57 protein-coding genes and 1 tRNA gene (2 of these 58 running past the window's edge) are annotated in these 57671 nt (G+C 58.8%); 44 read left to right on the top strand and 14 right to left on the bottom strand.

Features of this window, described 5'->3' with window-relative positions; translation table 11 throughout:
- The 16 genes from IPP88_08915 to IPP88_08840 form a co-directional block, all read left to right on the top strand.
- Positions 1-7: the 3' end of a BON domain-containing protein gene (locus IPP88_08915; protein MBL0122836.1), read on the top strand. 311 nt of this gene lie to the left of the window's left edge; the window shows 7 of its 318 coding nt (coding positions 312-318); the start codon falls outside the window, past its left edge; its stop codon occupies positions 5-7.
- Positions 8-79: 72 nt separating this feature from the next.
- Positions 80-226 (top strand): lmo0937 family membrane protein, encoded by a 147-nt coding sequence (locus tag IPP88_08910; GenBank protein ID MBL0122835.1) that lies wholly within the window; start codon positions 80-82, stop codon positions 224-226.
- A 78-nt stretch (positions 227-304) separates the two neighbouring features.
- Positions 305-517 carry a hypothetical protein gene (locus IPP88_08905; protein MBL0122834.1) on the top strand — a complete coding sequence of 71 codons (213 nt, stop codon included), beginning with the start codon at positions 305-307 and terminating at the stop codon, positions 515-517.
- Positions 518-718: 201 nt separating this feature from the next.
- Positions 719-2458: a response regulator gene (locus tag IPP88_08900; protein MBL0122833.1), complete on the top strand. Its 1740-nt coding sequence runs from the start codon at positions 719-721 to the stop codon at positions 2456-2458.
- 170 nt (positions 2459-2628) lie between these two features.
- A complete protein-coding gene (locus IPP88_08895) occupies positions 2629-3075 on the top strand; it encodes a hypothetical protein (GenBank protein ID MBL0122832.1) in 447 nt (148 codons plus the stop codon).
- Positions 3072-4664, top strand: coding sequence for an AAA family ATPase (locus tag IPP88_08890; GenBank protein MBL0122831.1), 1593 nt, complete (start codon positions 3072-3074; stop codon positions 4662-4664). The genes IPP88_08895 and IPP88_08890 overlap by 4 nt, the downstream gene beginning before the upstream one ends.
- Positions 4665-4671: 7 nt before the next feature.
- Complete coding sequence (locus IPP88_08885) at positions 4672-6033, top strand: response regulator (GenBank protein ID MBL0122830.1); 1362 nt, start codon at positions 4672-4674, stop codon at positions 6031-6033.
- Between the two features lie 330 nt (positions 6034-6363).
- Positions 6364-7002: a response regulator transcription factor gene (locus IPP88_08880; protein ID MBL0122829.1), complete on the top strand. Its 639-nt coding sequence runs from the start codon at positions 6364-6366 to the stop codon at positions 7000-7002.
- A 7-nt stretch (positions 7003-7009) separates the two neighbouring features.
- Positions 7010-7495 (top strand): response regulator, encoded by a 486-nt coding sequence (locus IPP88_08875; protein ID MBL0122828.1) that lies wholly within the window; start codon positions 7010-7012, stop codon positions 7493-7495.
- Between the two features lie 267 nt (positions 7496-7762).
- The gene (locus IPP88_08870) at positions 7763-7924 is read left to right on the top strand and encodes a DUF1328 domain-containing protein (GenBank protein ID MBL0122827.1); all 162 of its coding nucleotides are present in this window, start codon (positions 7763-7765) and stop codon (positions 7922-7924) included.
- Between the two features lie 54 nt (positions 7925-7978).
- Positions 7979-8362 (top strand): DUF883 domain-containing protein, encoded by a 384-nt coding sequence (locus IPP88_08865; protein MBL0122826.1) that lies wholly within the window; start codon positions 7979-7981, stop codon positions 8360-8362.
- 2 nt (positions 8363-8364) lie between these two features.
- Positions 8365-8790 carry a phage holin family protein gene (locus IPP88_08860; protein MBL0122825.1) on the top strand — a complete coding sequence of 142 codons (426 nt, stop codon included), beginning with the start codon at positions 8365-8367 and terminating at the stop codon, positions 8788-8790.
- Complete coding sequence (locus IPP88_08855) at positions 8787-9179, top strand: hypothetical protein (GenBank protein MBL0122824.1); 393 nt, start codon at positions 8787-8789, stop codon at positions 9177-9179. Before IPP88_08860 ends, IPP88_08855 begins: the two co-directional genes overlap by 4 nt.
- Positions 9180-9184: 5 nt before the next feature.
- Positions 9185-9757 carry a bacterioferritin gene (locus tag IPP88_08850; protein ID MBL0122823.1) on the top strand — a complete coding sequence of 191 codons (573 nt, stop codon included), beginning with the start codon at positions 9185-9187 and terminating at the stop codon, positions 9755-9757.
- Positions 9717-10973 (top strand): AI-2E family transporter, encoded by a 1257-nt coding sequence (locus IPP88_08845; protein ID MBL0122822.1) that lies wholly within the window; start codon positions 9717-9719, stop codon positions 10971-10973. Before IPP88_08850 ends, IPP88_08845 begins: the two co-directional genes overlap by 41 nt.
- 79 nt (positions 10974-11052) lie before the next feature.
- Complete coding sequence (locus tag IPP88_08840) at positions 11053-11565, top strand: tryptophan-rich sensory protein (GenBank protein MBL0122821.1); 513 nt, start codon at positions 11053-11055, stop codon at positions 11563-11565.
- A gap of 321 nt (positions 11566-11886) precedes the next feature.
- Here the strand turns inward: IPP88_08840 and IPP88_08835 are convergent.
- Positions 11887-11962 (bottom strand) — tRNA-Phe (locus IPP88_08835).
- 93 nt (positions 11963-12055) lie between these two features.
- Here IPP88_08835 and IPP88_08830 point away from each other — a divergent pair.
- Positions 12056-13093, top strand: coding sequence for an AbrB family transcriptional regulator (locus tag IPP88_08830; protein MBL0122820.1), 1038 nt, complete (start codon positions 12056-12058; stop codon positions 13091-13093).
- A gap of 168 nt (positions 13094-13261) precedes the next feature.
- Here IPP88_08830 and IPP88_08825 read toward each other — a convergent pair whose 3' ends face one another.
- Positions 13262-13375: a response regulator transcription factor gene (locus tag IPP88_08825; protein MBL0122819.1), complete on the bottom strand. Its 114-nt coding sequence runs from the start codon at positions 13373-13375 to the stop codon at positions 13262-13264.
- 70 nt (positions 13376-13445) lie between these two features.
- Positions 13446-13826, bottom strand: coding sequence for a helix-hairpin-helix domain-containing protein (locus IPP88_08820; GenBank protein ID MBL0122818.1), 381 nt, complete (start codon positions 13824-13826; stop codon positions 13446-13448).
- A gap of 12 nt (positions 13827-13838) precedes the next feature.
- Between IPP88_08820 and IPP88_08815 the strand changes: the two genes are divergently transcribed.
- Entirely contained in the window at positions 13839-14900 is a 1062-nt protein-coding gene (locus tag IPP88_08815; GenBank protein ID MBL0122817.1) for a bifunctional transcriptional activator/DNA repair protein Ada, read from the top strand.
- 422 nt (positions 14901-15322) lie between these two features.
- Here the strand turns inward: IPP88_08815 and IPP88_08810 are convergent, their stop codons facing one another.
- The 3 genes from IPP88_08810 to groES all read right to left on the bottom strand — a co-directional run bounded on the left by IPP88_08810 (position 15323) and on the right by groES (position 18856).
- Positions 15323-16537: a protein kinase gene (locus IPP88_08810; protein MBL0122816.1), complete on the bottom strand. Its 1215-nt coding sequence runs from the start codon at positions 16535-16537 to the stop codon at positions 15323-15325.
- A gap of 197 nt (positions 16538-16734) precedes the next feature.
- On the bottom strand, positions 16735-18387 hold the full coding sequence (groL, locus tag IPP88_08805) for a chaperonin GroEL (protein ID MBL0122815.1): 1653 nt from the start codon (positions 18385-18387) through the stop codon (positions 16735-16737).
- 181 nt (positions 18388-18568) lie between these two features.
- A complete protein-coding gene (gene groES / locus IPP88_08800; protein MBL0122814.1) occupies positions 18569-18856 on the bottom strand; it encodes a co-chaperone GroES in 288 nt (95 codons plus the stop codon).
- Between the two features lie 314 nt (positions 18857-19170).
- Between groES and IPP88_08795 the strand changes: the two genes are divergently transcribed.
- Entirely contained in the window at positions 19171-20112 is a 942-nt protein-coding gene (locus IPP88_08795; GenBank protein ID MBL0122813.1) for a 2-hydroxyacid dehydrogenase, read from the top strand.
- A 6-nt stretch (positions 20113-20118) separates the two neighbouring features.
- Here IPP88_08795 and IPP88_08790 read toward each other — a convergent pair whose 3' ends face one another.
- Positions 20119-20877 (bottom strand): response regulator transcription factor, encoded by a 759-nt coding sequence (locus tag IPP88_08790; protein MBL0122812.1) that lies wholly within the window; start codon positions 20875-20877, stop codon positions 20119-20121.
- Positions 20878-21038: 161 nt separating this feature from the next.
- Positions 21039-21692 carry a diguanylate cyclase gene (locus tag IPP88_08785; protein ID MBL0122811.1) on the bottom strand — a complete coding sequence of 218 codons (654 nt, stop codon included), beginning with the start codon at positions 21690-21692 and terminating at the stop codon, positions 21039-21041.
- 506 nt (positions 21693-22198) lie between these two features.
- Between IPP88_08785 and IPP88_08780 the strand changes: the two genes are divergently transcribed.
- The 3 genes from IPP88_08780 (at position 22199) to IPP88_08770 (ending at position 29102) form a co-directional block, all read left to right on the top strand.
- Positions 22199-24601 (top strand): tandem-95 repeat protein, encoded by a 2403-nt coding sequence (locus tag IPP88_08780; GenBank protein MBL0122810.1) that lies wholly within the window; start codon positions 22199-22201, stop codon positions 24599-24601.
- A gap of 568 nt (positions 24602-25169) precedes the next feature.
- Positions 25170-27722 (top strand): DUF1800 family protein, encoded by a 2553-nt coding sequence (locus tag IPP88_08775; protein MBL0122809.1) that lies wholly within the window; start codon positions 25170-25172, stop codon positions 27720-27722.
- A gap of 9 nt (positions 27723-27731) precedes the next feature.
- The gene (locus IPP88_08770; GenBank protein ID MBL0122808.1) at positions 27732-29102 is read left to right on the top strand and encodes a DUF1501 domain-containing protein; all 1371 of its coding nucleotides are present in this window, start codon (positions 27732-27734) and stop codon (positions 29100-29102) included.
- Positions 29103-29175: 73 nt separating this feature from the next.
- On the opposite strand, the gene IPP88_08765 is transcribed toward IPP88_08770, so the two are convergent.
- Positions 29176-29733 carry a YdeI/OmpD-associated family protein gene (locus IPP88_08765; GenBank protein ID MBL0122807.1) on the bottom strand — a complete coding sequence of 186 codons (558 nt, stop codon included), beginning with the start codon at positions 29731-29733 and terminating at the stop codon, positions 29176-29178.
- A 177-nt stretch (positions 29734-29910) separates the two neighbouring features.
- A complete protein-coding gene (locus IPP88_08760) occupies positions 29911-30246 on the bottom strand; it encodes a DUF2489 domain-containing protein (protein MBL0122806.1) in 336 nt (111 codons plus the stop codon).
- A gap of 313 nt (positions 30247-30559) precedes the next feature.
- On the opposite strand from IPP88_08760, the gene IPP88_08755 reads away from it, so the two are divergent.
- Positions 30560-31834, top strand: a complete 1275-nt coding sequence (locus IPP88_08755) for an adenosylmethionine--8-amino-7-oxononanoate transaminase (protein ID MBL0122805.1) — start codon at positions 30560-30562, stop codon at positions 31832-31834.
- 71 nt (positions 31835-31905) lie between these two features.
- Positions 31906-33327, top strand: a complete 1422-nt coding sequence (gene dacB, locus IPP88_08750) for a D-alanyl-D-alanine carboxypeptidase/D-alanyl-D-alanine-endopeptidase (protein ID MBL0122804.1) — start codon at positions 31906-31908, stop codon at positions 33325-33327.
- A 33-nt stretch (positions 33328-33360) separates the two neighbouring features.
- Here the strand turns inward: dacB and IPP88_08745 are convergent, their stop codons facing one another.
- Complete coding sequence (locus IPP88_08745) at positions 33361-34782, bottom strand: EAL domain-containing protein (GenBank protein ID MBL0122803.1); 1422 nt, start codon at positions 34780-34782, stop codon at positions 33361-33363.
- Between the two features lie 23 nt (positions 34783-34805).
- Between IPP88_08745 and IPP88_08740 the strand changes: the two genes are divergently transcribed.
- On the top strand, positions 34806-34952 hold the full coding sequence (locus IPP88_08740; GenBank protein MBL0122802.1) for a hypothetical protein: 147 nt from the start codon (positions 34806-34808) through the stop codon (positions 34950-34952).
- Positions 34953-35032: 80 nt separating this feature from the next.
- Here the strand turns inward: IPP88_08740 and IPP88_08735 are convergent, their stop codons facing one another.
- A complete protein-coding gene (locus tag IPP88_08735) occupies positions 35033-37543 on the bottom strand; it encodes an MASE1 domain-containing protein (GenBank protein MBL0122801.1) in 2511 nt (836 codons plus the stop codon).
- Between the two features lie 26 nt (positions 37544-37569).
- Between IPP88_08735 and IPP88_08730 the strand changes: the two genes are divergently transcribed.
- From IPP88_08730 to IPP88_08695, 8 genes are all read left to right on the top strand, one after another.
- Positions 37570-38364, top strand: a complete 795-nt coding sequence (locus IPP88_08730; GenBank protein ID MBL0122800.1) for a response regulator — start codon at positions 37570-37572, stop codon at positions 38362-38364.
- Between the two features lie 129 nt (positions 38365-38493).
- Positions 38494-40515 carry a hydrogenase 4 subunit B gene (hyfB, locus tag IPP88_08725; protein MBL0122799.1) on the top strand — a complete coding sequence of 674 codons (2022 nt, stop codon included), beginning with the start codon at positions 38494-38496 and terminating at the stop codon, positions 40513-40515.
- 13 nt (positions 40516-40528) lie between these two features.
- Positions 40529-41476 (top strand): NADH-quinone oxidoreductase subunit H, encoded by a 948-nt coding sequence (locus IPP88_08720; protein MBL0122798.1) that lies wholly within the window; start codon positions 40529-40531, stop codon positions 41474-41476.
- 1 nt (position 41477) lies between these two features.
- Positions 41478-42137, top strand: coding sequence for a formate hydrogenlyase (locus tag IPP88_08715; protein MBL0122797.1), 660 nt, complete (start codon positions 41478-41480; stop codon positions 42135-42137).
- Positions 42137-43597 (top strand): hydrogenase 4 subunit F, encoded by a 1461-nt coding sequence (locus tag IPP88_08710; GenBank protein ID MBL0122796.1) that lies wholly within the window; start codon positions 42137-42139, stop codon positions 43595-43597. The genes IPP88_08715 and IPP88_08710 overlap by 1 nt, the downstream gene beginning before the upstream one ends.
- Positions 43598-43609: 12 nt before the next feature.
- Complete coding sequence (locus tag IPP88_08705) at positions 43610-45184, top strand: NADH-quinone oxidoreductase subunit C (GenBank protein ID MBL0122795.1); 1575 nt, start codon at positions 43610-43612, stop codon at positions 45182-45184.
- Positions 45181-45720, top strand: coding sequence for an NADH-quinone oxidoreductase subunit B family protein (locus tag IPP88_08700; GenBank protein ID MBL0122794.1), 540 nt, complete (start codon positions 45181-45183; stop codon positions 45718-45720). Before IPP88_08705 ends, IPP88_08700 begins: the two co-directional genes overlap by 4 nt.
- Before the next feature lie 119 nt (positions 45721-45839).
- Positions 45840-46622: a dioxygenase gene (locus IPP88_08695; protein MBL0122793.1), complete on the top strand. Its 783-nt coding sequence runs from the start codon at positions 45840-45842 to the stop codon at positions 46620-46622.
- Here IPP88_08695 and IPP88_08690 read toward each other — a convergent pair.
- The gene (locus IPP88_08690; GenBank protein MBL0122792.1) at positions 46607-46927 is read right to left on the bottom strand and encodes a DUF4440 domain-containing protein; all 321 of its coding nucleotides are present in this window, start codon (positions 46925-46927) and stop codon (positions 46607-46609) included. The genes IPP88_08695 and IPP88_08690 overlap by 16 nt on opposite strands.
- 461 nt (positions 46928-47388) lie before the next feature.
- Between IPP88_08690 and ccmI the strand changes: the two genes are divergently transcribed.
- From ccmI to IPP88_08645, 9 genes are all read left to right on the top strand, one after another.
- Complete coding sequence (ccmI, locus tag IPP88_08685) at positions 47389-48804, top strand: c-type cytochrome biogenesis protein CcmI (GenBank protein ID MBL0122791.1); 1416 nt, start codon at positions 47389-47391, stop codon at positions 48802-48804.
- On the top strand, positions 48801-49427 hold the full coding sequence (ccmA, locus tag IPP88_08680) for a heme ABC exporter ATP-binding protein CcmA (protein MBL0122790.1): 627 nt from the start codon (positions 48801-48803) through the stop codon (positions 49425-49427). Before ccmI ends, ccmA begins: the two co-directional genes overlap by 4 nt.
- The gene (gene ccmB / locus IPP88_08675) at positions 49424-50143 is read left to right on the top strand and encodes a heme exporter protein CcmB (protein ID MBL0122789.1); all 720 of its coding nucleotides are present in this window, start codon (positions 49424-49426) and stop codon (positions 50141-50143) included. Before ccmA ends, ccmB begins: the two co-directional genes overlap by 4 nt.
- Before the next feature lie 59 nt (positions 50144-50202).
- Entirely contained in the window at positions 50203-50883 is a 681-nt protein-coding gene (gene ccsA, locus IPP88_08670) for a cytochrome c biogenesis protein CcsA (protein ID MBL0122788.1), read from the top strand.
- Positions 50880-51032, top strand: coding sequence for a heme exporter protein CcmD (gene ccmD, locus IPP88_08665; protein ID MBL0122787.1), 153 nt, complete (start codon positions 50880-50882; stop codon positions 51030-51032). The genes ccsA and ccmD overlap by 4 nt, the downstream gene beginning before the upstream one ends.
- Complete coding sequence (gene ccmE, locus IPP88_08660; protein MBL0122786.1) at positions 51029-51523, top strand: cytochrome c maturation protein CcmE; 495 nt, start codon at positions 51029-51031, stop codon at positions 51521-51523. Before ccmD ends, ccmE begins: the two co-directional genes overlap by 4 nt.
- On the top strand, positions 51520-53565 hold the full coding sequence (locus IPP88_08655) for a heme lyase CcmF/NrfE family subunit (GenBank protein MBL0122785.1): 2046 nt from the start codon (positions 51520-51522) through the stop codon (positions 53563-53565). Before ccmE ends, IPP88_08655 begins: the two co-directional genes overlap by 4 nt.
- 3 nt (positions 53566-53568) lie before the next feature.
- Complete coding sequence (locus IPP88_08650) at positions 53569-54135, top strand: DsbE family thiol:disulfide interchange protein (GenBank protein MBL0122784.1); 567 nt, start codon at positions 53569-53571, stop codon at positions 54133-54135.
- Between the two features lie 65 nt (positions 54136-54200).
- Positions 54201-54659 (top strand): cytochrome c-type biogenesis protein CcmH, encoded by a 459-nt coding sequence (locus IPP88_08645; GenBank protein MBL0122783.1) that lies wholly within the window; start codon positions 54201-54203, stop codon positions 54657-54659.
- A 50-nt stretch (positions 54660-54709) separates the two neighbouring features.
- Here the strand turns inward: IPP88_08645 and IPP88_08640 are convergent, their stop codons facing one another.
- A complete protein-coding gene (locus IPP88_08640; GenBank protein ID MBL0122782.1) occupies positions 54710-56416 on the bottom strand; it encodes a hypothetical protein in 1707 nt (568 codons plus the stop codon).
- Positions 56417-56621: 205 nt separating this feature from the next.
- On the opposite strand from IPP88_08640, the gene IPP88_08635 reads away from it, so the two are divergent.
- Positions 56622-57080, top strand: a complete 459-nt coding sequence (locus IPP88_08635; protein ID MBL0122781.1) for a CoA-binding protein — start codon at positions 56622-56624, stop codon at positions 57078-57080.
- Between the two features lie 179 nt (positions 57081-57259).
- Positions 57260-57671, top strand: the 5' portion of a protein-coding gene (locus IPP88_08630) for a hypothetical protein (protein ID MBL0122780.1). 35 nt of this gene lie beyond the right edge of the window; only the first 412 of its 447 coding nucleotides appear in the window; the start codon lies at positions 57260-57262; its stop codon lies off the right edge, out of view.

The raw sequence follows: 57671 nt of genomic DNA, 5'->3' as shown, positions 1-57671 counted from the left end.
TAAGTAACAGGAAGTATGCAGCAAGGGGCCGGCCAAGAAGGCCGGCCTAAATCCGCAGGACCGATCAGGAGCAACAATCATGCTTGAAACAATCGTCGTCATATTGGTCATTCTATGGGTGCTTGGCATGGTGTCTTCGGTCACCATGGGCGGACTCATTCACGTACTCCTGGTCATCGCTCTCGTGGTGGTCGTGTTGCGCCTGATTCAGGGCCGCGGTGTGTAGCTTTCCCAGGTTCCGCATCGCCAGATCCCGCATTGTTCGCAGTGCAAACACAGATGTATCTCAACCGGAGCAGATGAAATGAACCCAGTCAAGATGTTGGCAATTGTGTTGATCATTGCCGGGGGCCTCGGCTTGTTGTACGGCGGCTTCACTTACACCAAGGACACGCATCAGGCCAAGCTTGGTCCGATCGTGCTGTCGGTCACGGAAAAAGAATCCGTGAATATTCCGATATGGGCCGGCGTGGCGGCATTGGCGGCGGGCGCAATCCTGCTGTTCGCGCGCAAATAAATTCGGCTCGGGCTGAAAGTAATGCCCGGTTGTTGGCCTGAGAAAGTTTGCTCGCACTGGCTGGAACGATGCCGGAATCAGTCTTTCGCCTACAGACAAAGCCGGACCAACCGACCAAGTTGCAATGGTTACTGCTAACGCTGCAAGCAGGAGGCACGCGCTACCCTGATCCGCCACAAGCTTTTTTTACCGAAATAGGCCATGACCTTTACAGAGCTCCCCGCTGCTTTTCTTGATCCCGCCGGGACTGCCGAGGCCTTTTCCAGCCCTATTTCCAGTCCCATTGCCGGCGACATTCCCGGCGCCGGGAATGAGGCGGCGTTGCTCAAGACGGGCGCGCTGCAGAACGCGATTCTCAACAGTGGCCACCTCTCGATCATCGCCACGGACAAGCAGGGCACGATTCAATTCTTCAATGCCGGCGCTGAGCGCATGCTGGGTTACACATCGGCCGACGTCGTCGGGAACATCAATCCCAGCGACATGCTCGATCTGGATGAAGTGATGGCGCGCGCCGAGGCGTTAAGCCTGGAGTTTTCCGCCACGGTCAGGCCGGGTTTCGAAGTGCTCGCGTTCAAAGCGGCGCGCGGGATAGAAGATATTCATGAATTTACCTATATCCGCAAGGACGGCAGTCGCCTTCCGGCCATCGTGTCGATCGTGGCGCTACCCGGCGAGCAGGGTGTCATCATCGGTTACTTGTTGATCAGCACCAATAATTCGGTGCGTACGCGAGTAGAAGTGGAATTGACCAACGCCAAGGCGGCGGCGGAGAAAAAGAGCCTGGCCAAATCGGATTTTCTCGTGCACCTGAGCCATGAGCTGCGCACGCCGCTCAATGTAATCCTCGGTTTCGCGCAGCTCATCGAAACTGGTTACCCACCCCCACCCGATTCCCAGAAAGAAAACCTCAGCCAGATTCTCAAGGCAGGATCGTATTTGCTGGCGCTGACCAACCAGCTACTCGATCTTGCACTGATTGAGTCGGGCACGGTGAGTTTGTCGGTGGAGCCAGTCTCCCTCGTCGAGGTCCTCAATGAGTGCCGCGCCATGGTCGAAGCGCATGCAAAGAAACGCAGTATTCGCCTGGTGTTTCCCCGATTCGACGTTCCGGTCTTTGTCAAAGCCGACCGCACCGGGCTCAAGCAGGTGCTGATCAATTTCCTGCTGAACGCCATCAAATACAACAAGCTGGGCGGCACCGTCACCGTTGAGTGCGGCGTCAGCCCGGCATCGCCCAACTCGATTCGTATCAATGTCGAAGACACCGGCAAAGGCTTGCCACCGGAACAGCTTTCGCAACTTTTTCAGCCGTTCAATCGCCTTGGCGATGAGTTCGTGCATGACGACGGCACCGGCCTTGGCCTGGTCGTGTCAAAGCAATTGGTCAAGCTGATGGGCGGCGCAACGGGCGCGCATAGCACGGTCGGCGTGGGAAGCGTGTTCTGGATCGATTTGGGCCTGACGACGGAACCGCAGCCCGAGTATACGGAAGTCAAGCTCGCGGACCCCATGCACACGCACACACACAATGGGGCGCCCCCGCATACCGCGCCAACGCCGCGCACCGTGCTCTACGTGGAAGACAATGCCGCCAACCTGGAACTGGTCAAGCAACTCATTGGCAGGCGTCCCGACCTGCGCTTGCTCTGTGCAACGGATGGTGCGCGCGGCATTGCGTCCGCGCGTAGCAGCCAGCCAGACGTGATCCTGATGGATATCAACCTGCCCGGCATCAGCGGCATCGACGCCATGAAGGTTCTGCGCGCGGACCCGTCAACGGCGCATATCCCCATCATCGCCCTCAGCGCCAACGCGATGCCGCATGACATACAGAAAGGCATCGAGGCGGGATTTTTCAACTATGTCACCAAACCGATCAGGGTTGACGAATTCATAGGCGCACTGGATGTCGCGCTGAAGTTCTCGCAATTGACTTAGAACTCGTCCGCAAATAAGCGGACAAGTTCTTGGGGCTCGCGGCCTATAATGAATCCGCATGACAATGACTAAATTCCGTTCTCCCGATGCCGGCGCCCGGATTACCGACGATCGCAAGATTGACGGTAATCGGCTTGCAACCGGCACGCTCGCCTGACGAACGAAAGATCATGACCGCGAAGCAAGTGCTGAGCACGCTCAAGATGCGGGATTTCGCAGAACGTCTCATTGCCTATGAGGACAGGCGGCTGGATGCGTCCAGTTCGGCTGTCCCGGTGGCTTTTCCAGTGTGCGAAAAATTGCGTCCGCATCTGGCGAACCTGATGGGGACCATCGGTTTCCGTGCCCTTTTGTTGCGCGCCCTCGCGCGCGCTGAAGCGGAACTTCCCGTGATGCACTCGATGCACGTGAGAGAAGATGGTTCGCTGGCGTTGCGGGAATCATCTGTAGACCCGCACGAGTTTGATCTCGGAAACGAGGTGGTGGTCGCCGAGTTGCTCGGCTTGCTGGTGGACTTCATCGGCGAAAAACTGACGCTGCGGATTTTGTGCGAAGTGTGGCCGACATTGGCGCTCCATGAATTGAATCTGTATTGGACGGAGAAAATTCCAAAATGAAGAAGCAAAACGATGCGCGCAAGCGTCTGACGCCGAAAAAGGCCGCCAGCCCAACGGATGCCGTGAAGCTGCCGGCGAAAGTCGTGATCCGCAAATTGCCGACCGGCGTGCGCGGCCTCGACGACATTCTCGGCGGCGGCATCCCGGAGTTTTCGTTCAACGTCATCGCCGGCATGCCGGGTTGCGGCAAAACCACGCTGGCGCACCAGATTGCCTTTGCCAATGCGACGCCGAAAAGTCCCGCGCTCTATTTCACGGTGCTGGGTGAGCCCGCCCTGAAAATGTTGCGGTACCAGCAACAGTTCTCATTCTTCGATGAGTCGAAGGTGGGCAAATCCATCCGCTTTATCAACCTGAGCGACCAGGTGCTGAATCAGGATTTGAACGCGGTGCTGGCGGAAATCATCAAACAGGTCACCGCGGCCAATCCCAGCGTGGTGGTGGTGGATTCTTTCCGCACGGTGATGCGCAAAGCGATGGCCACGGCCGGCGAAGTGGACATGCAATCGTTCATTCAGCAACTGACCCAATTTCTCACCAGTTGGCAAGCCACGTCATTTCTGGTGGGTGAATTTGGCGAGGAAGAGACCCGCGGCAATCCGCTGTTCACCATCACCGATGGCCTCTTCTGGCTTTCGCAGAAGGTGGAGAGAAATTCCGTGGTGCGGAAACTGCAGATCATGAAGGTGCGCGGGGCGGGCTCCGTGCCGGGTCTGCACACCATTCGAATAAACGATGCCGGCTTGCAGGCCTTTTCGCGCACCTTGGGATTCGACGGAGCCAGCAAGAAGCCGGCGCGACCGCGGCGGCTTTCCATGGGCATTCCCGAATTGGACGCGATGATGGGCGGCGGCGTTCTGGAGGGCGACAGTCTCCTCATTGCGGGGCCGTCGGGAACGGGCAAATCGGCGCTCGCCACCCAGTTCATTGCGGCAGGATTGCTCAACGGTGAGCCCGGAATCATGGCGATCTTCGAGGAGCGCCCGAAGGGCTACACGGATCGCGCCAACAGTTTTGGCCTGAACCTGAAAACGCCGCAGGAAAACGGGCAACTCGAAATCATTTACCTGCGTCCGCTCGACCTGTCGGTGGATGAAACCATGCAGGAAATTCTCGATGCCGTGAAAAGGGTGGGCGCGAAACGGCTGGTGATCGATTCGCTGGTCAGCCTGGAGATGGCGCTGGCGCCGGGTTTCCGCGAGGATTTCCGCGAGTCGCTCTATCGGCTGATCGTCGCACTGACGGGTGCCGGAGTGACGATTCTCAGCACGGTGGAAGTGGAAGACAGTTTTACCGGCTTTTCTTTCAGCCGCTACACGATCTCATTTTTGACCGACGACATCCTGCGCTTGCGCTACGTGGAAATCGATGGCCAGCTTCGCAAAGTGATGGTCGTCATCAAGATGCGCGGCGGTAATCACAGCAAAGACATCCGCGAGTACGTTATTACCGGCAAAGGCGTGGTCGTGATCCAGCCGCGAACCACCGACTACGAGGGGCTCACCACCGGTATCCCGACCCGAACCGGCCCACGGCCGGTGCAGGCCGAAGAAGCCGCGCCGGAACCGAAGGCGCGGAAGCGGAAATAACGCACAAATGGACGACGCCGCCCAACTGCACGAAAAAATGCTCGCGATGAACGAGGCGCTGCTGCTCGGCGCGATGCGGCAGCAGGAACTCACCGAAGCGGCGGAAAAACTGAATGAAAAACTGCGCGCGGAAATTGTCGAGCGCAAGCGGATCGAGGCGGAACTGATCGAGGCCAAGGTCGTCGCGGAAAACGCCAATCTCGCCAAGACAAATTTCCTCTCCAGCATGAGCCATGAACTGCGCACGCCGCTTCATGCCATCCTCGGTTTCGCGCAGCTCATGGAATCAGGTTATCCCGCGCCCGCGCCAACGCAGAAAGCCAACCTCGAGCAAATTCTCAAGGCGGGATGGTTCTTGCTGGAGTTGATCAATCAAATCCTCGATCTCTCGCAGATTGAGTCGGGCAAGGTGTCACTGTCGCAGGAGCCGGTTTCACTGGTTGAAGTGATGAACGAGTGCCGCGCCATGATCGAGCCGCAGGCACGCGTCCGCAGCATCCGCACGACGTTCCCGCGATTCGACGCCCCCTGTTTTGTGAAGGCGGATCGGACCCGGGTCAAGCAGGTGCTGATCAATATCCTTTCCAACGCGATCAAATACAACAAGCCGGTGGGTTCGGTTGTCGTCGAATGCGCACAGGGCAAGAACACACCGGATTCGGTGCGGATCAGCATCCGTGATAGCGGCAAGGGCTTGTCGCCGGAGCAGCTTCAACAATTGTTCGTGCCGTTCAATCGTCTCGGCCAGGAGGCGGGCCTGGAAGAGGGCACCGGCATCGGCCTGGTGATGTGCAAGCAACTGGTCGAATTGATGGGCGGCGCCATTGGCGTGGAAAGCGCCGCCGGTGTGGGAAGCGTGTTCTGGATCGAATTGCCGACCGCGACCGCGCCGCGGGTCATCATGGCGGACAACGCGTCTGTGCCACCGATACCGCAGCCAGCCCCGGTTGAACTGCCGGTGCGCACCGTGCTCTACGTGGAAGACAATCCGGACAACATGGAACTGGTCCGGCAAATCATCGCGCGCCGCCATGACCTGCGTTTGCTGTCCGCTGTGGATGGCAAGCTTGGCATTGAGTCCGCGCGCGCCAACCGGCCGGCGGTGATCCTGATGGACATCAACCTGCCCGGCATCAGCGGCATCGATGCCATGAAAATACTGCGCGCGGATCCGTTAACGGCGCATATTCCCATCATCGCGCTCAGCGCCAATGCGATGCCACGCGAAGTTGAGAAGGGCGTCGAGAACGGCTTCTTCGACTATGTCACCAAGCCCATCAAGATCAGCGAGTTCATGGAGGCGCTGGACGTGGCGCTGAATTTTGCGAAGTCTGCATCGGACGCCGCGGACATCAAAAAACCGGCTTGATGGTCGGTGATTTGGGCGGTTTCAAGAGATGCGGCCCGAGAAAGCGCCGATCGACTTTCCACAGCACAAGCAAGTGTAGATCGCCATTTGGCGGGCATTGCAGGGGATAAATGCCTGAAAATCCGCGCCAGTGCTTGGGTTTATTCATGAATCACGAGGCGCAGAAATACTGTTTCTTGCCCGCCGATGTGGTCATCCGCCGCGCCAATTGTCAGCATATGTCCTACACAAAGGCGCGCATAGTACGGACATGGCGTCAGTGAGGAATCACGTAATATCGTAGTCAACGAACCCCGTCATTGAACGAATTCCAAATTGGAGTTTTCCCCCATGCTCGACAAAACGAAAGTAATGATCGCCGACGACCATGCGCTGTTTCGCGCGGGCCTGCGAAACTTGCTGGAGCAGACGGGAGAGTTTGAAGTGGTTGCCGAAGCCGCCAACGGCGAAGACGCGCTGAAGGCCGTGCGCGAGCGGGAAATCGATGTGACCCTGCTTGATCTGTCGATGCCCAAGCAAAGCGGGATCGATGTACTGAAACGCATGAAATCGCTGAAGCCGGGAATGGCGGTGTTGATTCTCTCCATGTTTCCTGAGGAACAATATGCCGTGAATATGCTGCGTGCCGGTGCGTCGGGATACCTGACCAAGGAAGCCGCGCCCGAGCAGGTGGTGACCGCGCTGCGCACGGTGCGCAAGGGACGAAAATATATCAGCGGTGAAGTCGCCGAGCTGCTGGCGGAAACGCCGGACGCGTCCACCGCGCCATTGCACGGCGCGCTATCGCAACGCGAATTCCAGATTTTCTGCAAACTCGCGGCGGGCCGCAGTGTCTCGGAAGTGGCCGCCGAACTTTTTCTCAGTGTTAAAACGATCAGCACTTATCGCACGCGCGTGCTGGAAAAAATGGGCATGCATAACAACGCCGACCTGACTTATTACGCAATCAAAAACGGCATCATCCAGTAGGGGCGACATGACAATGTATCAACAGACAAATCAACAGGCGACCGAAACGGCGGATAGCAAACCGTTGCCGCAAAGCAATTCGAGTGAACGCGCGCACGGGGAAGTGGCCGACGCGGCCCGCCCGTTGCGGGTTTACCTGGTGGAAGATTCCGCCCACGTGCGCGATTTGCTGCTGGATTTCCTGCATGTACCGGGTGAAGTGGAAATTGTCGGCTACGCGGACAATGAGGCCGAATCCGTAGCGGATATCCTGTCGCAGCCGGTGGATGCCGTGATCGTTGACCTGAAGCTGCGTGAGGGCGGCGGAATGGCCGTGATCGAAAAGGTGCGCGCCGCCAAGCCGACGCCGCCCCCCACGATTATCGTATTTACTAACCATCCGTTCCCGCAGATCAAGCTCCGTGCGTTGCAATTGGGCGCGGACTATTTTTTCGACAAGTCCGCGGATTACGACAATGTCCGATCCACATTGCACGGTTTGCGGCGGCACTAATCAGTTTGATGAAAGTCGCATCGGAAAAAATCCCGCCTGAGCGGGATTTTTTTACGCCCTCCGTGCGCGGGCGAAATGACCACGCGGGCCGTCGCCATTCGGGCGGCCTCAAACATGAATCGGCGTCCGTCCTACAGGGGGTAGGCTCGCCGTCCGATGCGAGTCGCGTCGAGGGTTGCGTAATCTGTAGTGGCAGGACGACAACACGAACTTGAGAGGCGCCCGTGTCGTGCCGCCCACCCCACATTCAACGCAAGGAGACCCACCATGCTGTATTACGCCGCCGTCTTTTTCATCATCGCCATCGTCGCCGGCCTGCTCGGGTTTGGTGGCATCGCCGCCGGTGCGTCCAGCATCGCGCAGGTGCTGTTCTTCATATTCATTGTTCTGTTCCTGGTGAGTCTGATCGCCGGACTCGTCAGGCGCTAGCGCAAGTTTTGCCGCCCGCCGTCAACGTTTCATCCACCCACACAGGAGATCAACATGAGCACCATCCAATCAAGAGTATCCGCCATCGGCGCCGATGGCCTCGAACGCGTGACCGAGAAAGCCCACAATCTGGTGGAATCCAAGGATCAGGTGGTGAGTGATTTCAAGGCGCTGCTGTCGGAAGGCGAAGCGCTGTTCAAGAGCGCCACCGGTGGCGGCAATGAAGCCCTCGCCGCCGCCCGCGATCAGTTCAGGCAACAACTTGCGACCGCGAAAGCGCGTTACGCCGAGCTCGAGGCAGCCACCGTCCAGCAAGCCAGGCGTGCCGCCACGGCCACCGACGAGTATGTGCATGTCAATCCATGGACCTCCATTGCCGTCGCCGGCGGGGTGGGTCTGCTGGTCGGCATGCTGGTCATGAATCGCCGCGAAAGCTGACCATGCAGCCGGATACGTCCGGGGTCACGCACGCAGCAGGAACCGAAGGGTTTCTGCTGCACCTTCGTCAGCTTGGCGCATCCGTGCTTCAGCATGCCGCGATGCGCGTCGAGTTGTTGTCGATCGAGGTGCAGGAAGAAAAGCTGCGTCTGGTACGCTTGGCCATGAGTGCGGCGCTGGTCAGCGCACTCATGATCATCAGCCTGGTGATGCTGGCCATTCTGATTCTGGCAATCTACTGGGATACACCCAATCGTGTGCCGGCCGCCTTATGGCTGGCGGGAACGTTTGGCGTGTTGACGGTGGGCGGCGGTTTCTATGTCGCCGCACAGTTGCAATACACGTCAACGTTGTTTGTCACCAGCGCCAGCGAACTCCGCTCGGACGCCCGGGCATTGGTATCACCACCGCCGGCGCCACTGCCATGAAACTGTCGCCTGCCTTGAACGCGCCGCCGCGTCCGTCACTTGCCGCACAGCGATCGGCGTTGCTGGCGCGCATCGATGCGGAACGCGAGCAGACCGCGGAGGCGGGGCGCAAGCTCGCCGTTGATCTGCAGGCGGTTGAACGTTCACGCCGATCGTTTCAGGCCGGCCTGCAAGTTGTAAAAGCGTCGGTGGTTTCCGCCGGCTTGATCTGGAGCCTGAATACGTTTTCGCACAGCCCGCGTATCGGGCGCGTCAGTCGTTTCTTCACCATCGGTATCAGCCTGCTTTCGACCATTCGCGCCATGCGCAGGGTCAGCGCATTCCTGATTCCGCTGCTACCCCCATTACCCCCATTACCCCCATTGCCCCCAACAGGAAGACAGGAATAATCATCATGCATACCGCCACCAAATTCGCCCAACCCAAAACCGCAGTGAGCAATCCCGCCCTGAGCAGTATCGCTGCGCTGCGCGCGAGCGCGCGAAGCAAGATAGAAGAAGGCGCCGTCACCGCCGGCTACGCAGCCGACCGCGAACAGGTGCTGAAAATGCTCAATGACGCGCTGGCAACCGAAATCGTCTGCATGCTGCGCTACAAGCGCCACTATTTCATGGCCAGCGGCGTTCACGCCGAAGCCGTGGCCGCGGAATTTCTGCAGCATGCCCAGGAAGAACAGGAGCACGCAGACCAGCTTGCCACGCGCATCGTGCAACTCGGCGGCGAGCCGGATTTTTCACCGGATACGTTGACCAAACGCAGTCATGCTGAATACGTGGCGGGCAGCACCTTGATCGACATGGTGAAGGAAGACCTTGTCGCCGAGCGCATCGCAATCGACAGCTACAAGGAAATGATCGCCGTGATCGGCAACAACGATACCACCACGCGACGCATGCTCGAAGCGATTCTGGCCGTCGAGGAAGAACATGCCGACGATCTCGCGGGCTTGCTCGATGCCGGGCGTTGATCCCGTCAACAAGATTCCCGCGCCTTTGGCAGATTGTGCGGATAACGCGGATTGCGCCGGCGCCACGCCGGCGCATTCGCGTGTAGAGATGTCGGCAGACGTGCCCGCCAACGTGGCTATGCAGTGCGCCAAGACAGCGAAATTACCCGCCGACACTGCCACAAGCGAAACGCCGCCCGTCGTCGTGATGCGGACCAGGTCGCGTGGCACGCTGCCGCTCGTCGGGATGTTTGCACTGGCGCTGGTCACCGCTTTCTATTTTGGCCGGGCGATACTCATGCCGATCCTGTTTGGCATGGTCATCGCGCTGGTGCTGGCGCCGGTGGTCGAACGGCTGTCGCGTTTGCGTATTCCCGAACCGGTCGGCGCCGCGCTGGTGATGCTGGCGGTCGTAGCGCTGCTCGCGCTGGCCATTGAAGTGCTGGTGTTGCCGGCGCGCGATGTATTGGCGGAATTGCCGTTTCAGGTGCAGGGCCTGCTGGCGCACCTGCTCGAATGGGTACGCAGTTTTCGCCTCGGCAACTGGCTGGCGCCGCGTAACACCGCGGATCTGACCAATCAGGCCACCGCGCATGGACTGACCATGACGGGTGAGCTGCTGAAGGCGGCGCAGAGTTTCATCATTTCCGCAGTCAGCGCCAGTCTGCTGGCCTTCTTCCTGCTCTCCTCGGGCGATCTATTCCTGACCAAGCTGGTGCGTGTGCTGCCCACCATTCGCGACAAGGTTCGCGCGGTGAAAGTGGTGCGCACCGTGCAGCACGAAGTCGCGACATACTTCGCCAGCGTAAGCATGATCAATGCGGGGCTGGGCATTGTCGTCGTCCTGCTGACCTGGGCGTTCGGATTGCCGATGCCCTGGTTCTGGGGTGCCCTGGTGGCGCTGCTGAATTTCATTCCCTACTTCGGCGCCGCCGTCAGCGCGATCCTGCTGCTATTGGCGGGGATGGCGTTCACCGACTCCTTTGGCCAGGCGCTTCTGCTGTTGGTCTGTTTTGTCGGCACAACCTTTGTCGAAGGCCAGCTGATCAATCCGGTGCTGGTCGGCAAGCGCCTGGAACTTAATCACACGCTGGTATTCGTTGCGCTGCTTTTCTGGGGCTGGCTGTGGGGCGTCGGTGGCATGTTGCTGGCGGTGCCGCTGCTGATCATCATCAAGAAGTTTGCGGATCATACGCCCGGCTGGGAAGCCGTCGCGGAGTTTCTGGCACGCCGATGACTTTCGCCGCGGCGATTGTCCCATTTATTTCAATGATTATTTTTTGCGGGTAGTCAAAATGCCTGCCAAACGAGCAGCGATGAATCCTGAAACAAGCATAAACACACCTGAAACCGCGAAACCCCGGATCTGGCTTGCATTGGTTGCATGGGTGGGGCTTTGCCTGGCGGTCGGCACGGTCACCGGATTTCTGTTCAAGCCGGGCGCGTGGTACATCTCGCTTGACAAGCCATTTTTCAATCCGCCCGCGTGGATATTCGCGCCGGCATGGACAATCCTGTATATCGCAATGGGTGTGGCCGCATGGCGCATCTGGTGCTTGCCGGAATCGACCGCGCGCAAACAGGCGCTGCGTCAGTTTGGCGTGCAACTGACACTGAACGCGATGTGGACGCCAGTGTTTTTTGGCGCGCACTCACTGGCCGGTGGGTTGGCGGTGATCCTGATGATGGCGCTCGCAATTGTGGTCACGATCCAGCGGTTTCATCCTCTGGACAAGGCGGCCGCATGGATGCTGGCGCCGTATCTGGCGTGGGTGACATTTGCCACGGCACTGAATGTTTCCTTGCTCGCCCTTAACGGCAATTTCTGAATTGAACGAAAGCATGATCGCTCAGCTGCCGCGCGATCCGGCTGCCCAGTATTACGCAAGTCAGGCAACGAGCCAAAACTGGCCTAGCGGGCTGTTTTGAGAGCCGAATCGGATTTCGACACTGGTTACTGGAAGTCGCGCACAACTAAGTCTTCCGATTCGCGCAGAAACATCGTATCGTTTTGTGCGCTAAAGCCGACATCACGCAGCGACCGGGCGCGAACGAGCACGAAGCTGGTTCAAACTTGGTGCGATTTGGGGAAATTTGGGGAGATACTTGAAAAAGAGAGTGACCACTATCACGTGGTCACTCTCTGATATTGGTGGCCTGAGGCGGAATCGAACCACCGACACAAGGATTTTCAGTCCTCTGCTCTACCGACTGAGCTACCAGGCCATAATTCTTGAAGCTTCGCGACAAGTCGCCGGAACAACCGCTGGCAACAAGCCGACTATTATAGCGACACCCGCCCATAATTCCAATCCTTCCTTGGCCACCCCACGCAATTTCGTACTTGGACTTCTGGTCTCCACACTCGGCGGCGTAGTTTGCGTCGGACTGAAAACACCGCTTCCGTGGATGATTGGCCCACTGGTGGCGATGGCGATCTGCAATTTCAGCGGTGCGCACCTGGCGGCGCCGCCGTTTGGGAGGGAAGTCGGGCAGTTGTTCATTGCCGTCACGCTTGGCCTGTATTTCACGCCCGTCGTGGCGGGCGAGGTACTGGGCAACATGGCGGTGCTGTTGGTGGCCGCGTTGGGTGCAATTCTGATTGGCTATGTCGCGAGCCGGGTATTGGCGGCTTTCACGAATATCGATCATGCGACGGCTTTTTTTTCCAGCGTTCCTGGCGGTGCGACCGAGATGGCCAATCTTGGTGATCGCTTCGGCGCGGCCGTGGACAAGGTTGCCGTGGCGCATTCGCTGCGTATCTTGTTGGTGGTGTGCACGATCCCGGTCTTGCTGACCATCGCCAATGTGCATGGCGGGGATGTCTACCGGCCCGTGCTGGTCCCGTTCAAGTGGACGGGGCTTCTCATGCTGTTTGGTATTGCCGCCGCCGGGGGACTTTTGTTTTCCGCGATTCACTTCCCGAATCCATGGATGATGGGGCCGCTCATCACAACCATCGTCACGACGGCAGCAGGATTTGAGTTTTCGTCGATGTCGAGTTTGCTGGCCAATTGCGGTCAAGTGTTGCTCGGATGTGCGCTGGGCGCGCGCTTCTCGCGCCAGTTCCTGAGCGATGCGCCGCGCTTTGTGGCAGTGGTTCTTCTCTGCATTATTCTGATGATGCTACTGTCAGCAGCGTTGGCATGGGGTTTGGCGACCGCGGCCCACATTTATGTACCAAGCATGATATTGGCCGCGGCGCCGGGCGGCATCGCGGAAATGTCGATCACCGCACGCACACTGCAACTCGGCGTCGCACTGGTGACTGCCGCTCACGTGACGCGGGTACTTATTATCGTTTCGCTCACCTTGCCCGTGTATCACTTGTTGCGACGATTGCACTTCAAGGGATAGGTTGGATTGCTGACTCTGCGCAGGCTATAAAACTCCAGCATTGGCGCGGTTCTTCTGGCATTTTTATCCGGAGAGCCCCGCCAATGCTGGAGTTTGTCACAAAAACAGGCGGGCTCAAGCTTTTTGCGTAGGCGGTGCACGTAAACCTCCAGTGCATTCGCGTGAGCGCTACAGCACTTCGAATCCGTCGCGCACGCGATCCGTTGCATAGCCCGCGGCGCGCAATGGATGCGTCATGCCATCGGCCAATCGAGGATCGTCTTCGGCCGCGAGGATTCGCATGCGGATAGCAGAAAATAAAACAGGGCAGCTGCGCTGCCCTGTTTGTGGGAATGCCCGTGAATAAAGACGATTACTTCTTCTTTTCGTCTTTTTTCGGTGCTTCTTTCGCGGCTTCTTTCTTCGGTTCTTCTTTCTTGGCCTGCTTGGCGATGATCACGTCCTTGATTGCGTCATATGCGTCCTGCGGCACGATCTTCTTGTTGATCAAGTCATCCTTGCCGTTGTAAGGGCGGCCTTTGACGATCGCCTTGGCGCGAACGTCACCAATCTTGGGCAGGGAAGCCAATTCTTTTTCCGTTGCCGTATTGATATCCATCGGTTCTTTCTTGGCTTCGGCGGCAGGAGCGGCCTTGGCATCCGCTTTGGCAGCGGGTGCGGCAGCGGCCTTCGCGACGGGCGCGGCGGCAGGTGCGTGCCTGAAAATCGGCAGCAACGCGGCAAAACGCCGCATACAATCAACGCCATGAATCGCCAAAAGTTTACCGACCGCGAAGAAGAATTCTGGTGCGCCCTGCAAAGCCGGGATTCATCCTACGAGGGCATCTTCTTTCTCGGTGTCAAGACCACCGGAATTTTCTGCCGCCCGATCTGCTCAGCGCGCAAACCGTTGCGGAAGAATGTCGAATTCTTCCCGGGTAAGGTGGAAGCGCTGCATGCAGGATTCCGGCCCTGCTTGCGCTGCAAACCGATGCACACTACGGGCAAAGTACCGACGCTGGTGGAAAAACTGCGCAGGCAAATTGAAGCGAATCCCGCTGAACGGCTGCGCGAGCGCGATCTGGTCGAAATGGGAATTGACCCTTCAACGGCCAGGCGTCAGTTTCAACGATTCTTCGGGATGTCGTTTCAAGCATATCAACGCGCGCGGCGCATGGGTTCCGCGCTGGCCGCCGTCAGAAAAGGAGTCAACGTGCTGGATACGCAACTGGATCATGGATTTGAATCGTCGAGCGGCTTCCGCGAGGCGTTTGGCAAATTGTTCGGGACCGCCCCCTCCCGGTCGAGCGGCGTTCACTGCCTGCTTTCGCGTTGGATCGAGTCGCCGTTGGGCGCGATTCTGGCACTCGCCGACGACGATGGGCTGTATGTTTTTGACTGGGTGGACCGCCGCGGCCTGGAGCGCGAAATTATTCGCCTGCGTGCCCGCACGAATTTTGCCATTGTGCCGGGCGCGCATGCGGTGCTGGATCAGGCTGAACGCGAAATCAACGAATACTTTGCCGGCCAACGAAAACGGTTCACATTGCCGCTTGCCCCGCGCGGCACTGAATTCCAGCGGCGTGTGTGGAATGAATTGCTGCAGATTCCGTCAGGCGAAACCCGATCCTATGCGGAAGTCGCCAAACGCATCGGTGAGCCCAAGGCGGTGCGGGCGGTGGCACGAGCCAACGGGGATAATTTTCGCGGCATCATCATTCCGTGCCATCGCGTGATCGGTTCGGATGGCAGTCTCACGGGTTACGGCGGTGGGCTGGCGCGCAAGCAGTGGTTGCTTGACCATGAAAGAAAAATGTCCCTCCCGTGAGGCTTCCGCACGATACGCGGTCGCATCCCGCCGCGATGCGGCGTGAACCTGCTCCTCGCTCCCGTGCGGTACGGGTTACGGCGGCGGGCTGGCGCGCAAGCAGTGGTTGCTTGACCATGAAAGAAAAATGTCCTTCCCGTGAGTCTTCCGCACGATACGCGGTCACATCCCGCCGCGATGCGGCGTGAACCGCTCCTCGCTCCCGTGCGGTACGGGTTACGGCGGTGGGCTGGCGCGCAAGCAGTGGTTGCTTGACCATGAAAGAAAAATGTCCCTCCCGTGAGGCTTCCGCACGATACGCGGTCGCATCCCGCCGCGATGCGGCGTGAACCTGCTCCTCGCTCCCGTGCGGTACGGGTTACGGCGGTGGGCTGGCGCGCAAGCAGTGGTTGCTTGACCATGAACGCACCTTGGCGTAGTCGCTATTCGGTAGTTGCCAGAATCGCCTCGCGCGCGACATCCGCATTGGCGTAGCGGTCCGTGACGCTTTTGGCCATCAACTTGTCGATCACCGGCTGATACATCTCAACACTGGTGGGCAAGAACGGAATCGGCGCGTGCAGGTGCTTGCCCATGATCTCATTGGTCGAACTGGCTTCGTACGGCCGGTGACCGGCCAGCATCTCGAAATACAGCACGCCGAGCGCGTAAAGATCACTATGTGGTCCAACGTTGCTGCCTCTTGCCTGCTCGGGGCTCATGTAATAGGGCGTGCCGACCGCCATATCGTGGCGCGTCAGGGACAACGCTGAGCTAACTTGTTTGGCAATGCCGAAGTCGGCGATCACCGCCTCACCGGTCATGCGCATCAGCACATTGGCGGGTTTCAAGTCGCGGTGGATGATGCCTGCGGCATGGATCGCGGATAGCGCGGAAGCGATCTCGGCCGCGCGCTTCTGTGCCTGATGCGGCGACATGCCTACCTCGATATCAAGGCGTAAATCACCACCCGGCAAATGCTCCATGCCGATAAACAGGCAGCGGTCGCCAATACCGTGCTCATAAACCCGGGCGACATGGGGATGGGAAAGGCGCGAGAGCATGTCGTATTCGGCCATGAAGCGGTTGATGGCCTCCTGTGTGGAGCCGTCCAGGCCGACCAGTTTGAGGATCTTCAAGGCGTGCTGCTCGCCGCTGGCGATATGCGTTGCAAGGAATACAAGCGAAGCTGCGCCTTCGCCCAGCTTTTGGACGATTTCGTAGCCCTGAATTTTTGGCAGACTCTCATGCGCGTACTCAACCCGGGAGGCCGCCTCGGCTTTGCGTGCATTACGCACCTCGATGCAGCGCGTGACAGCATCGGCAATTTCATGTGACTTGAATGGCTTGACGAGAAAATCAGCCGCGCCGACATGCATCGCGCGACGATAATGATTGCGCTCGTCCTGGCTGGATATGAAGATGATTTCAGGTTGCCCGATGGAGGCGTCGCGCCGCAACGCGCGCGCAAAACTGAAGCCGTCCATCCCGGGCATGCGGATGTCAGAAATGACTATGGCGGTTGGTTGCGCGCGCAATTGCCGCAACGCATCATCTCCGTTGCACGCGGTGGTCGCCGTCAGATCGCGCGAAGCAAGGCTGCGCACGATGAACTCAAGCATTAACGGATCGTCTTCGACGACAAGGACCTGTGTCATTCGACTATCTTACGCGAGGATCAAAAAAACAAAAGCCGGGAAAACCCGGCTTTTGTTTGTTACTTCGCAAGCAATACATCGCCCAATGTTCAATGACCGGGCAGAGCGGGATTGCGGCTAGGCGCGAAAGGGTGACGTGTACGTTCTTGTACACGAGCCCTTGAGCAACAACGCCGCGGCCCGCTATGCTCGTGTCATTACATGTCCATGCCGCCCATGCCGCCCATGCCACCCATTCCACCGCCGCCCATGCCGCCGCCGGCCGATTCTTCCTTCGGCAGTTCGGCAACCATGGCGTCGGTCGTCAGCATCAACGAGGCAACCGAGGCTGCGTTTTGCAGTGCATAGCGCGTCACCTTGGTCGGATCGAGAACACCCATTTCCACGAGGTCGCCGTATTCGCCGTTTGCGGCGTTGTAGCCAAAGTTCCCTTTGCCTTCCACGACTTTGTTGACCACAACGGACGGCTCGTCGCCGGCGTTTTGCGCAATCATGCGCAGCGGTTCTTCGATCGCACGCAGGATGATCTTGATGCCGGCGTCTTGCTCGGCGTTGTCGCCTTTGATTTTGCCTGCATTGGCGCGCGCGCGCAGGAATGCCACGCCGCCGCCCGCCACGATGCCTTCTTCAACGGCTGCACGCGTTGCATGCAGTGCGTCTTCGACGCGAGCTTTCTTTTCCTTCATTTCGACTTCGGTCGCCGCACCGACGCGGATCACGGCAACACCGCCGGCCAGCTTGGCCACGCGCTCTTGCAGCTTTTCTTTGTCATAGTCGGACGTTGCGTCGTCGATTTGCTTGCGAACCGTTGCAACGCGGGCCTTGATGGCTTCTTCGTCACCGGCACCGTCAATGATGGTGGTGTTTTCCTTGCCAACTTCGATCTTCTTGGCGCGGCCCAGATCCTTCAGGGTCACGTTTTCGAGTTTCAGGCCGAGTTCTTCCGCAATCACCGTACCGCCGGTGAGGATGGCGATATCTTCGAGCATGGCTTTGCGACGGTCGCCGAAGCCAGGCGCCTTGACAGCGGTGGTCTTCAGGATGCCGCGCAGGTTATTCACGACCAGGGTTGCCAGCGCTTCGCCATCGACATCTTCGGCGATGATCAGGAGCGGCTTGCCGGCTTTCGCGACTTGTTCCAATACCGGCAGAAGGTCACGAATGTTGGAGACTTTCTTGTCGTGCAACAGGATGAACGGGTCATCCAGCAGCGCAACCTGTTTGTCAGGATTGTTGATGAAATAGGGCGACAGGTAGCCGCGATCGAACTGCATGCCTTCGACGACTTCGAGTTCGTTGTCGAGTGACTTGCCGTCTTCAACGGTGATCACGCCTTCCTTGCCAACTTTTTCCATCGCGTCGGAGATGATCTTGCCGATGTTCTCGTCGGAGTTAGCCGAGATCGAACCGACCTGGGCGATTTCCTTGTTGGTGGTGGTCGGCTTGGAGATTTTCTTCAGTTCGGCGACGATGGCGATGACCGCCTTGTCGATGCCGCGCTTCAGGTCCATCGGGTTCATGCCGGCGGCCACATATTTCATGCCTTCGACGACAATGGCTTGTGCCAGCACGGTGGCGGTGGTGGTGCCATCACCGGCGACGTCGGAAGTCTTGGAAGCAACTTCCTTGACCATCTGCGCGCCCATGTTCTCGAACTTGTCCTTCAGTTCGATTTCCTTGGCGACGGAAACGCCGTCCTTGGTGATCGTCGGTGCGCCGAAGGATCTTTCGAGCACCACGTTACGGCCTTTCGGGCCCAGTGTGACTTTGACTGCATTGGCGAGAACGTTTACGCCATGAACCATGCGGACGCGCGCGTCGCCGCCGAATTTGACTTCTTTAGATGCCATGATTGTTACCTCGTATCAGTAATTTGTAGCAGGAAATTTATTGCGGAATCGGGGCGATAAGAAAGCAAGTATTTCGTTTCAAGGCAAGGCGCGAGAAAAATTTCGACGCGATGTGTACATCAAGTACACAAGCTAGAAATTTTTCGAGCAACGCCGCATTGGAACGAAAGACGCCGCTTTATTACGCCACGACGGCCATGATGTCTTCTTCACGCATGACGAGCAGTTCGTCGCCGTCAACCCGCACGGTCGTGCCGGAATACTTGCCGAACAGGATCTTGTCGCCGACTTTCACGTCAACCGGGAACAGCTTGCCTTCGTCGTTCTTTTTGCCCGGGCCCACGGCCAGGACTTCGCCTTGGTCAGGTTTCTCGGCGGCGGTGTCAGGGATGACGATACCGGATGCGGTTTTCCGCTCTTCTTCCAAACGCTTGACGATCACACGATCGTGCAGGGGACGCAGTTTCATAGCTCACTCCTTGATTAAAACATTGATTTACAAGAAACCAGCCTCGATGAGACCAGCGAAAACGCTCAGGGAGCGCAGATAATTTTGTTAGCACTCAACCCGAAGGAGTGCTAATAATAAGGGTGGTCGCGACGTTTTTCAAGTTCATGCGGCATTTATTCAACCAAACCGCCTGAAATAAATTGCTTATGCCCGAAATTCCGACAAACACAAGCATTGGCGAGGTGTTTGAGTGTTTTTTGCCTGAAAAGCCGCGCCAGTGCTTGCGTTTCCAGTTTCTTGCTTTGGCCACTAGGCAGAATAAACTCTGACTGATGCACAAACCACGCATTCTGCAAAAGGGCCGACTGCTGCCCGCATTGGAAAAGGTCCTCAACGATGAGTTTGCCGCGCATCGTCTGGCGGACGAGCCGGATGCTGACGCGTTTCTGGCGGCGCACGGTCACGAATTCACCGCGCTTGTCACTTCGGCCCGCTTTGGCGCCGACGCGGCCATGATGGCGGCGATGCCATCGCTGAAAGCCATCTGCAGTTTCGGTGTCGGCTACGAGACGATTGATGTCGATGAAGCCAAACACCGCGGCATTGCGGTCAGCAATACGCCTGGCGTATTGGATGATTGCGTTGCCGACATCGCCTTTGGCCTGTTGATCGATGTCGCGCGCGGCATCTCCGCGTCGGACCGGTTTGTGCGTCGCGGCGAGTGGCTGAAGGGCGCGTTTCCGCTGCAAACGCGCGTCAGCGGCAAACGCCTCGGTATTCTGGGACTCGGCCGCATTGGGCGCGTGATCGCCAAACGTGCCGGCGGATTTGATATTGAGGTGCGGTATCACAACCGCCGCCCGGTCGCGACCGTCGATTACGGATATGAACCCACGCTGATCGGGCTCGCGCGATGGGCTGATTTTCTGGTCGTCGCCAGTGCGGGCGGCGGCGATACGCGCCATCTGGTGTCTTCGGAAGTGCTAGCCGCGCTCGGGCCAAACGGATATCTCATCAACATCGCGCGCGGCAGCGTGGTTGACGAGGCCGCGCTGGTCGATGCGCTGGTGAACAAGCGCATTGCGGGAGCCGGACTCGATGTGTTTGAAGCCGAGCCCAATGTGCCTGCAGCGTTAATCGCGCTCGATAACGTTGTGTTGCTGCCTCATGTGGCAAGTGGAACACGTGAAACCCGGCAGGCGATGGCGGACCTGACGCTGGCCAATCTGCGTCATTTCATTTCAACTGGCGCTTTGCTGACCGCGGTCACCTGATCTCGCTTAGTCCTTGGACAGCGTCGCCGCAACCGCCTGCAGCCGGTATCCCAACCCGTAAACGGATTGAAGTACCAAGCCGCGCTCGGCGGCAATACCGAGTTTGCGGCGAACGCGGCTGATATGCGTATCGAGCGTGCGAGACGTTTCCATGGGCTCACTGCCCCAAAGGCCCTGGATGATGCGCGCTCGCGACACGACGCCGTTCAGATTCTGGAACAGCAACAATGCCAGCTCATATTCACGGTTCTGCAGTTCAACGCGCTTACCGTCAATGTGAAACACCCGATTTGCGAGGTCAATGGAAAAAGGCGGAACGCTCAGGACGCCGCCATCCGCCGGCTGGGGCGTGGCTCGACGCAGCGCAGCGGCGATGCGTGCGGCCAACTCATGCCGGCGAATGGGCTTGACGATGAAATCGTCAGCGCCCGCACCCAGCGCCTCGACGATATCCGCTTCGCCGTCGCGGGAAGTGCAGAGAATGATCGGCGCTTCGATCCCGTCAACCGATCGCATTCGACGCACCAGGTCGATGCCCTCGATATCCGGCAGCGCCCAGTCGAGAAGAAAGAGAGAAAATTCGGTATGCCGACACGCTTTAAGAAACGTGCCGCCGGTGGTGAACGCAATGGCGGTATGACCCATTTCGCGCACCCATTTCGCGAGGGTTTCATTCATCGTTTCGTCGTCCTCGACGATCGCAATGGTGAAATGCATCGCTGCGGACGCCGCGCGGCTGCTTGTTTTCGTGTCGGTGCTCTTCATGATCTGTTCTGAAGAAATTTTGGAAATTCTAGCACTGGTGCGGCTTCTGGAGCATTTGTGCTCCAGAAGCCGCACCAGTGCTTGAGCTTGATTTTTTCGATGGGTCACATCAGGGCCACAGGTTATGCAGTGAACGCGGCCGCAGCCGTAGCGTGCCGGCGTTAGTGGTCGCGCGCGCTCCGCTCGACGATCTTGTCACTGCGCCCCAACTGATATACCCAGCGCCGATCGCGCGGCGTGAGCCGTCGCTCCGGCGCCTCACTTAACAGCGGACAAGGCGGATTGCGATAGCCACCAGGTTGCAACGTGACGTCGTCAGCAACTTCCGACCATAACCCGCCGCGCACCGGGCGAAACAGCCACTGCACGTATCCCGAGCGCCCGGCTGCCTCGATCGGATCGCCGCCGTCCGGCACATCGGCGACGAATGGCGAATCCCCGTCAATGGCGAGCGGCGAGGCGCCGAAAGCGTGCATGCCGTCAACGGTCTCGCTGGTTGGCGCGCCCATGCGAGAGAACGGACGCGCTTCCAATCGTTCCAGATTCCATGCACCCAATTCCCAAGCCGTCTCGAGCGTTTCGTGATCGAGATCGTCGAAGTGGTCCCAGCGGCGGTTGATTTGCAGCGCGGAACTGGGCACCGGCTGGTAGGCGACGGTCGCGGAATCGTCGGTCAATTTCACCTCCACAAAGCCGTGCCAATGCAAAGTCAGCACGGTCGGCGTATTGGCATGCGGTACCGCCGCCAGTGTAATCGCCACCAGCGGGAGCCGGTTGGCGAGCAATTGTGTCTCGATCAAATCCAGCAGGTTCATGGAATCGTCTCCGGTCAATTGATACATCGAGTTGATGCTTCTGCGGACATGCCAGCGATGACATACGTCACATTTGGCCAAATAAATCCTCTGGCGTGTTGCTAGCAAACGCCTGCGACGGGTGCCAGCGCTCGCTTACTTGTGATGTGGGTCACAGTGGATGGCGGCGTCTCCAAGTAGCAACAGAAAAAACCCATACAAAACAATGACTCCTTGCCTTCTCCCTCAAACATGTCGGGGGATGGCAACGGAAGGCAACTCCATCCATGAAACTATTTTGTTTAACTTCAACAGGTTGCGGCGTGGCACGAATTGTGCGAACAAATCCCACTGAGAGGTCAAGGTGAATGATCAACTTTGCAGCCGATTTTCCTCAATCACCATGTGCTGCTCGCACCTCTCACATGTATCGGCGCATCCGAGTTTCAACGATGCGCCCCGTTTCCAGAGAACATCGACGCGAGGGTTATATGAAAAAGAAATCAGCCATTTGGCTTGTGGGGCTCATGGCATTACTCCTGGGCTCCGGTTCCGCAATGGCGGTCAGCAGTTATTTGCGGGGTACGGATGGGTTCAATCTGGTTTACCCAGCCTCAACCTCGGGGGTGAACGCCTCCTGCAATATCTGCCATTCCAACGGCGGCGGAACCGACCTTAACGAATATGGTCGGGCGTGGACCGCACAGCACAATAGCGGCCAAACCGTCCGCGCGGCGTATCTGGCCATTGAGTCGACGAACTCGGACGGCGACCCGACCGGCGCGTCGAATATTGCCGAGATCAATGCCAACTCCCAGCCAGGGTGGACACCCGGTGCGGTCAATACGCTGTACGACATGTTCACGCTGGCGGTTACCGCAACCAATCGGAGCCCGCCGTCCATTACCGGCTCCCTCGACCCTGCGGCCACGGCCAATCGGCCACCCGTACTGTCACCAATTGGCGCGAAAACAGTAAGCGAAGGGCAACCACTGGCCTTCACCGCTACCGCCACTGACCCGGACGGAAACGCCCTGACGTACTCGGGCGGCAACCTGCCCACAGGCGCGACGCTCAGCCCGGCGGGTGTATTCAACTGGACACCTTCGTTCGCGCAGGGCGGCAATTACAACGTCACGATCACGGTCACCGATAACGGAAGTCCGGCGCAGAGCGATTTTGAAATTGTTACCATCACCGTCGGCAACATCAACCGGCCGCCGGTATTGGGTGCGATCGGCGCTTCGCAGACGGCGAATGAAGTCCAGTTGAAGACGATCGCGATTACGGCGACCGATCCAGCTGGCGATGGGCTCTCCTTTGCAGGCGCGAACCTGCCAACCGGTGCGACGCTGACCGACAACTTGAATGGCACGGCGACATTTGCATGGACACCCAGCCTGACGCAGGCCGGCTCGTATCCCAACGTGACGATCACCGTCACCGACAAGGGGAGTCCGCCGCAAAGTGCCAGCGCACAATTCACGATCACCGTCATCAATGCGAACCAACCCCCGTTACTTGCACCCATCGGTGCGAAGACTACCAACGTGGGGCAATTGCTGGCGTTCACCGCCACGGCAACGGACCCGGATTCGAGCGTGCTGACGTTCTCGGCAGGCAATCTGCCCGCCGGTGCGACGTTTACACCGGCAGGCGCCTTCAGTTGGACGCCGTCGGCAGGACAGAACGGCAACTTCAGTGTGACGATAAATGTGGCTGACAACGGTAGTCCCCCGCAGATCGACTCCGAGACGTTCACGATCACTGTCGGCAGCATCAACCGGCCGCCAGTGCTGAATCCGATCGGTGCGAAGACGACGAATGAAGGCCAGTCGCTGACGTTCACGGCAACGGGATCGGACCCAGACGGCAACACGCTCAACTTCACCAGTGCCAATCTGCCTGCGGGCGCGAGCCTTGCGCCGACGGGTGCGTTCAATTGGACACCGGGCTTTGCGCAGGCAGGTAACTACAGCGTGACGATAAACGTTAGCGACGGAGCATTGAGCGCATCCGAAACCTTCACGATTACCGTGGGCAATGTCAACCGGCCACCGGTGTTGAGCCCGAGCCCGATCGGCAATCGGACACTGAACGCGGGACAGTCGATAGCGATCGCGATCACCGCCAGTGACGCCGATGGCGACACGCTCACTTTCACGAGCGCAAATCTGCCCACTGGCGCGACGCTGACCCCGAACGGCACCGGTGCGGCAACTTTCAATTGGACGCCGACATCCGGTCAGACCGGCAGCTTCGCCAATGTCACCATCACGGTTAGCGACGGCGTGTTGACCGACGCGGAAGTGTTCGCGATCACCGTTGCCGCCGTGAGTGCAAACCGCGCCCCCGTGGTGACGGATCCCGGCAACAAGACGGTCACCGCGGGTCAGTTGCTGGCGTTCGTGATCAGCGGCACCGATCCAGACGGCAATGCGTTGAGCTTCGCAAGTTCCACTTTGCCTCGCGGCGCGACGCTGAGTCCGAGCGGCAGCTTCCGGTGGACGCCGGCAGCAGGTCAAGCCGGTGGCTACTCAGTGGCGGTGACAGCGACCGACAACGGAACCCCGGCGCTTACCAGCGCGCCGCAGTCCTTTGTCATCACCGTGCTGGCGGCAACATCGACCTCGGGCGCGGTCTCAATCGAGGAGGCGGAGTGGGGTGATTCCAAACTCAAGGCCAAGGGCAAGGTCACCCCGGGCAGGTCAAACGTGACGGTTATCGATGCCGATTCAGGAAACGTACTGGGTAATGCCATCGCCAATAGCGAAGGAAAGTGGAAGCTGGAACTGAGGCTCCGTACGGCACCCTGCCGCATACAGGCCAGGGCGGGCACGCAGTTGTCGAAAGTCGTTACGGTCAAGGGTACGTCGCGCAACTGCCGCGCAGGCGATGATGATGGCGATGATGACCACGGCAATGATTGACACCGCCAAACGCGCACGTAACTCGTGCCTAACGTGCGTATAGCGTGCGCTTAGCGTGCACATAACGCTCCCTGGGAACGCGGGGTCATCCGCGATCCCCGGAGATCACGGCGCGATGGCCGTGTAAGCGCATTTGCCCGCGCAAATGGAAGGGGCTGGCCCAGCTTTGGCCAGCCCCTTTTCTTGATTCACACCGGGCATGCGCGCGATGCTGTGGTTGCAACGCCTTCCGTAGATTGGCCACGGCGAACGCGGTGAGGAAGTAGTCCAGCGAGCGACGCCGCGATCCGGCGTACAAAGGCGGTATAGGTATAGCGGTAAAGCGGATCGCATCCCCGCGCCGCTGTCACTCTTCGGCAGCAATAAGTGAGCATATGAAACAACGAGTTGCGATTTTTGTCGCCTGTTTGTCGGGGATTGGCAACAAAAACAAAATCACTGAAATACATTATTTCTTTTTAATTCAATTTGTTATAACTTTTTGCGGTACTTGGCACGGCAAGTGCAATAGGGTCACGGGGTCGGGTCAATCGTTTGACGCCGACATCAAAAGAAAAAGGGGAAAGACATGGCTCAGCCCATCTCGCGAGACTGGGATCGTGACGCGGAATTTCGACCCAATAATCGCCAGCGTTCTAGAGGATTCGAACGATCCCAGTACGGCATGGACGATGAAATGCCACCGCAGATACCCGCCGGCGACAAAACCCGCAACCGCGTCTGGCGCGCAATGAGCTGGGTATTGCTGGTCAACGTGGTGTTGTTCTGGTTGATGACCTGCGTGACGGCGTTCGCGCAAACCACGGCGTCCTGGGCGAGCGTGTATCTCATGTATTCACCGGCCAGCGGCAGCTACACCTACACGCAGAATGCGACGCCGCTGCCAGGATGGCGCAGCGAAGGCATCCGCTTTCGTGTGAAGACCGATGCCAGCGCGATCGATGGCCAGCCGGCGGTTGCGCTACAGAAGCTGACTTTGCCGGGTTTGAACCGCGTCGTGCTGACGACCGATGGCAATGAAGTCAACAATATGCGCACGCAAGGTTGGCAAAGCGACGGCACGCTTGGGTATGTCGGCAAAACGAAGACTGCCACGACGCAGCCGCTGCATCGCATTACCCACGATGCGCTCAAGCTGAATCTTTACACCACCAAGGCGCCCGGCAAGAACTTCCTGGTCGGCACGTTTGGCTGGCGCTATGCAGGTATCGCCGGTTACGTGATGTCCGCCACGGAAAATGGCAATGGCCCATCGGGTACGCCGCCTTCGCTGCCCTCAGCGCCGGTGGCGAATACGGCGCCGACGCTGACCAGCTTTGCGCCCGCGAGCGCACAGTCAGGGGCCACCATCACGATCACCGGAAGCAATTTCACTGCCGCCACCACCGTCAAATTCAATGGCGTCGCCTCCGCTGGCGTCAGCAGCATCACGGCAACATCATTGCAGGCGACGGTGCCGGCAAGCGCGACCAGCGGCAAAATCAGCGTGACGACGCCCGCTGGCACGGCGACGTCCGCGGTCGATTTCAGTGTCCTCGTTGCGCCTACGGTGGTCGATGCCACTTATCGTGATGCGGCGCGTTTTCTGACGCAGGCCACGTTTGGTCCAAAAGCCGCCAGCATCGATCGCGTCAAGGCCATCGGACCATCAGCCTGGATCGATGAACAACTCGCGCGGCCCGCCGATTCCCACATGGCGTACATCGATGCCGCCAAGGCACGGCGCCTTGCTGAAAACGGCAAGGCCTATTACGCGGAAGAAGATTCCTACGAAGCCATTTGGCAACAATGGCTGTTCGGGCAGGACGAGTTGCGCGCGCGCATGAGTTTTGCGCTGACCGAAATCATGGTCATCTCCAACATCGCGCCTGATCTCGAGCCCGATGCGATGTCGTCGTACATGGACATGATCAACGCCCGCGCGTTCGGCAATTACCGCGACCTGCTCGGCGCGGTTGCGCTGCATCCGGCGATGGGCTACTACCTGAACATGCTCGGCAGTGAAAAGGAGGACGCCGCCAAACAGAAGTTCCCCAATGAAAACTTTGCGCGCGAGGTGTTGCAACTTTTTTCGGTCGGCCTGAATCAGTTGAACGCGGACGGCACGCGCAAACTCGATGCCGCCGGCGTCCCGCTGCCGACGTATGACGAGAGCGTCGTGAAGGGATTCGCACGCGCATTCACCGGCTGGACTTTCTTTGGCAACGACCCGGCCAACCCCAAGAAATTCGACCGTCCCGAAGAAAGCTGGACGCAGCCGATGATTGCCTTCGCCAGCAAGCACGAGACCGGCACCAAGACACTGCTCAATGGTGTCACGCTTCCCGCCGGCCAAACGCCGGAAGCGGATATGAAGGCGGCACTCGACAATATCGCCAATCATCCCAACGTCGGCCCCTTCATCGGGCGCCAGCTGATCCAGCGCTTCGTCACCTCGAATCCAAACCCGGCCTATGTGGCGCGGGTCGCCGCCGTGTTCGACAATAACGGCCGCGGCGTGCGGGGAGATCTGGCGGCGGTCATCAAGGCCGTATTGCTCGATACCGACGCACGTAATGCCCCGCTGACGAGCGACACGAAATTTGGCAAGCAGCGGGAACCGGTGATCCGTTTCGCGAACATCCTGCGTGCCTTCAATGCCACGTCGGCGAACGGCCGCAACAACATCCACTATCTGGACAGCGCCGACGATGCGCTTGGCCAGAGCCCGCTGCTGTCGCCGTCGGTGTTCAACTTCTTCTCGCCGGCCTACACCCGTCCGGGAAGGCTCGCGCAGGCGGGGATGGTGGCGCCGGAGTTCCAGATCACCAACGAGATCCAGACCGTCGGCACCGCCAATTTCTTTTATCAATTGGTCAAAAACGAGGGCTATGGTTCGGGCGACAACCTGCTGAAGCTCGATCTCACACAGGCGAGGGCGCTTGCCAATTCACCTGTAGAGCTGGTGGATTACCTGTCACGGCTGCTGACCTACGGTGAGCTCAATGCCACCACGCGGCAGACCATTGTCGATGCCGTCACCGCCGTGCCGTTCAACAACAACAGTTCGGATCGGACCTGGCGCGTGCGCACTGCGCTGACGCTGTTCGCGCTGTCATCCGATTTCGTCATCCAGAAATAAGAGACCGCCATGAAAACGAATCGACGCCGTTTCCTGCAAGCCGCTTCAGGATTGCTGTTGCCCGCAATGGTCCCCGTCACCGCACGCAACGCGCACGCCCAGCTTGAGAACATTGTCCAACTCGCAGCCGGCGATGACTATCGGGCGCTGGTGTGCATCTTCATGTTCGGCGGCAACGATGGCAACAATCTCATTGTGCCGCGCGATCAGGCCGATTACACGCGCTACTCCATCCCACGTGGAGGCCTGGCACTGGGTCGCGATCAGCTGCTATCCGTAAAGCCAACCAATGTGCAAGGCCGCGAATTTGGCTTTCATCCCGCGATGGCCGGCATCCAGAGCTTGTTCAATCAGGGCAAGGCCGCGGTCATTGCCAATGTCGGCACACTCGCCGCACCCATCACCAAGGCGCAATACCAGAGCGGCAGCGTGCCGCGGCCAGCAAATCTGTTTTCGCACAGCGACCAGCAGTTTTTGTGGAATACCGCAATGCCCGACAATTCGGTGCGCTCCGGCTGGGGTGGACGTATCGGTGATCGCGTTGCCGCGCTGAACCAATCCGGCAGCCTCACCACCTGCATGTCGGTGGCCGGCAATTCCACGTTCCTTTCTGGCGATACCATTCGCTCGTTTCCGGTTTCGCCGTCAGGCCAATTTGGCCTGGATTTTTACGATACCGGCACGCAAACCAAACCACTCACGGACGGCATCCAGAAACTGCTCGCGCAATCGTCCGTGCGTCCCAGTGTGATGGACGGTGTGTGGCTGGATATTCTCTCGGGCGCCATCACCAACCAGAAACAAATTTCGACCGCACTGAACGCGGCTGCGCCATTCAACACCGTCTTTCCCAATAGCGGACTCGGTCAGGCGATGCGCATGATCGTGCGGCTCATCGCCGCGCGCAATGCGTTCGGTGCGAAGCGGCAGGTGTTCTTCGCCGGCATCGGCGGATTCGATACGCATGGCGATGATCAACTGGATCGCCAGAATGAATTGCTGGGGGATGTCTCCGCCTCAATGGCGGCTTTTTACAATGCCACCGTCGAGATCAACATGGCGGAGAACGTCACCGCTTTTACCGCGAGCGATTTTGGCCGCAACTTTCCCACCAACGGCAAAGGCTCCGACCACGCGTGGGGCAGTCACCATCTGGTGGCGGGTGGTGCCGTCAAAGGTAACGCCATGTATGGCACCTTCCCAACGCTCGTCGTCGATGGCCCGGACGATGTCGGCAAGGGCACGTGGATTCCGTCGGTGTCGGTCGATCAGTACGCCGCGACCATGGCGACGTGGTTTGGCGTCGGGTCGGCGGATTTGAATGCGGTGTTCCCGAATCTGTCGCGCTTTCCGACGGGGAATCTCGGGTTCATGGTTTGACGGGAAGGGTTACAGAATTCTGAACCACCGAGAATGCCGCGAAGAACAGCCGGCGTAGCCTGGGCACGTAAGCCTACAAACGTTTTTCCGCCGCACTTGCTTCGATGAGCAATGACAATCGCCGCTCGCGCGTGGCCAATTGCTTGGCGCTGACCACTCGCCAGACCGCTTTCTTCCGGTAGCTGGGCGCTTGTGCTTCGAAGAAAATCCACGCGCGCCGATTCTTCTTGAACCGCTTCACTTCCTCCGCATTCAGGCTGGGTGAATCCGCCTGCTCGTATGAGGCGGTGCGCGATCGTTTCTCGGTTCTTCGCTCGAACGCGGCAAGGCCGGCAGGCTTCAGTCTTCCTTCGGCCTGGAGCACGGCAACCCGCTCGATGTTGACCGCGCTCCAGTGCGAGTGCCGCTTGCGAGGCGTAAAGCGGATCTTGTAGCGATCATCATCGATGCGATGGCGCACACCGTCAATCCAGCCGACGCAGAGGGCTTCATCCACCGCTTCCGGCCAGGTGATGCTCGGGCTGCCCGAGCCGCGCTTCATGAAACCGACCACCAGCTCGGCGCTCGACTCGGCGTGCTTGGTCAGCCAGGCGCGGAATTCAGCGGCGGTACGGAAGTAGGTAGGGTCCATGCGGCGTTAAGTGGCGGAGGTGCGGGCAAAGATCAAGGTAAATGGCGGCGCGTCATTATGGCGTCCAGCGACAAGAGAGAGCGATTTTGGCCGCAACAAGAGGCATTGACGCGAGCACCGCACAACGGCACAACGAAGTTATCTGCTTGGCAAGGTGCTTGCGCGCAGCGTTAGCCTTCAAATCTGCGAACGAGGGCGTGGCTTGCTTCTGTACGAATTGCATGGGCCCAATGTTCCGGATTGCCGAAACTCAGGTTCAAGGTTTTCTAAAGCTGTTGGTGACCAATGTTTGCGGACAGGGCCGAAGGGAAGTGCGTCAGTTTCTGATTCAATAAGGTCAAATACTGCAAAGTCGCCATCGTCTTGTGGCACATCTACTTCGTCGCGAAGCGCGCAAATCTCGCGTGCACCTTCAATGAAAGATAGTTTCTCGTCGAGCATTCGTTGCGCAACATTTGCAACACGCATTCTGACCTGGGCAACATACTCGTCATGAGTCATTTTTTCAGACATGTCTATGAGGGTCACATTCAAAGTCGCCCACCGGAAATGACGGCTTATAAAATGAAACTTCCGATGGGTATATCGAAAAAATAAATATTGTCGAACGTTGAGGCAATTTAGGGCCTCCCATTTGAAAAAGCAAACGCGTCATCCATTGGTGAGTCTGGATTGATACTGTTCCCCGCATAGGCTTCAATCCTGGATAACAAGCTCAAGTACTGGTGCGCCTTCCGGGCCGAAAAGCGCCGAAACGCCGCACCAGCGCTAGAGTTTTTCATGTTGTTCGCGAGCCCAAGGCAATGCTACATTCCTGCCCATGCCAATCACCAATCAAGACCTTGTCGCGCGCTCGCTCGCCGCTGTATGGCATCCATGCACGCAAATGAAACATCACGAACGTTTTCCGCTGGTGCCCATCGTCAAGGGCGAGGGGGCGTGGCTGATCGACGTGGAGGGCAAGCGCTACCTTGATGCCGTTTCCTCGTGGTGGGTCAATTTGTTCGGGCACGCCAATGCGCGCATCAACGCCGCGCTGAAAGATCAGCTTGATCGACTCGAACACACGATGCTGGCCGGATTTACCCACGAGCCGGTCATTGCACTTTCGGAGCGCCTCGCCAAACTCACGGGGCTCGGCCACGCGTTCTATGGAAGCGACGGCGCCAGCGCGGTGGAGATCGCGCTGAAGATGAGCTTTCACTTCTGGCGTAACAGCGGACACAGCGGGAAACAGAAATTCGTCAGCCTGCAAGGCAGTTATCACGGCGAAACCATCGGCGCGCTGGCGGTGACCGATGTGGCGATTTTTCGCGACGCGTATGGCCCGCTGCTGAACAACAATCTGTGCGTACCTTTCCCCAATGACGCCGGTGCCACCGAGGCACTGGAGCGATTGCTGGCCGAGCGGCACGGCGAAATTGCGGCGCTGATTGTCGAGCCGCTGGTGCAGGGTGCGGCAGGCATGCGCATGTACGACGCGTCGTATCTCCTGCGAGCCCGCGAACTTTGCGATCGCTATCAGGTGCACCTGATCGCCGACGAAATCATGACCGGATTCGGCCGGACCGGCACGATGTTTGCCTGCGAACAGGCTGGCATCTGGCCGGATTTCATGTGCCTGTCCAAAGGCATCACCGGCGGCTATTTGCCGCTGTCCTGCGTGCTGACGACTGACGCGATTTATGGCGCGTTTTACGACGACGACCTGGCGCGCGGGTTCCTGCATTCGCATTCCTATACGGGCAGTGCGCTCGCGTGCCGCGCGGCGCTGGCGACGCTGGATATCTTCGAGAGCGACCACGTCATCGTCGCCAACCGCGTGCTCGCGCGCCAGTGTTCGCGGCATGCGGACACCATTCGCAGCCATCCCGCCGTGGAAGACTTCCGGCATCTGGGGATGATCTGGGCGTTCGATATCAAGACCGAAAAGAATACGTTTGCGCGCGAGTTTTTCGCCGCCGCGTTGAAGCGCGGTGCGCTGTTACGACCGATCGGCAAGACGGTGTATTTCATGCCGCCGTATATCGTCACCGAGGACGAGTTTGCGTGGCTGGTGGGCCAGACGCTTGCGGCAATCGACGAGGTCACCACCAAATGAAATTGCGGATTGCTGCATGGAATCTTTTGATTGGCTTCGGTTGCATTATTCACGGCGCGGGCGCACAAACCTTGCCCTCCACCGTGGCCGACTTGCTGACGCGAGCCCAGATCCCGCTGGAAAACGTCAGCGTGGTGGTGAAGGAAGTGGGCACGAAAGACGCCACGTTCTCGCTCAATGCCGACAAGGCCATGAATCCGGCGTCGGTCATCAAGCTGGTCACCACCTATGCGGGGCTGGAATTGCTCGGCCCCGCGTACACGTGGAAAACCGACGTGCTGATCGCCGGCGACATGCGCCGCGGTACGCTGACGGGCGACCTGATTCTGAGAGGCTCGGGCGACCCGAAGCTGACGGTGGAACGATTCTGGTCGTTGATGAAGCAACTGCGGGAACGCGACCTCACCACGATCAACGGCGATCTGGTTCTGGACCGCAGCTTCTTTGAGAACTTGCCCCACGATCCTGCCCGATTCGACGGCGAACCACTGAAAGCCTATAACGTCGGCCCCGACGCGCTGCTGCTCAATTTCAAAACCGTGCGATTTTATTTTGCACCGTCGATTGACGATAAATCGGTATCGATTTCCCCGGACGTGCGGCCTGCGCAACTCGACATCGTCAACCGCGTCAGGCTGATCGACGGGCTTTGTGGTGAATGGCGGGATCGCGTGGTGGCCGACGTTCAGACGCTTTCGCCGACCAGGCTGAAGGTATCTTTCACGGGAAACTATTCGCGACGTTGCGGCGAGAAAACCTGGAATCTGTCGCTACTGGATCATGCACGTTTTGTCGGTGGCGTCTTTGCGCGCCTCTGGCGCGACCTTGGCGGCACGTGGAATGGCGCGGTGAAAATTGCCGCCACCCCGGCCGACGCCCGCTTGATCGCAACGCTGGAATCGCCATCCCTTGCCGAGGCGATTCGCGACATCAACAAATATTCGAACAACGTCATGGCGCGACAGCTTTTCCTCACTTTGTCGGCCGAACTGAACAAACAACCCGGCAGCTCAATCGCGTCAGGGCTGATCGTGCGCGATTGGCTAACAAGAAAGGGGATTGCCGCACCGGAAATGATCCTGGAAAACGGCTCCGGTTTGTCGCGCAGCGAACGCATCAGCGCGGCGACACTGGCGCAATTGCTCGATGCGGCGTGGAAATCGAGCGTGATGCCGGAATTCATGTCGTCGCTGTCGCTGATCGGCGTCGATGGCACGCTGCGAAAACGGGGAAAATCCGAATCGATTGCCGGCCATGCGCATATCAAAACGGGCAGCCTGAATGACGCGCGAGCGATTGCGGGTTACGTGCTTGACGCCAATGGACGCCGCTCGATCGTCGTGATGTTGATCAATCACCCCAACGCACCGTTGGCCCAGGCGGCGCAGGATGCGTTGTTGAATGCCGTCTATGCTTCGACGGGCACGGGTATTGCAAACGGGGTGAATGGTGTCAGTGGTGGAAGTGGTCCAAGTGGGGCAACCGGAAAATAGGAATATCCTGCAAGCGGGTGCGCGGTTCGAAGATTAAAGGTGCAAATGCCTCATGTCATTCGCGGCGCGCCGTTGTTCGCCGTTGTTTGCCATTGACGGCGCGCGTCGCCGCCGGTCTACCACGTCACCGCACAATACGACCATCCTTTGGTCAAGTTCGAACGCGCAAGACAACGTAATCGCGATTGGTGATTGCGTGGCATCCGGGACGAATGTGGCGACATCATCCGTGATGTGTACCTGATGCGGCGCCGACAGCGCGTGTTGCAACACGTGCTGCAGCCTGTCGATGCTGGTACCGGTCGCATCGTTGGCGCGGTTGGGGGCGGCAGGAGATTTTTCAATCATATCCAGCACTACACGTGAACCGCCGGCTCCTTCGACTGCCGCGGTTAAATGGCGAGCATCGCCACTCGCAAGGCATATGCGTTGCACCTGCGGTAGCGCCAGAAAGGCTTCGGTTGCCTGGGCAAACGCGTACCCTCGCTGAAGATCCAGAATCGCCACGTTCAGTGCGCGTTTATAGTTATCCAGCGTATCAGGATCGATCAGGTTTGTCTCGGTACGCTTGATCTGGACCGGCAGGTAATCATCCATCAAGCCCGCAAACATGTTGTCGCAGAGTGCTTGAGGTACCGGCGCCATACCCGGTCGGGCAAAGAAGTAGCCTTGAAGAAAGTCGGCGCCGACCTCGAGCGCGGTCAGTGCTTCATCGCGGGTTTCAATGCCCTCGACAATTACTTTGGCGCCGCATTGCTGGATCAGCTTGACCATGTTGGTCAATACCAGCTTCGCATGCGTCTCACGGGCCGCGGTGGCGGTGACGCTACGGTCGATCTTGACGAAGTCGGGACGCAGCCGCCAAAGGCGGTCGAAGTTGGAATAGCCGACGCCGAAATCATCGATGGCGATCTTGCAGCCGAGCTTGCGATAGAGTTTTACCGCGTCGACCAATTGTGCTTCGTCGGAGACGCCGGTCTCAAGGATTTCGATCGCCACGTTTTTCGGATTGATGCCGTAGAACTCCATCATTCGCGCGAATACCTGGGGATGATGCGGGTCTTCAATCGCCGCTTCAGGGTAGGCATTCAGAAATACCATGTCGCCATTGGCGGCCAGATTTTTGAAATTGCGCATGTGCAGCGCGCGGCACAGCCAATCGAGAAACAGCTCTTCCTGATGGTTGGCGGATAGCGCGAACACCGTCTCGGGTTTCATTGAGTGGCCCGTCAGGTTGCAGGCGCGCATGAGACCTTCGTAGGCGACGCAGCGCTTTTCGGCGACACTGAAGATCGGTTGAAATTGTGAATCCAGCGTCAATGTGTTGAACGGATACGACGCCCAACCCCGCCCCTTGGGGATGCCCGAATAAATCCGATCAATGCCCGCATACAGCGTGGCACGCGCGCCGATAAGCGTGTCGCTGGAAGTCGTCTTGCGTACCATGGCTTGCATGTGTGCCCCAAAAAAGTTATTTAATGGAGCGCATTCTTGCGGCCAAAAACTACGCGTCAATTACCTTTGGCGTGGCCAAAATTACGTTTGTAACAATAGCTGAAATGAAGCATATGGAATCCGCACGCCGTGCGCGCCAATTCCTTGGCGAGAAATTGCTAACTGCTTGAAATAAGGGGCCTCTTCAGGTATTCAATGCAATCCGCCAAAATGCACTTGCGCATTTCTTCAGAATGCAAAACATTGTTTCTTACTGTGAAGGGCGTATGAAAACACTGGCCAGCGCACGAGCGAGTTCATCTTTTCGATAAGGCTTGCGCATGACGCGGATGACACCCGCCTGCTGTGCGCGCAACTCGAAGCCTGGGCCGCCATAGCCTGTAATGATCACGATCGGAAGGTCGGGGCGTATTTCCCGGACCCGCGCCGCCAACTGCGTGCCGGTCAGGCCCGGCATCACCTCATCGCTGAGAATGGCATCGAACGCGGCGGGATTGCGCTCGATCGCCGCCAACGCTTCAGTACTTTCGCCAAAGCTCGCTACCTGATAGCCCAAGTCGACGAGCAGCTCTTCGGCTAGCGCACGCAGCGGCGTTTCATCATCCACCAGAAGTATTCTTTCATCGTGTCCGCGCGGCAGTTCAATTTCGTGGGGGATTGACGCGCTTTCAAAGACGGGTAAGTAGATGGTGAAGGTGGCGCCCTTTCCAGGAATGCTCTCCACCGCGATCGCGCCGCAATGTGATTTGGCAATCGACAGTGCCAGCGACAAGCCGAGGCCCGTACCCTGGCCAACGGCCTTGGTGGTAAAGAACGGCTCAAACATTCTCTGCTGTATCTCCGGATTGATGCCGGCACCCTCATCATGAACACGAACCTGCAAGTACTTGCCGGGTTCGAGGCGCCCGAGAATCGCGTCGATGGGCGAAGAGATGTCCGCCGGCTCGATCGAAATATCGAGCACGCCGCCTTCGGGCATGGCCTGCATGCCATTGGTGACGATGTTCATGAATAGCTGGTGCAGTTCGGTCGGATTGCCCGCGACCATGTGTTTCCCGGGGGGCGTGGCGGCAAAGCGGATTTCATGCGGGTTTGAGCCACGCGCAAGCTGTACCACTTCGTCAATCACGTCATCCAGATTGAGACCGATGCGCTGTTCGGGCGATTTGCGGCTGAACGTCAGGACTTGTGAAACCAGAATCCGGCCGCGCTCACCGGCGCGAAGGACGGTGGCCAGCTGCCGTTGCAACGTCTCATCGCCGGTGGCGCGTGATTTCGCGAGCTCGGCATAACCAATGATCGATGCCAGTATATTGTTGAAGTCATGGGCGATCCCGCCCGCCAGCTGGCCAATCGCTTCCATTTTTTGCGCGTGCCGCAGCTCGGACTCAAGGCGTTGACGTTCCTCCTGGGCGCGTACCTTTTCGGTGATGTCTTTGACAAAACCGATGATTCGCCTTCCCTCTGCTTCACCGAGATCGAAATTGACGTCTGGCGCATTTGCGCCATAGGCCGTAATGCCTACGGTGATGTAGGTGTCGTCCTCGCGGCGCAACCGGCAATTGAGTTCCACATTCGGCAATACCCCGGAAAGGAGTTTCTTTCTCAAGCCAATCATCATTGCCCGGTCATCCGGATGAATGTGTGCGGTCCAAGCGCTTGTTGTGGAAATCGCTTCGTGTGGAATGCCGAGTGCGGCCATTGTGTCGCCCGCCCATACCACGCGCTGGCTGTTGGACCGAATTTCATAGACGACGTTAGCGCTGACCTGCAGCGCCGCCTCGTAGCGCATCCGCCAGGAGAGCGCATTTTTCGACGCGGTGCGCCGCTCCCGCATGAGCACGCTGGCCAACAGGGTCGTAATGATCAGTACCGCGAGGTAGCCTTGCAATTGCAGAACGGATTGCGATGACGGGATGAAACCCGCCGAGAAGGGCCCGAGATCGCGAAGGGTAAAGTAAAAGGCGATCAGCGCGTGCAGCGCCAGCGCAAGGGTCGCGCCACGCAGGCTGAACCGGATTGCGGCCCAGAGAACGAAAGGAATTCCCAGGTAGAACACAGGGGGCACCAATCCGAACGGATCGGGCCGCATGGAAAACACCCAGTAGGAAATCGCGGCGACCAGCGAAAAAACCGCGGCTGCCTCAAGCTTTAAACGCGGGTGATCGATCAACTCCATGCGTCCGACCCGGTCCGCCCAGGTGACCAGCAGTGGCGTCATCAACAACACGCCCAGTCCATCGGAAACGAACAGCGTCGTGAATGCGCCACCGACGTCAATTCCGTTGCGATAGTGGAAAACCAGGGCGCTCAAGTACGCGCATACCACGTTGACCACGCCGACCGGTCCCGCGAGCAGGGCCACAAACAATGTCAGCGTGTTGCCGCTTTTCTGGAATTGAATTTGTGCCCTTTCCAGCGCCCACCCGCCCGCGGCCAGTTGAAACACGTTGACCGCACTTCCCGCGGTCGCATTCGACAGCCCCGGCATCCCGGCCTGCAGCGTGCTCAACATGTTGGCTGCGAAGACCGCGACGAGCTGCAACCAGCGGGAACTCTTGGGTGCGATAAACCACAGGCCCAGCGCAAATCCTTCAGACAGCCAGACCGGGAATGGCGGTTGGCGCGCCGCGATCAGGATGCTCGCCTCACTTAGCAGCCAATAAAGTACGCCGGCGGCAATTGCGATTGCCAGGTTCTGCCGATTGGACCCGGCGAACGCGGACGCCGGCAGAGGCGGTGTTTGCGGCGCAAATGCCATGACGAGACAAGGACCTATCGAAATTGATGGCAACTATTGTATGCTGGTATCGAAACGCCAAACTGCCAAGGTCAAGCGTGATAACTCCCCATATCATCGCAGTTGATGACGACCCGTCGATTCGTTCGCTCGTCGTCGAATACCTGAGTGAACACGGCTTCCGCGTGACGCCGGTTGCAAACGGCGCTGAAATGCGACGCGCGTGCGCGGACGATCCACCGGCACTGATCGTATTGGACGTAAAAATGCCCGGGGAGGACGGTTTCACTGTCGCCCGCAGCCTCCGCCAAACCTCCAATGTACCCATCATCATGCTGACCGGACAGGTTCAAGAGATTGATCGTGTGCTCGGTTTGGAACTGGGCGCGGATGACTACCTGGCCAAGCCGTTCAGCCCCCGCGAACTGCTGGCACGAATAAAGGCGGTCTTGCGGCGTTATGAGCCGCGTCCTGCGTCAACGGCAGGGTTCACGGTGGACGCGGTCAGCCCGCGTCGCGATGCGGACATTCGTAGCTATCGCTTTGCAGGCTGGGAACTCTCCACCGGTTCGCGTCGATTGATGTCCCCGGCCGGCAAGCGCATCGATCTCACCAATGGGGAATTCGCTTTGCTGATCACGTTCCTCAAGTCGCCGCGACACGTGCTGTCTCGCGACCAGTTGCTCGAAGGCAGCCGGCTCCACGATGACGTCTATGATCGTTCAATCGATGTGCAGATCCTGCGTTTGCGACGCAAGATTGAAGCGGATCCGAACGAACCGACGCTGATCAGGACCGAGCGCGGCGCGGGCTATTTCTTCGACGCGGAGGTCGTCGTTTAAGCGTTGCACGGGACCTGCCGGATGAATCGTCGCTTCCTGATGGTGGTTAGTTAGGGTTTGTTGCTTACCGACACTATAATAAAAATCCTGTCGCTGTAAAAATCACAATCCGCAAGAAATAGCTTCCCGATGACTTTTCCCACCAGCACGCTGCTTTCCCTCGACTGGGTGCTCCTGGTCGTTGCCTCATGGCTGTCGCTGGGTGTCGCCGGTCTCGTGTTTCTCCGGAATTTTCGCATCGTGGCGCGCGTGTTGTTTCCATTGTCCAGCCTTTGCAGCGTCGTACTGACGGCTATCGGTCTCACTGCTGTTGTGCAGAACCCGCAGATCGCGGTGTTGCCCATCGGTCTGCCGGATTTGCCATTTCATTTGCGCCTCGATCCGCTTGCGGCATTTTTCATCATGCTGCTGGGCGCTGCCAGTGCGGGCATCTCGATTTTCGCGGCCGGCTATTTTCGCCGCGCGGAAGGCGCACCCCCGGGGCTACTTTGCCTTCAATACCACGTCTTCCTCGCGAGCATGGTTCTGGTGCTGATGGCCGATGACGCGTACGTGTTCATGGTGATGTGGGAAACCATGGCGCTGTCATCATTTTTCCTGGTCACGACCAACCATCGAATTCCCGAGATCCGGCGCGCGGGTTTTCTCTATATTCTGGTTGCGCATATCGGTGCCATCGCCATTCTGCTCTGCTTCGGCGTGTTGCAGGCCAACACTGGCGATTACACCTTTGCCAATATGCGCGCCCAATCGCTTTCGCCATTCTGGGCGTCAGCCGCATTCCTGCTGTGCCTGTTCGGTTTTGGTGCCAAGGCCGGTATTCTTCCCCTTCATATCTGGCTACCCGAAGCGCATCCCGCCGCTCCCTCCCCGATTTCAGCCCTGATGAGCGGCGTGATGCTGAAGACCGCCATTTATGGCTTGCTGCGCGTGAGTCTCGACCTGATCGCAACACCGCTTTGGTGGTGGGGTGTCGTCGCGTTGTCACTGGGATTGCTGACGGCCATGTTCGGCGCGGTGTTCGCGGCGGTACAAACTGACATGAAACGCCTGCTCGCCTATTCCTCGATCGAAAATATCGGGCTGCTGATCATTGCGCTGGGGTTGACGCTGATTTTTACCGCATACAAGATGCCGGCTTTGGCGGCGCTGGCATTGATCGCGCTCTTGTACCACGCACTCAACCACGCAGTGTTCAAAAGCCTGCTATTCCTTGGCACGGGATCGGTGCTCCATTCCACCGGCGAGCGGAGCCTGGGAAAACTGGGAGGGCTGATGCGCTTCATGCCGTGGGTCGGATGGATCATGCTGATCGGCATCATCGCAAGCGCCGGTCTGCCGCCGCTCAACGGCTTCGTATCGGAGTGGTTGCTGCTGCAGAGCCTTCTCACCACCACCGCGATTCCCAATGCTTACCTGAGCATGCTGGTGCCGATTTTCTCCGCGGGCGTGGTGCTTGTCGCGGCCCTGGCTGGATACGTGATGGTCAAGTTCTTCGGCATCATCTTCCTCGGCCAGCCACGCGAAGAGAAGCTGACGAATGCACATGACGCCGGCAAACTGGAACGGCTGGGACTGTTGTGGCTGGCTACAGGTTGTGTGTTGCTGGGGGTATTCCCGGTCGCGGTAATTGAAGTGATCGATCCCGTCGCCGTGCAACTGCTGGGCCAGGGTCTCGCACAAAGCGGGCGGATCGGCAACTGGCTGCTGCTGGCGCCGGTGTCTCCCGAGCGGGCATCGTACAGTCCGCTGATATTTCTGCTGGTGACGGCGACAGTCGTGCTATTGACCATTGCCCTGGTGCACCGCCTCTACCATTCGCGCATCCGCCGCGCCAATGCCTGGGATTGCGGGTATCCGCTGCAGACCGCGCGCATGCAGGATTCGGCCGAGGGCTTTGGCCAGCCGATCCGCCAGATCTTCGAGCCCTTTTTTCGTTTGACGCGCCAACTGCCTACCGCGCTCGACCGCAATCCGCTTTACAAAGTCACCGTCGAGGATCCACTCTGGCAATGGGTCTATCAACGCATTGCCAAAATTACCGAGGAGATATCGCGCCTCATCGGCAAGCTGCAGCAGGGTCGGATTTCGATTTATCTCCTGTACAGCTTTATCACGCTCATTGCGCTGCTGTTTTTTACCCAGCTATGAATCGCTCAAGCAGATGAATGTTGAAGGCATCCTTGCGCAACTGACGGAAATGCTGATTGCCCTGGTGGCGGCGCCGCTGCTCATGGGCTGGGTGAACATGTGCCGCGCGTGGCTGCAAAATCGGCGCGCGCCGCCGCTGTGGCAGCCGTTTTTCCTGCTGCACAAGTTGTTTCTGAAGGAGCCGGTCATCGCCCATACCGCGAGCCCGATATTCCGATTCACTCCCTATATCGTGTTCGGCTGCATGCTGCTCGCCTGCGCGATCATCCCGACCATTTCCACCAACCTGCCGCTGGCGCCGGCCGCCGATGCGATCGCCCTGGTGGGGCTGTTCGGCCTGGCAAGGTTGTTCATTTCACTCGCCGCCATGGACATCGGAACATCGTTCGGCGGCCTCGGTGCGAGGCGCGAAATGCTGATCGGCTTCCTCGCGGAGCCGGCCCTGTTGATGGTGCTTTTCACCGTTTCGCTGATCGCCAGCTCGACCTCACTCGCCACAATCGTGAGCCACCTGGGAAGTAGTGAATTCACCATCTTGCCCAGTCTCGCCTTCGCCGGCATCGCATTCACCATGGTGTCGCTTGCCGAAAACGCCCGCGTGCCGATCGACAACCCGGCCACGCACCTTGAGCTGACGATGATCCACGAAGCACTCATCCTTGAGTATTCGGGCCGCCATCTTGCGCTCATCGAATGGGCGGCGATGCTCAAGCTGTTCGCCTATTCCTGTGCCGGCGCCGCGCTATTCCTGCCATGGGGCGTGGCCGCCGCGAGTGACCATGTGGCGTTGTTGTTCGCGCTGCCAGTGCTGCTGCTGAAACTCGCCGTCGGCGGCTTGCTGATGGCGGTGATCGAGACCGTGCTCGCCAAGATGCGTATTTTCCGCGCACCGGAATTCCTTGCAACCGCGTTTCTGCTCGGCGTTTTGGCTTTGCTGGTTCATTTGTTGTTGGGGGCCTGACATGAGCGCGCTGACCGGCCAGATCGTCAATCTCTTCGCCGCTATCCTGCTGTTGATCGCGTTTGCCATGCTTTCGCAGCGGCGCATCCTGTCGCTCATCAATCTTTTTGCTTTCCAGGGGCTGGCGCTGGTGGGCTCGACGCTCACAGTTGCTTTTGCCACCGGCCAGAGACACCTGTTGTATTCGGCCGCGATTACCTTCGTCCTCAAGGTGTTGGTCCTTCCCTATATTCTTCACCGTCTGATACGACGCCTGAATGTGAAGTGGGATATCGAGACACTTATCAATATCCCCAGCATGATGCTGGTTGGTATTGGATTGGTCGTGTTCGCATTCAACCTCGCGTTGCCGATCTCACAATTTTCCACGTCAATCGCACGCGGCACACTCGGCATCGCACTCGCTTGCGTGCTGTTGTCGTTCCTGATGATGATTACACGCTCCAAGGCGGTGCCGCAGGTGATAGGTTTCCTGGCCATGGAGAACGGCCTTTTCTTTGCCGCCACTAGCGCCACCTATGGCATGCCGATGGTGGTCGAGCTCGGCATTGCGCTCGATGTGCTGGTCGGCATGGTGATACTCGGCGTGTTCATGTTCCAGATCCGCGAACAGTTCGATTCCCTCGATATCCATCATCTTGAAAATCTGAAAGAGGACTGATGGACGCGCTGACACCCCTGTTGCTGCTATTCATCTGCCCTGTGGTGGGTAGCCTGGTGCTGGCGCTGGCGGGCGCCAACAATCGCGCACCGGAGATCAACGTTGGCTTCAGTCTTGCCACCTTCGCAGTTTCGGTCTGGCTCACGGTCGAGATCATTTCCGGCGGCGCGGTGGTATTGCTCGATGAGCAGTTCTTCGTCGACCCGCTCAATGTATTTCTGGTGGCATTGACGGCGTTTGTCGGCTTCACCACCTCGCTGTTTTCCCGACCTTACATGCGCATCGAACGCGACCATGGGCGCATGACGCCCGGACGCATGCGCCTGTATCACAGCATGTACCAGGCATTCAATTTCACCATGTTGGTGGCGCTCACCACCAACAACCTGGGCATCCTGTGGGTAGCGATGGAAGCGGCGACTCTGGCGACGGTGCTGCTGGTGTCGGTATATCGCACCGCCGCCAGCCTGGAGGCGGCATGGAAGTACTTCATCCTCTGCGGCGTCGGCATCGCACAAGCACTGTTCGGCACGATCCTGCTGTATTTCGCGGCCGAGCGCGTGCTTGGCGCGGAGGGTAACGCCCTGTTGTGGACGCATTTGAACGTCGTCAAGACCCAGCTCGAACCGGCCATTCTCTCGCTCGCCTTTGTGTTTCTGCTGGTGGGCTACGGCACCAAGGTGGGACTTGTGCCGCTGCACAACTGGCTGCCGGATGCCCATGCCGAAGGCCCGACACCAATTTCCGCGGTGCTGTCCGGTTTGTTGCTGAATGTCGCGCTCTATTGTCTGATCCGCATGAAAGTGCTGACCGATGGTGCACTCGGAACGCATTTCGCCGGCAATATGATGATGGGCTTTGGCCTGATGTCGGTGGTGGTGGCCGCCTTTTTTCTGTCGCGGCAAAAGGACGTCAAGCGCATGTTTGCGTATTCGTCGATTGAACACATGGGACTGATGGCGTTTGCGTTCGGCATGGGTGGTCCGATCGCCAATTTTGCCGGGTTGCTGCACATGACCGTGCATTCACTGATCAAGTCGGCGATATTTTTCGCCGTCGGCCACGCGACACAAAAGGCCGGCACGCAAACCATGGAGGACATCCGCGGCCTGTTGGCGCAAAGTCCAGCGATCGGCTGGGGTCTGCTGCTCGGCACGATTGCCATCCTGGGTATGCCACCGTTCGGCGTTTTCGCCAGCGAGTTCCTGATTCTCACCACCGCCATGCGCGAGCATGCGTGGACGACGCCGTTCCTGTTGATTTCGCTGGGTGTCGCGTTCGCGGCGGTATTCGGCAAAGTGCAGCCGATGGTGTTCGGTGACACCAACGTGAAACCGCTGGCCCACCAGCCGGCGCTGGTGCCGGTGTTCATCCATCTCGGTCTGGGCCTGATGCTCGGCCTGTATATTCCGCCCTATCTCGCGCGCTGGTACGAGCAGGCGGCGAAGTTGATCGGATAAGGAGCGCCATTCATGCGCATTCCCGGACTCTCACTTGGTTTTCGCCTGCTTCCCGGTGCGGTACCGGTCGCGGTGGCTCGGGTTGACAGCGCCGAATGGAACGAAGCGGCGCGCCTGGTACACGAGACAGGCCGCAAACTGGTCGCCCTTTGGGGGACGGACAATCGCGATCGCGACGGAACGTTCGGCATGTTCGCGGCATATGCCGTCGATAGCGGATTGGCCGTGGTTGAGTTATCCATCCCGCCGACTCCGGAATCGGAAATTCCCTGCTACCCCGACCTCTCCGGCATGTTCCCGGTTGCCAACCGCATGCAGCGCGCGGTGTATGACCTTCTCGGCATTCAGGCAAGTGATGCCAGCCCGAGTGACCCAGTCGACCGGCGTCCCTGGCTCCGCCATGGTGCGTGGCCGGAAGGCGTGTTTCCATTGCGCCGGGATTTCGATCGCACGCAACATTTCGACAATCCGCAGCAAGCCTATCCCTTCGTGCGGGTCGCCGGTGACGGGGTGCACGAGATTCCCGTCGGGCCGATTCATGCGGGAATCATCGAGCCGGGCCACTTCCGTTTTTCGATCGTCGGCGAAAAGGTACTGCGACTTGAAGAACGCCTTGGCTATACGCACAAGGGTGTCGATAAACGATTTGAGAGTTTCACCTTGGCAAATGGCGCCAAGCTCGCCGGGCGTGTTTCGGGAGATTCAACCGTTGCCTATGCGTGGGCGTACGCGCAGGCGGCCGAGTCAATCATGGCTGTTACCGCGCCGGCCCGCGCGACCTGGCTGCGGGCACTCATGCTGGAACGTGAGCGTGTCGCCAATCACCTGGGTGATCTGGGTGCACTGGGAAACGACGCAGCGCTCGCCTTTGGTCTTTCGCAATTCATGCGTCTCAAAGAGGACTGGTTGCGCTGGGCCGGTCGCGTCTTCGGTCACCGCTTCATGATGGATTGCATTGTGCCCGGTGGCGTGTCGCGTGATCTTTCCGCCGAAGAGGCTGAGCGGCTGGCGCGACTCTCCTACGACCTTGAAAAGGAGCTGCAGGAGTTGCGGCACATTTACTATGAACACGCCGGGCTGCAGGACCGCTTTATCACCGCTGGCCGCGTGACGCCGCAATTGGCAATGCGGCTCGGACTCACCGGCTTCGCCGCGCGTGCCAGCGGGCAGGCACGCGATTTGCGCGTCGCGCATCCCGTCGCACCCTATGATGAACTGGGCGTGAAAGCCGCGGTGCGGCCCAACGGCGATGCTGCGGCACGCGTGACGGTGCGCTTCGATGAATTGTTCGAGTCGCTGCGATTGATTCGGCAGATCGTGCACAAACTGCCTGCTGGCGAATTGCGCACCGATGTTACTGTTCCGCCGGTCGGTGCCTTGGGTTTTGGCTGGGTGGAAGGATGGCGTGGAGAGGTGCTGGTGGCGCTGGAGGTTGGCGAAGGTGGCATGATTCGCCGTGGACATGCGCACGACCCATCCTGGCAGAACTGGCCCATTCTGGAACATGCCGCAATGGACAATATCGTTCCCGATTTCCCGCTTATCAATAAGTCGTTCAACCTGAGCTACAGCGGGCACGACTCATGATTCCTATCCTGCTCAAGATCATCCGAACAGGCATCGTCAGCGAACCGGCGCCTGCGGTGCAAGAGAAATTCCGGGAAACGAACAGCCTGCGTCCTGAACAAATTCACCATGAACTTCTGAAAAAACTTGGTCGCGCGCTGGCAATTCGTCAAGTCGATGCAGGCTCGTGCAACGGTTGCGAACTCGAAATCCACGCACTCAACAACCCCTACTACAACATTGAGGGGCTGGGCATCAAGTTTGTGGCCAGTCCACGGCATGCCGATATGTTGCTCGTGACCGGACCGGTTTCACGCAACATGGAGCGCGCCCTCAGGATTGCCTGGGAAGCCACCCCTGATCCGAAACTGGTAGTCGCGGTCGGCGAATGCGGCTGCAATGGCGGCGTGTTTGGTGAAAGCTACGCCAGTTGCGGTGCAATATCGAACGTCATTCCCGTGGACGTCTCTGTTCCGGGTTGTCCGCCGCCGCCGATCGAGATCCTGCAGGGTATCCTCACCGCGGTCACCGCCCGGGTGGAGCGACTTGGCGCTTAGGAAACTGCAGGCTGGGCGCAACGTCAGTGCGGTCCCGCGAACGGCTCATGCAGGCACAAGCTTGATGATCCCGCACAATCGCCTTGGTGAAACCTCGCAGTCTCCCGGACTTTCCGATCATGCATAAGCTACCGACACTTTTCCTTTCGCACGGCTCACCCATGCACGCCATCCACTCAGGCGCAGCTGGCCAGGTATGGGCGGCACTTGCAACGCAATTGCCCAGGCCCAAGGCCGTGCTGATTGTGACGGCGCATTGGGAGACTAACCTGCCCATGCTTTCCGGCAACGCCAAACCGTCGATGATCTACGACTTCGGGGGCTTCCCGGATGAGTTGTACAAGATTGTCTACCCTGTACCGGGCGCGCCGGATATCGCGGCGCACGCGCAGGTGCTGCTGAAGTCGGCGGGATTGCCAGCAGTCATTGATGGCAACCGCGGACTCGATCATGGCACCTGGGTGCCACTGCTGAAAATGTATCCCGATGCCGACGTGCCCGTGGTGCAACTCTCTGTGCAGCCGGCGATCGGCCCGCGCCACCATTACGATGTCGGCCGTGCGCTGGCGCCGCTGACCCATGAAGGTGTGCTGATCGTCGGCTCTGGACATCTCACGCACAACCTGCGCGACTGGATGATGTCGCGCGGACAGACGGCACACGCGCCTTATGCCCAGGAGTTTCAACGCTGGGTATTCGATCACCTGGCCGCGCACGATGTCGATGCGTTGACCCGTTATCGTCAGGAAGCGCCGGATGCGGTGCGCGCGCATCCAACGGAAGAGCATTTTTTGCCCCTGTTTGTCGCGCTGGGTGCGGCGGGCCAAGACGCAAAATCGGAGCGGGTGTTCGACGGCTTTGAGGGTTCGGCATTGGCGATGGATGCCTATCGCTTCAATTGATGCGAACCAGGCACATCGAACTCAAAGGAAATCGCCGGCGTTCCTTGATGAAAGAACATTTGCCAATCACCATTCGTGCACGTCCAGATTGAACTTCGATTGGAATAGAGCAGTGGTTTTGCACCGCCAAAGCGTTTCAAGGAACGATATGTCAGCAGGGCGACTCCGTCGGCCAATACATGCAGCGTGAAATCAACCGAGGTCATGTCGATAGTCTCCGCGCCGAGGTAAGCCAACACCATCTCCTTGTTGATGATTCCGCCGGAGCTGCCAAATTCAAAGAAGTCGTCACGCAGCGAATGCACCGCGCTGTTCCTGGCACTTTCTGGCTGGCGTCCTTACATCGCAAGTTCCAACTTGATGAGCCGATCCCGCAACTGTTCGACGGTCTCCGCCATGGGTTCCTGATGGAGTCGATCAAGGTCTGTGGGAGCAAACCGGGTCCAAAACGTGCGCAGCAAGAAATGGAATTGAAGGTATTTTCGCCGCAGTTCGTCATCGCGTGCGCAAAAGCGGGTGATCCACGCGGTGAGCCAACGAATTGTCCTTCGCGGAATCGCCCCAGGAACTTCCGGTAATTTATCCTTAATCCCGCTTGTCTACAATCGGCAATGGGCGTATTGAAAATGCGCGGCTTGATCGTTTTCCGCGCGGCAGAAACCCCTGTGAGTGAGGGGGTATACAAGGCGGTGGCGACGGTGGTACTACCTGCCCGCGCGCTATAATCTTGCCTGTCCAAAATTATGTCCTACTGGAAGCGGAACCCGTGATCCCATTTATCGTTATTGCATGCCTGATGTCGCTGGTCGCTTTGGCTTTCGTGCTTGTTCCACTGTTGCGGTCACGTTCCAGCAGTCACGGCGCTGAGCCGGCGAGGTTATCCGATGCCGTCAGCAATGTCGCTGTATTCCGCTCGCAAAAGCGCGAAATCGAGGAGGAGTTTGCACGCGGTTCCATAGGTGCGGAAGAGCGCGATGCCGCGTTGAATGAGCTCGAACAGCGGCTGGTCGATGAAGTGCCGGGGGAGGCGAATGCGGAAGTTGTGCCGGCAACATTAGCGCGCAATCGCCGCCCATGGCTGTTGATGGGCGTACTTGGCGCTCTGATCCCCATTGGCGCATTCATGATTTATGCCGTCATCGGTACTCCGCAGGCATTGCGGCCAGGTGGCCCAGTCGCCGCGGTAAGCGCCGGCGAAGGGTCCCCGCATGCAGGCATGGGTACGGGCGCCGATTCGGCGGTGTCGGACCAGCAGATTGTTGCCATGGTCGACACGCTCGCGCAAAAAATGCAGCAAAATCCGGGCGACCCCAAGGGCTGGGTGCTACTCGCACGTTCGCAGGGCGCGCTGGGACGTTATGCCGAGGCAGCGGCAGCGTACGAACGCGCCGCGCAATTGCTGCCGGCTGATGCCCAATTGTTCGCCGACTATGCGGATACCGTCGCGATGCAACAGCAAGGCCGTTTCGAAGGCAAGCCCATGGCGCTAATCCAGAAGGCGCTGAAGCTGGACCCCAATAACACCAAGGGGCTCGCGCTGGCCGGCACGGCGGAACTTCGGCTGGGCAACCGCGAGGCCTCTCTCAAATACTGGAAGAAGCTGAAAACGCTTGTGGCGAAAGATACGGATGACGAACGGCAGATCGACGCGATCATCGCCGAAGTTCAAAGTGGAAAAGGGCCAATACCCGCACCCGCGCGCGGCGCCGATGTGGCTGCCGTGCCCGCTCCCACCCCCGCGCCAGCCTCCGCTCCGGCACGGCCGATGGAGAACGTTAAAGCTGCCGTGCCCGCAGCTCCCACGCCTGTCGCATCTGGCGCGAGCGCCGGTGCGACCGTCTCCGGACAAGTCATGCTCACACCTGAATTCGCCGCGAAGCTCGGCCCGACAGACACATTGTTCGTTTTCGCCCGCGCCAAGGAAGGACCGCGCATGCCGTTGGCGATCCTCCGGATACCGGCACCGAAAGCTGGTGATTTCCCGAAATCGTTTGAATTGACGGATGCCATGGCGATGGCGCCAGGAATGAGTCTTTCGTCATTCCCCGAGATCGTCATCGAGGCGCGAATATCCCGGTCGGGCAGTGCGCCGATTCAGCCGGGAGATCTGACGGGGGTCAGCGAAGCGATCAAACCCGGCGCACGCGCGATCAAGGTAACCATTTCCCGGGTAGCGCCTTGACCCTTGCCGCTACAGGTTTGACGCTCAGTCGCGGGCCGCGCAAATTATTCGCGGACCTCTCGTTCAAGCTGGAGTCGGGGCAAGCGCTGGTTTTGCGGGGTTCCAACGGCAGCGGCAAGACAACATTGTTGCGGGTGCTGGCCGGATTAACCGTCGCCGATGGCGGCCATCTGCGCTGGAATGAAGTGCAATGGACCGCGCTATGTGCAAGTCAGCGTGCGGCATCGCTGTATCTCGGGCACACCAATGCGCTGAAAGATGAATTGACGGCGGCGGAAAATCTTGCGGAATCACTGGCCTTCGACGGTGTTGCGGTTCCGGAGAATCTGCAACGTCAAAGCCTGGACAATATGGGGCTTGCGGAAAGGCATCATTTGCACGCGCGACGCCTTTCGCAGGGCCAGAAACGTCGAGTCGGCCTGGCGCGTCTGGCGCTCGCGCGCAAGCCGCTTTGGTTGCTCGATGAGCCCACCAATGCGCTCGACGCGGATGGCGTGGCACTTTTTTCGAGGGTCGTGGCCGAGCATTTGCAGCACGGCGGAATGGCCTGCATTGCCAGCCATTTGCCACTGGCCATTGCCGCACCGGTTCATGAGCTGGTATTGGGTGAGCTTAGCGCATGAATGTGGCGGTTGCTCAAGCGTCGATCGAGCCTTTGGTGGTGGTGGCACCGGAGCGCGCCGTATGGCTGGCTGCGGGAAGGGATCTGCGTCTGGGGCTGCGTTCGCGCGCGGAACTGGTGCAGGCGCTTATGTTTTTGATCATCGTGGTCAGTCTTTTTCCGTTGGCGGTGGGACCCGAATCGGCACTGTTGAAACGCATTGCCTCGGGTGTGGTCTGGGTGGCGGCGCTCCTGTCGGTATTGTTGACATTGCCACGCATATTCGCGGCGGACTACGCGGATGGCACGCTTGAACAACTGGTCATGTCCCCCTATCCCTTGCCGCTAATCGCGGCTGGCAAAATGCTCGCGCACTGGTTGATGAGCGGATTGCCGCTTACGCTGATTGCGCCGCTGCTTGGCCTGCAATTTGGCCTGGAGGCGAACGAACTTATGGTGCTGGTGGCGAGTCTGATGCTAGGTACGCCGATACTGTCGATGATCGGTGCGATCGGTGCGGCACTGACACTGGGGGTTCGTGGCGGATCGATTTTGATGGCCCTTTTGGTGTTGCCGCTGTATGTACCGGTGCTGATTTTTGGTTCAGGCGCCGTAGAGCAATCAATGATGTCCATCGACTATTCGGCCAATTTGTCATTGCTCGGCGCCGGGTTGCTGATTGGTGCGCTGGTCATCCCGTTTGCGGTCGCTTCCGCGCTGCGAATCTCACTGGATTAACTCTCTTGAACCTCTATAAATACGCCTCCCCCGTTACGTTTTACCCTTTGGCCGGCAAGATGTGGCCTTGGTTCGCGGCGCTCGCAGGTGTATTCACGATCGCGGGCCTATATCTTGGACTGTTTGTGGCGCCTGTCGATTATCAGCAGGGCGAGGTATACCGTATTCTTTATATTCACGTTCCGGCTTCCGTGGTCGGCATGTTCATCTATCTGGTAATGGCCGGTTATGGCGTGCTTGCGCTGACCCTCAACACGCGTCTGTCGGCGATGATGATGGAAGCATTGGCGCCGACCGGCGCCTTGCTTACCGCATTGGCTCTGTGGACCGGTTCACTGTGGGGGCGCCCCACCTGGGGTACTTACTGGGTGTGGGATGCACGGATTACGTCAACGTTGTTGCTGGTATTTTTGTACGTGGGCTATCTTGCGCTGACCCATGCCATCGAGGACAAGCGGCGCGCCGACAAGGCGGGAGCATTGCTGGTTATCGTCAGTTCGATAAACGTACCGATCATCTATTTTTCGGTCAAATGGTGGAATACGTTGCATCAGGGTTCTTCAGTGTCGCTGGCCGGAAACGCCATCGCCTCGCCAGCGATGCGGTGGGGCTTGTTGCTGATGACGCTTGCGTGCTGGATGTATGCGATTGCGATGACGCTGGTGCGCGTTCGCGCAATTATTCGGGAGCGCGAACATGACGCCGCATGGATGGCGGACGTCAGCGGAGGCAAATCATGAATTGGGCGGAATTCTTTTCCATGGGTGGACGCGGCTTTTATGTCTGGGGCTCGTATGGCGCGTTCGCGCTTGCCATCGCAATTGAAATCATCATGCTGCGCGCACGCACCAAGCGCACGGTGACATTAGCCAGGGAGAGCATGAAATGAAGGCACGCTATAAGCGCTTCATGTGGGTTGCAATGGGATTGGCGGTGGTTGCGGTTGCCACCACGCTGGTATTGCGCGCCTTCAATTCCAATCTGGTGTTCTTTTTCACGCCGAGCGAAGTCGCGCAGAAAAAAGCACCGCAGGATCGCGCGTTCCGCATGGGCGGATTGGTGACCGCGGGCAGCATGAAACGCAACCCCGATGGACTGACCGTTACATTCGACGTGACCGACACCGCGCAAACAATTCCGGTTACCTTCACCGGTATTCTTCCCGACCTTTTCAAGGAAGGAAAGGGCGTGGTTGCGCAGGGCAAGATAGGTCAGGATGGTGTTTTTCGTGCCACCGAAGTGCTGGCCAAGCATGACGAGAACTACATGCCACCGGAAGCTGCGGAAGCATTGAAACAGGCTGGGAGTCCGATCGAAGGCAAGATGTTCGCCGGGCAGAAAGAAGTCGTCACGCAGGCAGCCAAAGGAGCCAAGCCATGATCCCCGAACTCGGACAATTTTCTCTTGTACTTGCGTTATGCCTCGCGATCACGATGGGTGTCGTACCCATGGTCGGCGCGTTCCGCCAGGACACGCGCATGATGTCGCTGGCGCGGCCGCTGGCGCAAGGCCAGTTCCTGTTCGTGGTGTTCGCGTTTGGCTGTCTGATGTATGCGTTTATCACCAGCGATTTTTCGGTGCAGAATGTCGCCGCCAATTCGAACACCAAATTGCCGGTTTACTACCGGATCACGGCGTCATGGGGTTCGCACGAAGGATCGCTGTTGTTGTGGGTGCTGATGCTGAGTGGGTGGACCTTTGCCGTGTCGATTTTCAGCCGCAACCTGCCGCTGGAAGTGATCTCCCGCGTGCTTGCAGTACTTGGCCTGGTGGCGGTCGGTTTCTACCTGTTCATGTTGATCACCTCCAATCCATTTGATCGCTTGTTTCCTGCCGCAGTCGAAGGGCGAGATCTCAATCCCCTGCTGCAGGACCCCGGCATGATTTACCACCCGCCGATGCTCTACATGGGGTACGTCGGGTTTTCTGTCGCGTTTGCATTTGCGGTGGCGGCTTTGGTCGGTGGCAGGCTTGATGCGACTTGGGCGCGTTGGTCGCGTCCCTGGACGACGGCCGCGTGGTGCTTTCTGACCATCGGCATTTGTCTCGGTTCGGCATGGGCGTATTACGAACTGGGTTGGGGCGGCTGGTGGTTCTGGGACCCGGTGGAAAACGCGTCATTCCTGCCATGGCTGGTGGGCACGGCTTTGATCCATTCGTTGGCGGTCACGGAGAAGCGGGGCATCTTCAAAAGCTGGACGGTGCTGCTGGCGATCATTGCTTTTTCGCTCTCCTTGCTGGGTACATTCCTGGTGCGTTCGGGCGTGCTGACTTCGGTACACGCATTTGCCACCGATCCCCGCCGCGGCGTATTTATTCTTGCTTTCCTCGCGACAGTGATCGGTGTTTCGCTGGCGCTGTACGCGTGGCGCGCGCCGCAGTTGGGTTTGGCGAAGGCACCGCGTGCATTCTCCCCGACGTCCCGCGAATCGCTATTGCTGGCCAACAATGTGCTACTGCTGGTCGCCATGCTGGCGGTAATGCTGGGAACGCTCTATCCGCTTTTTCTGGATGCGTTGAAGATGGGCAAGATTTCCGTGGGGCCGCCGTATTTCGACGCCGTGTTCTATCCTCTGATGGCACCGGCGCTGTTTCTCATGGGGGTTGGTCCGATTGCCCGCTGGCGTAATTCGACGCTGCCGGAACTGGCGGTGCGTTTGAAGTGGGCGTTTGGCATTGCCATCGTCGCGGGCATTTTGATTCCATTCCTGATGGGCAAATGGTCGCCACTGGTGGCATCGGGGCTGTTCCTCGCCGCATGGATCGTCGCCGCAACTTCCACGGCCATCGTGCACCGGTTTCAATCCACGCCTGCTGCCGGATTCATCGGCAAGCTTACGGCAAATAGCCCGAGCTACTACGGTATGCACCTGGCGCACGTCGGGATCGCGGTATTCGTCATCGGCGTCACGCTGGTGAAAGGCTATGAATCCGAACGTGATGTTCGTCTCGCCATCGGGCAAAGCGCAACCGAGCGCGGGTTTGAATTCAAATTCATCTCGATTGCCGAAAAGAAGGGACCGAACTATCAGGCGATGGTCGGTCGTTTTGACGTTCTTCGCGATGGCCAGGTCGTCAGGGTGCTGCTCCCCGAAAAACGCACTTACTTTGCGACCGGCCAGACGATGACCGAGGCAGACATTGATGCGGGCGTCACGCGTGATCTGTATGTCTCGATGGGCGAACCGGTTGAAAACGCAACCGACGGCGCGTGGGGCGTGAGGATTTACGTGAAGCCTTTCATCAACTGGATTTGGTTCGGTTGCGTTTTCATGGCGTTGGGCGGCGTGCTGGCGATCAGCGACAAACGCTATCGACTCAAACCGAAGCGGGTTGCGGAAAGCACGGCGCATGCGCCCGCGGACGGCGCGCGACCGAAGGCTCCTCGTGGGAGCCAGGAATCACCACAAGGCGCGGAATAGCATATGAGCGAGACAACAACATCAAACAAGAATCCGGGTCGCGCCTGGCGGTTTGCATTGCCCCTGGCAATTTTTTTCGCGCTGGTGTGGTTCATGTGGAAAGGGTTATCGCTCAATCCGCGTGAGCTTCCCTCCGCGTTGATCAATAAGCCCGTTCCGGTGTTTTCATTGCCGCAACTTCACGACAACACCAAGATGCTCAGCGGCGCGGATATGAAGGGCAAAGTCTGGCTGCTTAACGTATGGGGCTCGTGGTGCGTGTCCTGCCGCTACGAGCATCCGGTGCTAAATGCGCTCGCCAAGAAGGGCGTGGTGCCCATTGTCGGATTCAACTGGAAAGACCGGCCTGAAGATGCCAAAGGCTGGCTGGTCAAGTTTGGTGATCCGTATGCGTTCTCCGTCAGCGACCTCGAGGGTCGCGTGGCAATTGATCTGGGTGTGTACGGCGCGCCTGAAACATTCATCATCGACAAGGCGGGAATGATCCGCTACAAACATGCCGGGCCGATCAGCGAGGAATTGATGAACGAGACGCTGGTGCCGTTGATTCAGGGGTTGAATAAGGCATGAATACAATGATAAACACAAGCGCTGGCGCGGCGTTTGGGGTATTTTTGTCTGGAAAGGCCCGCCAAATGGCGACTTTCATTATTTGCGCATCGATACTGACGGCCGGGTCGCTCTTTGCACAGACACCCACGCCCACCATGCCGCCCATGAAGCCCGAGCTGGAAGCGCGGCTGAGAAAACTTGAAACCGAATTGCGTTGTCTGGTCTGCCAAAACCAGACGCTAGCCGATTCCCCAGCCGGACTGGCGGGCGATTTGCGGCGGGAAATTCGCTTGCTCGCCGAAAGTGGCAAGGACAACGAGGAAATCAAGCTGCATCTGAAAGCACGCTATGGCGATTTTGTGCTCTACAAACCCTCGGTCGAATCAAAGACCTGGCTATTGTGGTTCGGGCCATTCGTGCTGCTGGCCGGGGGCGCAATCATCACCTGGAGGGTGACCCGCCGGAAAATCGTTGCACCGGTTGCGGGGACAGAGATATCGACCGACGAACGGCAACGGGCGAGCAAACTGCTTGACGAATAGCAGGGCGCGCCGAAGAACGGCTTCCGCCTGGGCGCGCCGCGGGGCGGGCGCTACAGCGGCGCGCACATGACCACGCCTTCGTCGATCCAGCCATCTTTCACTAGCGCACTCACCAGCGAGCGACTGGTCGTGTAGCGATGGTTTGAATCGTTTTCGCGCCAGCGATTGTTGTAAAGCCGCGTCAGTGCAAGCGTGCCTGACGGACATGCCGCCGCCCGCGCGTGCGCGATCCAGAAATCGATACCCTCATCAATGGTGCCGTAGCCACGCACCAGATTGCATTCAGCCGTCTCGGCGGAAAAGAAATGCGTGAGGATGCTCGGGAAGAAAAAGCGGCATACCGGCGCCTGTGCGGCGACTCGCAATTCAGCCGGTCCGGGAACGGTGTAGCCCTTGAATGCGTAGCCGGTCCGCGACCAGGTTGGCCCAGCCAGGCCGCTATCAATGATGTTCTTGTCCGACTGCCGGGAGGTCAGGAAGTAGCGCCGGAAATAGATGTTGTGGAATTCCTCCACCAGCACCTCACCGTCAAGCAATGCCGTCGGTGCGGTGTAATCGATGCGCAGAGAATCGTTCAAGCCGCCGCGCACGCTGCTCTGGCGCGTCAGGCGATCGAGCGCGGCCCGGTCGCCGCTGAGGTAAGCGGAGAAAAATGGAATCACCCAGCCAAACACGTCGTCCGCATAGCTGACATCGTAGGTATGTTCGACGCCGCTCAAGGCGACCTGGTAGCGCGAACCGCGGAAATTGTTCATCGCCTGTTCCATCAGCGCGATGGGCGCGGTGGTATCGGCAGTACCGGAGATCGCGAGGTATGGCGCCGTCACGTTACGCGCCGTGGCGTTGTCGTCGCCAAAGGCGGGCAGGAAATGCTGGCCGGCGTAAGGCACGTAGCCTACCGCCGCCTTGATGCGCGGATCTTGCACCGTTGGTCGCGATTTGAGGCTCGGATAGCCGGCGGTAATCTCGGCACCCAAGAGCCACGCCATGGTGGCGCCGCCCATGCTGCCGCCGATACCGCCGATGCGCGTTGCGTCAACGTATGCACCGAATTGCGGGTGACCCAGCATCAGGTCGATCACGGCTTTCACGGACAGTGGTCGCAATGCTTCAAGTTCCACCACCCGGTCGAAATTGAGCACCACGTAAACGAGATCTTTCAGATCTTCGATTTTCACCCGCGAAAAGCGTTTATCACCATGGAATGGCGCGGCGACGATATAACCGTAACTCGCCATTCGCACCAGGAAGTCGATTGATTTTCCATCGATCGGGTTTCCGGCCAGTCCATGCGAAAAAACCATGAGGGGAAAGCGACCGCAACCGGCGGGTGGCGGATAGATCGCGATGCATGGCTGAGACGCCAGAATGGGTGCCTGGCCCAGGCGCTGCATGTGCGGGATGCGCAAGCCGTTGGCAAGCAGATAGTCAGGGCGGAAGTTGCTGGCCTCGGTGGGATAGCACGTAATGACGACGAACTCGACGGTGGTGTTGCGCCGTTGCGGGTAGAGATCTTCATCGGGCACGCGCGGACGTGCCACCAGCGTGTCTGCCGGTTCAAGCAGGATATCGCCGACGTAGTGGCCGTCGGTGCCGTCCCAGTAATTGTCGATGGGGACGCCGAGCTGTGCCACGCGCGCGTCGTCCTGCGCAAGATTTGAGCAGGCGACTGGATATGGCCCTGCCGCTACCGGCGCCATTTCGACGCTGTGATTGGGCACCGCCCCCAGCGCCGGCCACGCCGCAACGCATAACATCGCGAGAGCGGCGCAAAGCACATGGGACTGTTTTCGAAAATGACGCATGGGAACTTTCACCTGAATGTCATGAGACAACCTTGCGCGTTATGCAACGACCTGTGCAACTACCCGCGCAATCGCCAGCATCGCACCCTCGGCGGATTTCTGGCATGCTTGAACAACTATTAGACTACTTGAAGACATGAACGTTCCGCCAGGCACCATGGACGACATCACAAGCTTAAGGCGCATCCTCAAGGTAAATCACGTCATTGCCGTTGTGGGCCTGTCGGCCAACTGGTGGCGGCCGAGCTATTTTGTCGCGAAGTACCTGAAGGACCACGGCTATCGGGTCATTCCCGTCAATCCAGCCTATGCGGAAGTGCTCGGCGAAAAATGCTATGCCAGCCTGAAAGAGGTGCCGGAAAAAATCGACATGGTCGACTGCTTTCGCAAGGCTGAGGAGATTCCGGCACTGGCGGAGGAAGCCATCGCCATTGGCGCCAAGTGCCTGTGGATGCAATTGGGCGTGGTGAATCACAATGCCGAGAAAAGAGCGACTGAGGCCGGCCTCGATGTGGTGATGGATCGCTGCGTGAAGATCGAGCATGGACGGCTGTTTGGTGGCCTGAACTATGCAGGGGTAAATACGCGGGTGATATCGGCGAAACGTCCTGTTTAATCGAATCATCCCGCTAAAATCGCCAAACATTTTTGATTTTAGGCTAGCGGTCACTGGTAACGTTTGCCGTCATTCATCAAGCCCGATCGTCATTCGTCGCAATGTGCGTGTCGTTCGGGGCGTGCGGCTTGACGCCGGATAGTCCCTCGCCCAATATGGGGCCGTCTTTGGAGGAAATCATGCAGGACTATCTGATCTGGACCATTCTCGGCTTCGTTCTCGTCATCGTCGAATTGATGACAGGCACGTTTTACTTGCTTGTTTTAGGTGTCGGTGCGCTGTTCGCGGCACTGGCCGCGTGGATGGGCGCGGCCTTTATCGTTCAGGTTGCGGTCGCGGGCGTGGTCGCGAGCATCGGTACGTGGCTGGTGCAGAAATGGCATGCCACGCAGCGCAAGGATGGCGATCAGTCCAATGCAATCGACGTGGGCCAAATGGTGACCGTGGCGAACTGGATCAATCAGCCGGAGGGTATGTTGCGGGTGAAGTATCGCGGCGCGGAGTGGGATGCGCGCATCAAGCCGGGTGACTTGATCGCCGCCAGCATGGCCGAAGGCGGCATGCTCTATATCCTGGCGCAGGATGGGCAGA

Source organism: Betaproteobacteria bacterium (assembly GCA_016720925.1).
Classification (GTDB): Bacteria; Pseudomonadota; Gammaproteobacteria; order Burkholderiales; family Usitatibacteraceae; genus UKL13-2.
This window is presented reverse-complemented; position numbering and strand designations above follow the sequence as displayed.

Excerpts from the sequence above, each read along its gene's own strand:
- IPP88_08910 (MBL0122835.1), top strand. The coding sequence starts at position 80 with ATGCTTGAAACAATCGTCGTCATATTGGTCATTCTATGGGTGCTTGGC.
- IPP88_08905 (MBL0122834.1), top strand. The coding sequence starts at position 305 with ATGAACCCAGTCAAGATGTTGGCAATTGTGTTGATCATTGCCGGGGGC.
- IPP88_08900 (MBL0122833.1), top strand. The coding sequence starts at position 719 with ATGACCTTTACAGAGCTCCCCGCTGCTTTTCTTGATCCCGCCGGGACT.
- IPP88_08895 (MBL0122832.1), top strand. The coding sequence starts at position 2,629 with ATGACCGCGAAGCAAGTGCTGAGCACGCTCAAGATGCGGGATTTCGCA.
- IPP88_08890 (MBL0122831.1), top strand. The coding sequence starts at position 3,072 with ATGAAGAAGCAAAACGATGCGCGCAAGCGTCTGACGCCGAAAAAGGCC.
- IPP88_08885 (MBL0122830.1), top strand. The coding sequence starts at position 4,672 with ATGGACGACGCCGCCCAACTGCACGAAAAAATGCTCGCGATGAACGAG.
- IPP88_08880 (MBL0122829.1), top strand. The coding sequence starts at position 6,364 with ATGCTCGACAAAACGAAAGTAATGATCGCCGACGACCATGCGCTGTTT.
- IPP88_08875 (MBL0122828.1), top strand. The coding sequence starts at position 7,010 with ATGACAATGTATCAACAGACAAATCAACAGGCGACCGAAACGGCGGAT.
- IPP88_08870 (MBL0122827.1), top strand. The coding sequence starts at position 7,763 with ATGCTGTATTACGCCGCCGTCTTTTTCATCATCGCCATCGTCGCCGGC.
- IPP88_08865 (MBL0122826.1), top strand. The coding sequence starts at position 7,979 with ATGAGCACCATCCAATCAAGAGTATCCGCCATCGGCGCCGATGGCCTC.
- IPP88_08860 (MBL0122825.1), top strand. The coding sequence starts at position 8,365 with ATGCAGCCGGATACGTCCGGGGTCACGCACGCAGCAGGAACCGAAGGG.
- IPP88_08855 (MBL0122824.1), top strand. The coding sequence starts at position 8,787 with ATGAAACTGTCGCCTGCCTTGAACGCGCCGCCGCGTCCGTCACTTGCC.
- IPP88_08850 (MBL0122823.1), top strand. The coding sequence starts at position 9,185 with ATGCATACCGCCACCAAATTCGCCCAACCCAAAACCGCAGTGAGCAAT.
- IPP88_08845 (MBL0122822.1), top strand. The coding sequence starts at position 9,717 with ATGCCGACGATCTCGCGGGCTTGCTCGATGCCGGGCGTTGATCCCGTC.
- IPP88_08840 (MBL0122821.1), top strand. The coding sequence starts at position 11,053 with ATGAATCCTGAAACAAGCATAAACACACCTGAAACCGCGAAACCCCGG.
- IPP88_08825 (MBL0122819.1), bottom strand. The coding sequence starts at position 13,375 with ATGCGAATCCTCGCGGCCGAAGACGATCCTCGATTGGCCGATGGCATG.
- IPP88_08820 (MBL0122818.1), bottom strand. The coding sequence starts at position 13,826 with ATGCGGCGTTTTGCCGCGTTGCTGCCGATTTTCAGGCACGCACCTGCC.
- IPP88_08815 (MBL0122817.1), top strand. The coding sequence starts at position 13,839 with ATGAATCGCCAAAAGTTTACCGACCGCGAAGAAGAATTCTGGTGCGCC.
- IPP88_08810 (MBL0122816.1), bottom strand. The coding sequence starts at position 16,537 with ATGACACAGGTCCTTGTCGTCGAAGACGATCCGTTAATGCTTGAGTTC.
- groL (MBL0122815.1), bottom strand. The coding sequence starts at position 18,387 with ATGGCATCTAAAGAAGTCAAATTCGGCGGCGACGCGCGCGTCCGCATG.
- groES (MBL0122814.1), bottom strand. The coding sequence starts at position 18,856 with ATGAAACTGCGTCCCCTGCACGATCGTGTGATCGTCAAGCGTTTGGAA.
- IPP88_08795 (MBL0122813.1), top strand. The coding sequence starts at position 19,171 with ATGCACAAACCACGCATTCTGCAAAAGGGCCGACTGCTGCCCGCATTG.
- IPP88_08790 (MBL0122812.1), bottom strand. The coding sequence starts at position 20,877 with ATGAAGAGCACCGACACGAAAACAAGCAGCCGCGCGGCGTCCGCAGCG.
- IPP88_08785 (MBL0122811.1), bottom strand. The coding sequence starts at position 21,692 with ATGAACCTGCTGGATTTGATCGAGACACAATTGCTCGCCAACCGGCTC.
- IPP88_08780 (MBL0122810.1), top strand. The coding sequence starts at position 22,199 with ATGGCATTACTCCTGGGCTCCGGTTCCGCAATGGCGGTCAGCAGTTAT.
- IPP88_08775 (MBL0122809.1), top strand. The coding sequence starts at position 25,170 with ATGGCTCAGCCCATCTCGCGAGACTGGGATCGTGACGCGGAATTTCGA.
- IPP88_08770 (MBL0122808.1), top strand. The coding sequence starts at position 27,732 with ATGAAAACGAATCGACGCCGTTTCCTGCAAGCCGCTTCAGGATTGCTG.
- IPP88_08765 (MBL0122807.1), bottom strand. The coding sequence starts at position 29,733 with ATGGACCCTACCTACTTCCGTACCGCCGCTGAATTCCGCGCCTGGCTG.
- IPP88_08760 (MBL0122806.1), bottom strand. The coding sequence starts at position 30,246 with ATGTCTGAAAAAATGACTCATGACGAGTATGTTGCCCAGGTCAGAATG.
- IPP88_08745 (MBL0122803.1), bottom strand. The coding sequence starts at position 34,782 with ATGCAAGCCATGGTACGCAAGACGACTTCCAGCGACACGCTTATCGGC.
- IPP88_08740 (MBL0122802.1), top strand. The coding sequence starts at position 34,806 with ATGGAGCGCATTCTTGCGGCCAAAAACTACGCGTCAATTACCTTTGGC.
- IPP88_08735 (MBL0122801.1), bottom strand. The coding sequence starts at position 37,543 with ATGGCATTTGCGCCGCAAACACCGCCTCTGCCGGCGTCCGCGTTCGCC.
- IPP88_08730 (MBL0122800.1), top strand. The coding sequence starts at position 37,570 with ATGGCAACTATTGTATGCTGGTATCGAAACGCCAAACTGCCAAGGTCA.
- hyfB (MBL0122799.1), top strand. The coding sequence starts at position 38,494 with ATGACTTTTCCCACCAGCACGCTGCTTTCCCTCGACTGGGTGCTCCTG.
- IPP88_08720 (MBL0122798.1), top strand. The coding sequence starts at position 40,529 with ATGAATGTTGAAGGCATCCTTGCGCAACTGACGGAAATGCTGATTGCC.
- IPP88_08715 (MBL0122797.1), top strand. The coding sequence starts at position 41,478 with ATGAGCGCGCTGACCGGCCAGATCGTCAATCTCTTCGCCGCTATCCTG.
- IPP88_08710 (MBL0122796.1), top strand. The coding sequence starts at position 42,137 with ATGGACGCGCTGACACCCCTGTTGCTGCTATTCATCTGCCCTGTGGTG.
- IPP88_08705 (MBL0122795.1), top strand. The coding sequence starts at position 43,610 with ATGCGCATTCCCGGACTCTCACTTGGTTTTCGCCTGCTTCCCGGTGCG.
- IPP88_08700 (MBL0122794.1), top strand. The coding sequence starts at position 45,181 with ATGATTCCTATCCTGCTCAAGATCATCCGAACAGGCATCGTCAGCGAA.
- IPP88_08695 (MBL0122793.1), top strand. The coding sequence starts at position 45,840 with ATGCATAAGCTACCGACACTTTTCCTTTCGCACGGCTCACCCATGCAC.
- ccmB (MBL0122789.1), top strand. The coding sequence starts at position 49,424 with ATGAATGTGGCGGTTGCTCAAGCGTCGATCGAGCCTTTGGTGGTGGTG.
- ccsA (MBL0122788.1), top strand. The coding sequence starts at position 50,203 with ATGTGGCCTTGGTTCGCGGCGCTCGCAGGTGTATTCACGATCGCGGGC.
- ccmD (MBL0122787.1), top strand. The coding sequence starts at position 50,880 with ATGAATTGGGCGGAATTCTTTTCCATGGGTGGACGCGGCTTTTATGTC.
- ccmE (MBL0122786.1), top strand. The coding sequence starts at position 51,029 with ATGAAGGCACGCTATAAGCGCTTCATGTGGGTTGCAATGGGATTGGCG.
- IPP88_08655 (MBL0122785.1), top strand. The coding sequence starts at position 51,520 with ATGATCCCCGAACTCGGACAATTTTCTCTTGTACTTGCGTTATGCCTC.
- IPP88_08650 (MBL0122784.1), top strand. The coding sequence starts at position 53,569 with ATGAGCGAGACAACAACATCAAACAAGAATCCGGGTCGCGCCTGGCGG.
- IPP88_08645 (MBL0122783.1), top strand. The coding sequence starts at position 54,201 with ATGGCGACTTTCATTATTTGCGCATCGATACTGACGGCCGGGTCGCTC.
- IPP88_08640 (MBL0122782.1), bottom strand. The coding sequence starts at position 56,416 with ATGTTATGCGTTGCGGCGTGGCCGGCGCTGGGGGCGGTGCCCAATCAC.
- IPP88_08635 (MBL0122781.1), top strand. The coding sequence starts at position 56,622 with ATGGACGACATCACAAGCTTAAGGCGCATCCTCAAGGTAAATCACGTC.